General features: G+C 61.8%; 45 protein-coding genes and 1 riboswitch (2 of these 46 cut by a window edge). Of the genes, 22 read left to right on the top strand and 23 right to left on the bottom strand.

Translation table 11 applies throughout. The annotated features are described in order from the left end of the window. Together AB4Z19_RS02450 and garD are read right to left on the bottom strand one after the other, a co-directional pair. A protein-coding gene (locus AB4Z19_RS02450; RefSeq protein WP_442023919.1) for a DUF4861 family protein crosses the window boundary here: on the bottom strand, positions 1-340 show its beginning. Its footprint begins 863 nt before the window's first position; only the first 340 of its 1,203 coding nucleotides appear in the window; it begins with the start codon at positions 338-340; its stop codon lies beyond the left edge, outside the window. 12 nt (positions 341-352) lie between these two features. Continuing rightward, positions 353-1,873, bottom strand: coding sequence for a galactarate dehydratase (gene garD, locus AB4Z19_RS02445; protein ID WP_442034139.1), 1,521 nt, complete (start codon positions 1,871-1,873; stop codon positions 353-355). Positions 1,874-2,029: 156 nt separating this feature from the next. On the opposite strand from garD, the gene AB4Z19_RS02440 reads away from it, so the two are divergent. The 4 genes from AB4Z19_RS02440 to AB4Z19_RS02425 all read left to right on the top strand — a co-directional run bounded on the left by AB4Z19_RS02440 (position 2,030) and on the right by AB4Z19_RS02425 (position 6,808). Then, positions 2,030-2,731, top strand: a complete 702-nt coding sequence (locus AB4Z19_RS02440; RefSeq protein ID WP_442023923.1) for a FadR/GntR family transcriptional regulator — start codon at positions 2,030-2,032, stop codon at positions 2,729-2,731. 105 nt (positions 2,732-2,836) lie between these two features. After that, positions 2,837-3,547, top strand: a complete 711-nt coding sequence (locus AB4Z19_RS02435) for a rhamnogalacturonan acetylesterase (protein WP_442023925.1) — start codon at positions 2,837-2,839, stop codon at positions 3,545-3,547. Between the two features lie 8 nt (positions 3,548-3,555). Further along, positions 3,556-5,394, top strand: coding sequence for a glycoside hydrolase family 28 protein (locus AB4Z19_RS02430; protein WP_442023927.1), 1,839 nt, complete (start codon positions 3,556-3,558; stop codon positions 5,392-5,394). A 10-nt stretch (positions 5,395-5,404) separates the two neighbouring features. Further along, a complete protein-coding gene (locus AB4Z19_RS02425; protein WP_442023929.1) occupies positions 5,405-6,808 on the top strand; it encodes a glycoside hydrolase family 88/105 protein in 1,404 nt (467 codons plus the stop codon). On the opposite strand, the gene pelA is transcribed toward AB4Z19_RS02425, so the two are convergent. The 7 genes from pelA to AB4Z19_RS02390 form a co-directional block, all read right to left on the bottom strand. Beyond that, the gene (gene pelA, locus AB4Z19_RS02420; protein WP_442023931.1) at positions 6,802-8,046 is read right to left on the bottom strand and encodes a pectate lyase; all 1,245 of its coding nucleotides are present in this window, start codon (positions 8,044-8,046) and stop codon (positions 6,802-6,804) included. The two genes, AB4Z19_RS02425 and pelA, sit on opposite strands and share 7 nt — an antisense overlap. Next, the gene (locus AB4Z19_RS02415; protein ID WP_442034137.1) at positions 8,043-9,587 is read right to left on the bottom strand and encodes a DUF5060 domain-containing protein; all 1,545 of its coding nucleotides are present in this window, start codon (positions 9,585-9,587) and stop codon (positions 8,043-8,045) included. The genes pelA and AB4Z19_RS02415 overlap by 4 nt, the downstream gene beginning before the upstream one ends. Further along, positions 9,584-11,341: a glycoside hydrolase family 28 protein gene (locus AB4Z19_RS02410; RefSeq protein WP_442034135.1), complete on the bottom strand. Its 1,758-nt coding sequence runs from the start codon at positions 11,339-11,341 to the stop codon at positions 9,584-9,586. The genes AB4Z19_RS02415 and AB4Z19_RS02410 overlap by 4 nt, the downstream gene beginning before the upstream one ends. After that, on the bottom strand, positions 11,338-15,276 hold the full coding sequence (locus tag AB4Z19_RS02405; RefSeq protein WP_442034134.1) for a pectinesterase family protein: 3,939 nt from the start codon (positions 15,274-15,276) through the stop codon (positions 11,338-11,340). Before AB4Z19_RS02405 ends, AB4Z19_RS02410 begins: the two co-directional genes overlap by 4 nt. After that, complete coding sequence (locus AB4Z19_RS02400; RefSeq protein ID WP_442034132.1) at positions 15,273-16,820, bottom strand: DUF5060 domain-containing protein; 1,548 nt, start codon at positions 16,818-16,820, stop codon at positions 15,273-15,275. Before AB4Z19_RS02400 ends, AB4Z19_RS02405 begins: the two co-directional genes overlap by 4 nt. 8 nt (positions 16,821-16,828) lie before the next feature. After that, positions 16,829-18,946, bottom strand: coding sequence for a hypothetical protein (locus tag AB4Z19_RS02395; RefSeq protein ID WP_442034130.1), 2,118 nt, complete (start codon positions 18,944-18,946; stop codon positions 16,829-16,831). Positions 18,947-19,009: 63 nt separating this feature from the next. Further along, positions 19,010-21,919 (bottom strand): TonB-dependent receptor plug domain-containing protein, encoded by a 2,910-nt coding sequence (locus tag AB4Z19_RS02390; RefSeq protein WP_442034128.1) that lies wholly within the window; start codon positions 21,917-21,919, stop codon positions 19,010-19,012. Positions 21,920-22,223: 304 nt separating this feature from the next. On the opposite strand from AB4Z19_RS02390, the gene AB4Z19_RS02385 reads away from it, so the two are divergent. Further along, entirely contained in the window at positions 22,224-22,715 is a 492-nt protein-coding gene (locus AB4Z19_RS02385) for a GNAT family N-acetyltransferase (RefSeq protein ID WP_442024501.1), read from the top strand. 113 nt (positions 22,716-22,828) lie between these two features. Continuing rightward, the gene (locus tag AB4Z19_RS02380) at positions 22,829-24,340 is read left to right on the top strand and encodes a RimK family protein (protein WP_442024503.1); all 1,512 of its coding nucleotides are present in this window, start codon (positions 22,829-22,831) and stop codon (positions 24,338-24,340) included. Here AB4Z19_RS02380 and AB4Z19_RS02375 read toward each other — a convergent pair. Further along, complete coding sequence (locus AB4Z19_RS02375) at positions 24,307-24,849, bottom strand: GNAT family N-acetyltransferase (protein ID WP_442024505.1); 543 nt, start codon at positions 24,847-24,849, stop codon at positions 24,307-24,309. The genes AB4Z19_RS02380 and AB4Z19_RS02375 overlap by 34 nt on opposite strands. A 107-nt stretch (positions 24,850-24,956) precedes the next feature. On the opposite strand from AB4Z19_RS02375, the gene AB4Z19_RS02370 reads away from it, so the two are divergent. Further along, the gene (locus AB4Z19_RS02370) at positions 24,957-25,589 is read left to right on the top strand and encodes a hypothetical protein (RefSeq protein WP_442024507.1); all 633 of its coding nucleotides are present in this window, start codon (positions 24,957-24,959) and stop codon (positions 25,587-25,589) included. Between the two features lie 4 nt (positions 25,590-25,593). On the opposite strand, the gene AB4Z19_RS02365 is transcribed toward AB4Z19_RS02370, so the two are convergent. Beyond that, on the bottom strand, positions 25,594-25,911 hold the full coding sequence (locus AB4Z19_RS02365; RefSeq protein WP_442034126.1) for a hypothetical protein: 318 nt from the start codon (positions 25,909-25,911) through the stop codon (positions 25,594-25,596). Positions 25,912-25,973: 62 nt separating this feature from the next. Between AB4Z19_RS02365 and AB4Z19_RS02360 the strand changes: the two genes are divergently transcribed. Then, positions 25,974-26,771, top strand: coding sequence for a hypothetical protein (locus AB4Z19_RS02360; protein WP_442024511.1), 798 nt, complete (start codon positions 25,974-25,976; stop codon positions 26,769-26,771). Here the strand turns inward: AB4Z19_RS02360 and AB4Z19_RS02355 are convergent. Together AB4Z19_RS02355 and AB4Z19_RS02350 are read right to left on the bottom strand one after the other, a co-directional pair. Continuing rightward, positions 26,751-29,033 (bottom strand): glycoside hydrolase family 3 N-terminal domain-containing protein, encoded by a 2,283-nt coding sequence (locus AB4Z19_RS02355; protein ID WP_442034124.1) that lies wholly within the window; start codon positions 29,031-29,033, stop codon positions 26,751-26,753. The two genes, AB4Z19_RS02360 and AB4Z19_RS02355, sit on opposite strands and share 21 nt — an antisense overlap. Continuing rightward, positions 29,030-30,859: a glycoside hydrolase family 2 protein gene (locus AB4Z19_RS02350; RefSeq protein ID WP_442034122.1), complete on the bottom strand. Its 1,830-nt coding sequence runs from the start codon at positions 30,857-30,859 to the stop codon at positions 29,030-29,032. The genes AB4Z19_RS02355 and AB4Z19_RS02350 overlap by 4 nt, the downstream gene beginning before the upstream one ends. 144 nt (positions 30,860-31,003) lie before the next feature. Here AB4Z19_RS02350 and AB4Z19_RS02345 point away from each other — a divergent pair, with 144 nt between their 5' ends. The 3 genes from AB4Z19_RS02345 to AB4Z19_RS02335 all read left to right on the top strand — a co-directional run bounded on the left by AB4Z19_RS02345 (position 31,004) and on the right by AB4Z19_RS02335 (position 36,344). After that, a complete protein-coding gene (locus AB4Z19_RS02345) occupies positions 31,004-33,202 on the top strand; it encodes a glycoside hydrolase family 88 protein (protein WP_442034120.1) in 2,199 nt (732 codons plus the stop codon). 83 nt (positions 33,203-33,285) lie between these two features. Then, positions 33,286-35,667, top strand: a complete 2,382-nt coding sequence (locus tag AB4Z19_RS02340) for a TonB-dependent receptor (protein ID WP_442034118.1) — start codon at positions 33,286-33,288, stop codon at positions 35,665-35,667. A gap of 26 nt (positions 35,668-35,693) precedes the next feature. After that, positions 35,694-36,344, top strand: a complete 651-nt coding sequence (locus tag AB4Z19_RS02335) for a CatA-like O-acetyltransferase (RefSeq protein ID WP_442027745.1) — start codon at positions 35,694-35,696, stop codon at positions 36,342-36,344. Here the strand turns inward: AB4Z19_RS02335 and AB4Z19_RS02330 are convergent. Continuing rightward, positions 36,331-37,605 carry an NAD(P)/FAD-dependent oxidoreductase gene (locus AB4Z19_RS02330; protein ID WP_442034116.1) on the bottom strand — a complete coding sequence of 425 codons (1,275 nt, stop codon included), beginning with the start codon at positions 37,603-37,605 and terminating at the stop codon, positions 36,331-36,333. The genes AB4Z19_RS02335 and AB4Z19_RS02330 overlap by 14 nt on opposite strands. Before the next feature lie 23 nt (positions 37,606-37,628). Continuing rightward, entirely contained in the window at positions 37,629-37,961 is a 333-nt protein-coding gene (locus tag AB4Z19_RS02325; RefSeq protein WP_442027742.1) for an HAD hydrolase-like protein, read from the bottom strand. Positions 37,962-38,053: 92 nt separating this feature from the next. Between AB4Z19_RS02325 and AB4Z19_RS02320 the strand changes: the two genes are divergently transcribed. Then, on the top strand, positions 38,054-38,980 hold the full coding sequence (locus tag AB4Z19_RS02320) for a LysR substrate-binding domain-containing protein (protein ID WP_442034114.1): 927 nt from the start codon (positions 38,054-38,056) through the stop codon (positions 38,978-38,980). Positions 38,981-39,070: 90 nt separating this feature from the next. After that, the gene (locus tag AB4Z19_RS02315) at positions 39,071-39,277 is read left to right on the top strand and encodes a hypothetical protein (protein ID WP_442027740.1); all 207 of its coding nucleotides are present in this window, start codon (positions 39,071-39,073) and stop codon (positions 39,275-39,277) included. A 5-nt stretch (positions 39,278-39,282) separates the two neighbouring features. On the opposite strand, the gene AB4Z19_RS02310 is transcribed toward AB4Z19_RS02315, so the two are convergent. Continuing rightward, positions 39,283-40,107, bottom strand: coding sequence for a dienelactone hydrolase family protein (locus tag AB4Z19_RS02310; protein ID WP_442034112.1), 825 nt, complete (start codon positions 40,105-40,107; stop codon positions 39,283-39,285). Positions 40,108-40,197: 90 nt separating this feature from the next. Further along, a riboswitch (SAM-I-IV-variant riboswitch) is annotated at positions 40,198-40,301 on the top strand. A gap of 40 nt (positions 40,302-40,341) precedes the next feature. Between AB4Z19_RS02310 and AB4Z19_RS02305 the strand changes: the two genes are divergently transcribed. Beyond that, on the top strand, positions 40,342-40,668 hold the full coding sequence (locus tag AB4Z19_RS02305; RefSeq protein WP_442034110.1) for a hypothetical protein: 327 nt from the start codon (positions 40,342-40,344) through the stop codon (positions 40,666-40,668). A 2-nt stretch (positions 40,669-40,670) separates the two neighbouring features. Here the strand turns inward: AB4Z19_RS02305 and AB4Z19_RS02300 are convergent, their stop codons facing one another. Continuing rightward, entirely contained in the window at positions 40,671-41,087 is a 417-nt protein-coding gene (locus AB4Z19_RS02300; RefSeq protein WP_442034108.1) for a YybH family protein, read from the bottom strand. A gap of 132 nt (positions 41,088-41,219) precedes the next feature. Between AB4Z19_RS02300 and AB4Z19_RS02295 the strand changes: the two genes are divergently transcribed. Next, positions 41,220-42,122, top strand: coding sequence for an alpha/beta hydrolase family protein (locus AB4Z19_RS02295; RefSeq protein WP_442029273.1), 903 nt, complete (start codon positions 41,220-41,222; stop codon positions 42,120-42,122). On the opposite strand, the gene AB4Z19_RS02290 is transcribed toward AB4Z19_RS02295, so the two are convergent. Both AB4Z19_RS02290 and AB4Z19_RS02285 read right to left on the bottom strand, forming a co-directional pair. Further along, positions 42,119-42,760, bottom strand: a complete 642-nt coding sequence (locus AB4Z19_RS02290) for a GNAT family N-acetyltransferase (protein ID WP_442029272.1) — start codon at positions 42,758-42,760, stop codon at positions 42,119-42,121. The genes AB4Z19_RS02295 and AB4Z19_RS02290 overlap by 4 nt on opposite strands. Positions 42,761-42,816: 56 nt before the next feature. Further along, the gene (locus AB4Z19_RS02285) at positions 42,817-43,359 is read right to left on the bottom strand and encodes a DUF488 domain-containing protein (protein ID WP_442034107.1); all 543 of its coding nucleotides are present in this window, start codon (positions 43,357-43,359) and stop codon (positions 42,817-42,819) included. Positions 43,360-43,525: 166 nt separating this feature from the next. Here AB4Z19_RS02285 and AB4Z19_RS02280 point away from each other — a divergent pair, with 166 nt between their 5' ends. After that, on the top strand, positions 43,526-44,836 hold the full coding sequence (locus AB4Z19_RS02280) for a sugar MFS transporter (RefSeq protein ID WP_442029496.1): 1,311 nt from the start codon (positions 43,526-43,528) through the stop codon (positions 44,834-44,836). Position 44,837: 1 nt separating this feature from the next. On the opposite strand, the gene AB4Z19_RS02275 is transcribed toward AB4Z19_RS02280, so the two are convergent. Beyond that, a complete protein-coding gene (locus AB4Z19_RS02275) occupies positions 44,838-45,728 on the bottom strand; it encodes an alpha/beta hydrolase (RefSeq protein ID WP_442034105.1) in 891 nt (296 codons plus the stop codon). Then, entirely contained in the window at positions 45,721-46,314 is a 594-nt protein-coding gene (locus AB4Z19_RS02270; RefSeq protein ID WP_442026372.1) for a TetR/AcrR family transcriptional regulator, read from the bottom strand. Before AB4Z19_RS02270 ends, AB4Z19_RS02275 begins: the two co-directional genes overlap by 8 nt. Before the next feature lie 104 nt (positions 46,315-46,418). On the opposite strand from AB4Z19_RS02270, the gene AB4Z19_RS02265 reads away from it, so the two are divergent. Then, positions 46,419-47,774: a mannitol dehydrogenase family protein gene (locus AB4Z19_RS02265; RefSeq protein ID WP_442026373.1), complete on the top strand. Its 1,356-nt coding sequence runs from the start codon at positions 46,419-46,421 to the stop codon at positions 47,772-47,774. Here AB4Z19_RS02265 and AB4Z19_RS02260 read toward each other — a convergent pair. Then, the gene (locus tag AB4Z19_RS02260; RefSeq protein WP_442026374.1) at positions 47,737-48,207 is read right to left on the bottom strand and encodes an Lrp/AsnC family transcriptional regulator; all 471 of its coding nucleotides are present in this window, start codon (positions 48,205-48,207) and stop codon (positions 47,737-47,739) included. The genes AB4Z19_RS02265 and AB4Z19_RS02260 overlap by 38 nt on opposite strands. A gap of 130 nt (positions 48,208-48,337) precedes the next feature. On the opposite strand from AB4Z19_RS02260, the gene AB4Z19_RS02255 reads away from it, so the two are divergent. Then, positions 48,338-51,745: an indolepyruvate ferredoxin oxidoreductase family protein gene (locus AB4Z19_RS02255; protein ID WP_442034103.1), complete on the top strand. Its 3,408-nt coding sequence runs from the start codon at positions 48,338-48,340 to the stop codon at positions 51,743-51,745. Here the strand turns inward: AB4Z19_RS02255 and AB4Z19_RS02250 are convergent. Beyond that, entirely contained in the window at positions 51,714-52,451 is a 738-nt protein-coding gene (locus AB4Z19_RS02250; RefSeq protein ID WP_442026376.1) for an alpha/beta fold hydrolase, read from the bottom strand. The two genes, AB4Z19_RS02255 and AB4Z19_RS02250, sit on opposite strands and share 32 nt — an antisense overlap. A 162-nt stretch (positions 52,452-52,613) precedes the next feature. Between AB4Z19_RS02250 and AB4Z19_RS02245 the strand changes: the two genes are divergently transcribed. The 4 genes in view from AB4Z19_RS02245 to AB4Z19_RS02230 are tightly spaced (at most 36 nt apart) and all read left to right on the top strand, a layout consistent with a single transcriptional unit that may run on beyond the window. Further along, entirely contained in the window at positions 52,614-53,990 is a 1,377-nt protein-coding gene (locus AB4Z19_RS02245; protein WP_442034101.1) for an FAD-binding oxidoreductase, read from the top strand. A 36-nt stretch (positions 53,991-54,026) separates the two neighbouring features. Further along, positions 54,027-56,231 (top strand): TonB-dependent receptor, encoded by a 2,205-nt coding sequence (locus AB4Z19_RS02240; RefSeq protein WP_442034099.1) that lies wholly within the window; start codon positions 54,027-54,029, stop codon positions 56,229-56,231. Positions 56,232-56,233: 2 nt separating this feature from the next. Continuing rightward, positions 56,234-57,223, top strand: coding sequence for an alpha/beta fold hydrolase (locus tag AB4Z19_RS02235; protein WP_442028146.1), 990 nt, complete (start codon positions 56,234-56,236; stop codon positions 57,221-57,223). Further along, positions 57,220-57,671, top strand: partial view of an MFS transporter gene (locus AB4Z19_RS02230; RefSeq protein ID WP_442028147.1) — the start only. 853 nt of this gene lie beyond the right edge of the window; 452 of the gene's 1,305 nt are visible here — the first part of the coding sequence; the start codon lies at positions 57,220-57,222; its stop codon lies beyond the right edge, outside the window. Before AB4Z19_RS02235 ends, AB4Z19_RS02230 begins: the two co-directional genes overlap by 4 nt.

Below are 57,671 nucleotides of genomic sequence, written 5' to 3'. Positions count from 1 at the left end.
CGCCGTCGATCTTCTCGACCGTGAAGTGCGCGGTCCTCTCGCCTTTCGCGAAATCGTGCTGGAACAGCAGCTCGCCATACGCCGCGCCGACGTTCTTCGGGTCCTTCAGCTGCGGCGCCACATTGGTCACCTGATAAGGCAGCACATTGCCCTTCTCGTCCTTCACCACGATCTGCTGCAGGCGCGCGCCCGGCAATGCGGTGTTCACGGAAGTCCACGGCACGGCAACCGTCTCGGAAGGACGCGGCGCATCGAGATCATTGATGACAGTGACAGTCATGCGCTCGGCAGCAGTCGCTGCCAGCGGCAAAGCGAGGGACAGGAAGAGCAGTTTGTGCATCGGTGTTTCCCTTTACGTTACGGGCGCCGGATTAAACAGGACCAGCGCGTTGTGAAGACGATGATGCTCCGCCCAGGTTTTCTTCCCGCTGGCGACATCAAGCATCAAATGAAATAACTCCCAGCCTACATCGGCAATCGTGGCGTCGCCGCTGGCGATGCGGCCCGCGTTCACGTCCATCAGGTCGTGCCAGCGGCGCGCCAGATCGTCGCGCGTGGCGACCTTGATCACCGGCACGGGCGCCAGGCCATACGGCGTACCGCGCCCCGTCGTGAATACGTGCAGATTCATGCCTGCCGCCACCTGCAGCGTACCGCAAATGAAATCGGATGCCGGCGTAGCTGCATAGATCAGGCCTTTCTGCTTCAGCTTTTCACCCGGCGGCAGCACGCCCGAAATCGGCGCGGAGCCGGACTTCACGATCGAGCCCATGGCCTTTTCGACGATGTTCGACAGCCCGCCCTTCTTGTTGCCGGGCGTCGTATTCGCACTGCGATCCACGCCGCCGCGCTTCAGATATTCGTCATACCATTTCATCTCGCGAATCATGGCGTGCGCCACTTCGGGCGACACGGCGCGCGCAGTCAGCTGGTCGATGCCGTCGCGGACTTCCGTCACTTCAGAGAACATGACCGAGGCGCCGGCACGCACCAGCAAGTCCGTCGCATAACCCACCGCCGGATTGGCGGTCACGCCGGAGAAAGCATCGCTGCCGCCGCACTGCACGCCTACCACCAGCTCGGATGCGGGCACGGTTTCGCGGCGGCGCTGGTCCAGCACCTTCAGATGTTCTTCTGCCTGCGCCATGATGGAATCGATCATCGACTCGAATCCGACATGTGCAGCATCCTGCAGGCAGACGACCGGCACGTCCGCATCCAGGCTGCCTTTGATCGGAATCACACCCCGCGGCATCAGGCGCTGTGGCTGCAGCTTCTCGCAGCCCAGGCTCACTATCATGGCCTGGCCGCCGAAGTTGGGATTGAGGCTGATATTGCGCAGCGTGCGGATCGGAATCACGCCGTCCGGCGCGTCGATGGCCACGCCGCAGCCGTAGCTGTGCTCCAGCGGCACCACATCTTCCACGTTAGGATATTTCGGCAGCAGCTCGGCACGGATGCGGCGTGCCGCGTGTTCGACCACACCGGCCACGCATTGGACAGTGGTCGTGATGGCCAGCAGATTGCGCGTGCCCACGCTGCCGTCCGGATTGCGGTAACCCTGAAAGGTATAGCCTTCCAGTGGTTCCATGACTGGCGCGGCGTGGCTCGCGATGGGAAGGTTGTCGAGCGCGCGCGCTTCGGGCAGCGTCACCAGCGCTTCACTGATCCAGCTGCCGGCAGGGATGTCGCGTGCGGCAAAGCCGATGGTCACGTTGTAGCGCCGAACCGGGTCGCCTTGTTTCAGGTCGGCCAGCGCCACTTTGTGCCCTTGCGGCACACCATCTTTCAGCACCAATCCGTTTTCCAGTTTTGCGCCACTGGTCAGGCCACCGTCATTTGCAACAATAGCAACATTGTCGTCCTCGTGCATTAGTATGATGCGTGGCGTAGAAGAGGTCATAATGGTGGCTTTGGCCCGTTTTCTTAAATTCAGTATGGCGGAAATAACTCACTTTGGCTAGTCCGCATTGCATATTTGGTCTGACCGCCTTAGAATCATCCCAACAGATACATGAAAAAAACAAACATGAACGCGACACCTAAAAAACTGCCCGAACTCGTCGCACCCGAAACCCGCCTGTACCGCCAGGTGGCGGACAAAATCCAGGCCATGATTGCCGATGAAGGCATCGCGGCCGGTGAGCGCCTGCCCTCCGAACGCGACTTGTCCGCCAAGCTCTCCGTCAGCCGCGCCTCCTTGCGCGAAGCGTTGATTGCGCTGGAACTGTCGGGCGTTGTTGAGGTGCGCGGCGGTTCCGGCGTGTATGTGAGCACGAAGAGCGAGGAAACGAAGTCGCTGTCCGAAGCAGGTCCTGGTCCGTTCGAAGTGCTGTCCGCGCGCCGCCTGATCGAATCCGAAGTGGCCGCCATTGCAGCACGGGTCGCAACCGATGGCGCCATCGACACCATCCTGCGTGCCGTGGAAGAGATGGAGCGCCATCACGACAACTACTCGACCAACGAGCACCTGGACCGCAATTTCCACCTTGCGATTGCCGCCGCAACGGGCAACAGTGCACTGGTTGGCGTGATGAATTATCTGTGGGACCAGCGCGGCCGCCTGTGGCACAAGTTGAAGGAACACTTCCAGACCGAAGAGCTGCGCAAGGAAACGCTGAGCGACCACCGCCAGATCTTCATGGCCATCGCAAACCACGATCCGGCCGGCGCGCGCCAGGCCATGCGCGCCCACCTGGAACGTGTGACGCGCACTTTCTCGCGCGGATAAAGATACTGACCGTGAGACCACGGCCGCCTGCGTGCGGCCCCCGTCAATAACGGCACGGAGTACGCGAGGTGCTCCAACATAAAACCAGATGGAGACACTATTTTTATGACCTCGCGTATTCCGCAATGGGCGGCCGCCCTCTTTGGTCTGGCCCTTTCCGCTTCCGCATGCGCCGCTGATGTGCGCGTAATCCTCGTCGGCGATTCGACCATGGCCACCAAAAGCGGCTATGGCGATGCACTGTGCGCCCGCTTCTCTCCCGCCGTCGAATGCATCAACCTTGCCAAAGGCGGCCGTTCATCCTCGTCCTTCCGCGCTGAAGGCTTGTGGGATAAGGCCATGGACCTGGTGCGCGAGTCCAGAGGCAGGCCAACCTATGTACTGATCCAGTTCGGCCACAATGACCAGCCGGGCAAGCCGGGCCGCTCCACGGATCTAGTGAAAGAATTCCCCGTCAATATGGCGCGCTATGCCCGCGAGGTGCAGGAGCTTGGCGCCACGGCGGTTCTCGTTACGCCACTCACGCGCCGCACCTTCAAAGGCGAGTATGTCGGCAATGACCTCGCGCCATGGGCCGCCGCCACGCGCAATGCCGCGCGGGAGACGCGCGCGCCGCTGCTTGAGCTGAACGCCGACAGCCAGGCCACCGTTCAGAAGCTGGGCCAGGACGAAGCCGACACACTGGCACAAGCGCCGAAACCCGATCCCAAATTCGACCGCACCCATCTCGGTGAAAAAGGCGCGCATCTGTTCTCCGGCATCGTGGCCGGCGAACTGCATCGTGCCGTCCCCGCGCTGAATAAATACTACAACTGAGGAGACGCATGCATTTTTCGAATTTTTCCCGCCGGGAGATGCTGAAGCTGGCGGCCACCGCCGGCGCAGCGATCGCCCTGCCGGCGCGCGCCGGGCTGTCGGGCGATCCGTGGCTGACCGCCGACGCGATCGTCAACCGCCTGAAACGTCCGCTGAATTTCCCCAAGCGCGATTTCCTGATTACTGATTTCGGCGCAGCGCCCTGCGCCACGCGCAAGGTGAAGGCCTGGGCGTCGCACGATGAACAGGAAATGCTGCCGACGCCGGTGGAAGACGCCAAGGACTGCTATGCCGCCATCAAGGCGGCCATCGATGCCTGTGTTGCCGCCGGCGGCGGCCGTGTCGTCATTCCAAAGGGCGACTGGTTCTGCGCCGGCCCCGTGGTGCTGCGCTCGAACGTGCATGTGCATTTGCAGGCTGGCGCACATCTGTTCTTCTCGCAGAAGCCGGAAGACTACGCCAGGTATGGCGATTACGACTGCGGCCCGAACGGCAAGCTGACGCTGTCGCGCTGGCAGAGCAACGACTGCCTGAATTACTCGTCCATGATCTACGCCTTCAACGAGGACAATATCGCCCTCACCGGCGAAGACTGGACTTCCGTGCTGGACGGCCAGGGCGGCGTTCCCTTCAACGCCGACGGCGAATGCTGGTGGACCTGGAAGGGCCGCAACCGCACCATGAACGCCGTGTCGCAGAACACCATTCCCGGACACAAGGCGGGCCAGCTGTCGCAAGTGACGCCGAATCCGCTCAATGCCCCGCTGTCAAAAGTGGCGCCGTGGCTGTCCGAGGCGGATCGCAAGCAGATCGAGGGCGAAGGCAATAAGTGGAGCCACGATGAGCAGTATCTGCCGGCACTGTCCGAAGCGGGCGTGCCTATCGGCCAGCGGGTATTCGGCAAAGGCCATTACCTGCGCGCGCCGATGATCCACCTGATCGGCTGCACCAATGTGCTGCTGGAGGGCTACCACGTCATCCACACGCCATTCTGGCAGCATCATCCCGTCCATTGCCGCAATCTGGTGATCCGCAAGGTACACGCCGAGAGTCTTGGCCCGAACAGCGACGGCTTCGATCCGGAGGCCTGCGACCACGTGCTGGTTGACCAGTGCACCTTCGATACCGGCGATGACTGCATCGCGATCAAGGCAGGCAAGAACCGCGACACGCAATTCGGCCCGTCGCAGAACATCGTTATTCAAGGCTGCACCATGCAAAGCGGCCATGGCGCCGTAACGCTGGGTTCTGAAATGGCAGGCGGCATCGAGAATGTGTTTGCGCGCGATCTGGTGTTCGAGAACAAGAACTGGGCGAGCAATCCGCTTAACACGGCGATCCGCCTGAAGACGAATATGAACCGGGGCGGCTATCTGCGCCACTTCTACGTGAAGAATGTGCGTATCCCAAACGGCGTGCAGATCAGCCCATCGTTCTATGCTTCTCTGCCCGGCTCTCCGATCGCTTCGCGCACCGTGGCCACGGCTGCCGGCGCTGTGGTGACTTTCGACTGCGACTACACCCCGACGGCAGATACGGTGCGGGTACGCCCACCGGAAGTATCGGATGTCCATATCTCGAACGTCACCGTGGGCAATGTCAGCAAGGGCGGCAAGAGCGGCTCCTGCTACCAGGCCGTAGTGATTCTTGGCCCGGTCGCCTCGGACTACAATGGCCCGCAACCCATGCCGAACGTGCTGCCGGTGCGGCGCGTGACCATCAAGGACTGCGACTTCGGCAATCCGGTCAACAAGGAACAACCGCTTTATCTGTACAACGTGCAGGGAATGAAGCTGGAAAACGTAACCATCTCCGGCAAGCGCACTGACGCTAACCTGTCGGCCTGAAAGGAAGCAAGTGAAACGCAATTACAGCCTTATCCTCGCTGGCGCGGTACTCGCCATGTCAGTCAACGCCGCTTACGCCGATGGGCCTTACCGCAATCCGGACAACAAGAGCCTGAAGGACGTTGGCGAGGGCACGTATCCCATTCCCTACAAGATGCCGCAGGTAGCGGAAATAACCGAGTCCCTGAACCGCATTCGCGCTTACATGGACAAGGTCACGCCGACCCGCGTGATCAGCAAAAAGACGGGGCAGCCGATCACCGATTTCAGCACGCCGGTAGCCGATGCGATCATCGAGCCTGCGCAAGGCGACTTCGGCATCATGGTCTACGAAATGGGCGTGGTGCACGCAGGCCTGATCAAGGCGCGCCAGGTGACGGGCGACGAACGCTTTACCGCCATGACGGAACGCCATCTGAACTTCGTCGTCCAGATGTACCCCTACTTCAAAAAGCAGGAAGAGATGTTCAAGCTGGAGCGCAATAACAGCTTTGCGCGCCTGATCGACCCGCGTTCGCTGGACGATGCAGGCTCCTACTGCGCCGCCATGATGCGCGCCCGCGCCAACAGGATCGGCCCGGATTTATCGCCGCAGATTGCCACCTGCACCGACTGGGTCGCCAACAAGCAGGTACGCCTGACGGATGGCACGCTGGCGCGCAACCGTCCGCAAGCCTGGTCGCTGTGGGGCGATGACTTCTACATGGGCGTGCCCGCGCTGGCGGAAGCCGGTCGCATGACGGGCAAGCAGGCTTACTACGACGACGCCGTGAAAAACGTGCTGAATATGTCGAAGTACCTGTTCAATGACCAGCTGGGCATTTACACCCACGGCTGGAATATCAACCATCCCGATGCGCCGCGCTTCTACTGGGCACGCGCCAATGGCTGGGCGGTGCTGGCCATGTCCGATCTGCTGGACGTGCTGCCTAAGAACCATCCCGGCTATCCGAAAGTGCTGGCGCAGTTGCGCAAGACGCTGAAAGGCGTGGCGGAACTGCAGTCGGGCGCGGGCTTGTGGCATCAAATGATCGACCGCAATGACTCTTATCTGGAGACGTCGGCCAGCGCCATGTTCGTGTACGGCATTGCACACGCGGTCAACGAAGGCTGGGTGAGCCCGACCACTTACGGCTCGATCGCGCAGGCCGGATGGCAGGCGCTTTCCGCGCGCATCAATGCGGAAGGCCAGGTGGAAGGCACTTGCGTCGGCACTACGTTCGCGGGCGACCAGACTTACTACTACAACCGTCCAACCAGCGTCCATGCGCTGCACGGCTACGGCCCGACCTTACTTGCCGGCGCCGAGATGATCCGTCTGATCACCAATCCGAAGATCGCGGTGGACTACAAGGTGCGCACTTATCACTACATGGATAAGGGCACCCAGCCCAATTACCGCGAACATCAATGATGCTTGCCTGACCAGGCCGCAAAGGCCTGGAGCGTTTTGGCGGGGCCGTTACCCCACCAGCCGTAGCCATTGCGGCGCTCCAGGCTCAGTTCATTGACGTCGTCGTGGATACTGCGGTCGCGGTCACCGAAAATCGGCTTCATGGTCGAAATATCGTAATAGCGCGACCACAGCGGGCCTGCGCCAGCCTTCACTACCAGCCTGCGGCCGGCATCCGGCGAGGCTGCCGTCCATTCCACATCAGGAACCGCTACGCGTTCCAGCCACGCGGCGCCGGCACGCACGGCTGCCGCAATGTCAGGCGACGGGTCGTTCAATCGCATCAGCACATCCAGCATGCGCGCCGTTTCGAAGCTGCTCAGCGCAACCGGCTCGAAATTGCGTGCGCCTGCGGGGACCAGCGTCAGCTCATCGTGCTGCTGGCACCAGCCTGTGCGCACACCGTTCACCACGATCTGAGACGCCAGGATGACGCGAATCGCCTTGTCCGCCGCGGCGCGCGCTTCGCCTGCCAGTTCAGGCGTGACGAAGGCATCGTCACCTTGCCGCGCAGCTGCATCCAGCAGCACTTGCAGCACATTGGAGAATGCATCGTCGTTGATCGTGATCGCGTCGTGATAACCGCCTTGCAGCGGATAGACTTGCGGGAATCCGCCGTTCGGGTACTGGGAATTGAGCAGGTAGCGCACACTCTTCACAAACGCCGCGCGATACGTCTCGCCTGCGGCGCCGGGCGCCTGCGCCTGCACGCGCGCGAGGAAGCGCAGCTCGGTGCTGGTCGCGTCGTTGTCGATGGTGCCGACGAAGTTCCAGGATTCCTTCGCGCCTTCGAAAGAGATGTAGTGCTGGCCACGTACGCGCACCGGACCGGATCTGTCCACGTTCTTGCCCCAGCCGCCTGCGGGCGTCTGGAAGCTGATGATATTGTCTGCCACGTGGCGCGCTTCCGGCGAGCCATACCAGGCTGCCGGACGATTCAGCGGCATGCCGCCGCCCGCCTTGCCGGACGGCGGCGCGGACGGAACAGGACCCACAATACGTTCGGCCGCCAACGCCGCCTGGTCCACGTCCAGCTGCGCTTGTGACTTCGCCAGGTAAGCGCGCCAGGCACCCTGCTCTGCCGCAGGCAAGCTCGCGATGCGTGCGTCGGTTAGCGGTTCTGCCGGGGTCATGTGGCCCAGCACCGCGGCATGCGCCGCCATCGGCGCGGCCAGGAGAACGAGAGCGGCGCGCTTCATGGCACCCTCACCAGCCGCACCGCCATGTAGGGCCGGCCAGGCAAAGGAATGCTGCGGCCATCCTTGTCGGCGAAGTAGTAATCGTCGTGCTTCCTGATCTCGAACACGCCATCCACCGGGGTGATCGTCATATTCCAGGTGTCGATCACCTCAGCGCGGAACTTCATGCCGTCCTGAAGGCCGGTCTTGAACAGCATCACAGGCCAGCTGGCCGGCTTACCGGTGCCGAAGTAGCCCAGATAGTATTGGGCATGTTTGCCGGCGAAGGGATAGTCCTGCCATTTGTCGATCGGCTCCAGTCCTTCAGCCGGACTCTCGCTCAGAATCTTGCGGAAGAAAGCAATGCGCTGCGGGCTCTGGCCACGCATAATGCCGCCTTTGGCCAGCCACATCATGCCGTTCGGCTCTTGATACGACTCGCTGTGGCCAACGTAAGTGCCGGCAATCGCGCCTTCCCAGAAACGCAGCACCATTTCTTCCGGTGTGAGCTGGCCCCAGCGGCGCGTGAAGTCACCTTCGTATTTCACCTCGTCGTACACAACAGGCTTGTTGTACACGTCCCGGAACAGCACCGCGCGTTCGAAGTCTTCGGCAATCGCGCCGCTTTGCACGCTTACGTGCGTTACCCAGGGTTTGGTGTGGTTGTAGATGACGAAGGCGTTGTGGATCGAGCGTAGGTGCTGGTAAGGGTCATTGGTCTGGACGGTCTGGAAATAGCTGTCCCAGTCCGCCATCGTCTTCTGTTTCAGGAAGTCGAACTCGTTCGCCATCGACCACCACACATTGCGATAGGCCGACAGGCGCGCGACGATGTAGCGCAGGTAGCGCTCATTCACATCGGCTGGCATGCGGTCAAAACCCCAGAAACCCTTATCGTAAGGGTGGAACAGGATCAGGTCCGCTTCAATGCCAATGTCCCGCAACTGGCCCACACGCTGTTCAAGATGGCGAAAGAAGTCGGGGTTAAAGCGCGTGAAATCCCAGCCTTTGGGCGGCTGCCCGGCGAATGGGTAGCGCGGCGGGACGTTCTTGTCGTCGTGGTTCGGAAATACCGCCATGCGGATTTTATTGAATGGCGACGATGCCAGCGTTTGCAGGGTTTGCCGCTCCAGCGCGTCGGTCTGGTGCGCCCAGGCATAGCTGGTCGTGCCGACCTGCCAGAATGGCGTGCCGTCTTCGTAGGCGAAGTGCCAGGTGTTCTTCACATGCACCGGGCCATGGTTGCCCGCAGTCGGCGTGACCGCCGTGATGCTGCCCTTCCTGCCATTCAGCTCGGGACGGTTACTGCGCGTTTCATACGTCCACTCGCCGACGGTATCCGGCATGAAGCGGATCTTGTACTTGCCGTCGCCATCGTAGAAGCCCGGCACCTTCAGCGTGCGCTGGCCCTGGGTGAAAGTTGCGGAGATATCCACGTCCATGAAGGGATTGCCGGCACTCGGACCGGCCAGCTCAATCTCCGCCGTTCCCCAGCGCTCGACAGGCGCCGCTTGCGCAAGCCCGCACAGCGCCACCAGCAGCAACAGAAGTCGCTTCATCATACGTTGTACTCCTTGCCCGCAATACGCACCTTGCTCAATTTGAGTCCCTGCACGTTGTAGGTGAACCACGGCGCTTCGGCATTGCGCGGCGTGCCGAAATCCGAATCGCTCACGCTGATGTTCGACACCGGCAGAATGGGCGTACCGGCGGCACCGTTGAAACTTGCTGCAACAGGACCAAGAATGACCATCGCCTGATAGCAGGAGAAATCCCCTTCAGCCGTCTTGACATTGCTGACGCGGACATTAGAGATGTGCACGTCTGATACCGAGGGTGGCCGTGTGCGCACGCTGTCGTCGTTTGGCGCGTAATCGCAGTCGATGGTGATGACCGCGCCGCCGCTGGTCGATGCTTTGCCCGCCAGCGGAGAACCCGGCAGCGTTTTGTAGAAGCGTCCACGCGTCTGGACGCCGTTGGGCAGCGTTACGTCGCGCACGTAGAAGTGGCGCAGATAACCGCCGCGATTCATATTCGTCTTCATGCGGATAGCGGTGCCCAGCGGATCGCGCTCCCAGAAAGCATTGCGGAATTCGATCTTCTGCGCGTATATATGTTCGATACCGCCTGCCATTTCGCTGCCCAGGGTGACTCCGCCATGGCCGCAGTTCATCACGCTGTTCTGAATCACCATATTGCGCGTCGCGCCGTACTGCGAATCCTTGTTCTTGCCGGACTTGATGGCGATGCAATCGTCGCCGGTATTGAACAGGCAGCCGTCCACCAGGACCGTGTCGCAGGACTCGGGATCGAAGCCGTCCGAGTTCGGCCCCATGCTGTCCATGCGCACTTTGGAGAAATGCACATTGCGCGAATTAACGGGATGATGAATCCAGAACGGCGAATGAATCGCCTGGTAGCCCTGCATCAGGACATCTTCGCAGTCGATGAATTCGATCATGCTGGGGCGCAGATAGTGCCCCAGGCCGAACACTCGGCGCGCAACGGGGAGGCCTGCTTCGGACAGAATCGGCAGGAATGTACCGTCGGCGCGCCAGTTGACGTGCATCTGCGGGGCGTTCGGCACCAGCGACTCGGCGTTGTTCGGGTTGGGCACGTTCTGATTCATTGCCCCCGGCAGCGCGCCAGCCGGATTCATACCCCACCAGCCATTGCCGCTGCCATCTTCAAATGGCACGCCGGCCTGGCCGTCGAGAATACTGGTCCAGTCGTCGCCGGTCAGGGCGATGTTTTTCTGGCCGCGCGCATACACCAGCGGCGAGAAGTTCAGGCAGTCATTGCCCTGCCAGCGCGACAGCACCAGTTTGCCATTGGCGCCGCAGTCGTAGTCGCCGTCACGCGCGAAGTCTTTCGGATTGGCGCTGAAGTAGACGTGCGCGCCGGCGGCCAGATGCACTTTCACGTTCGACAGCAGAACAATGGGGCCTTTGACATACCAGTTCCCGGCAGGGATCAGCACGCGGCCGCCGCCGGCCTTGCTCGCTGCGGCGATGGCGGCACGGATGGCGGGATGACTGTCGGGCGATTGCGGCGCCGGCGTATCCAGCTCGCCTTTGTGGCGGATCTCGACCAGGCCAGCAGACTTCACCAGCGAGCATGATTTGGCGCCGAAGTCGGTGATGAGGAAATCCTTCTTCGGGAAGGCCAGTGGTTTGGCGAAGCGATCGATGATCTGCTGCGCGCGAGCCCAAGGGTCGTTTTGTGCTTTGGCCAGCAATGGCAGGCCAGTTGCAGCCAGCGCGCCGGCAGTTGCGGCGCCTTTCAGCAGTGTGCGGCGTTGGATGGATGTGGTCATGGCGTTACGCGGAAGTAGTCGATGTCGAGGTGGCCGGTGCTGGTGCGGTCGCCGACGCTGAACAGGCCCATTTGCGCGCCAACCCAGCGTCCTTTGCTGGCGGCGAACGGTTGGCTAGCGGGCGTGAAGCTTTGTCCGTCAAGGCTGTAGGAAAACTGGACCTGCGCGCCGGGCCTGATTTGCATGCGCAGATTGAGCGCTGCGGGGGCGTCCTGCAGTACCACGCTGGCTTGTTCGGTGCAGCGCAGTGTGGCGGGCTTGCAGGTGGTGTAGACCAGCTGACGGTGGCCGTCTTGCTGGCGCAGGCCGAGCCAGGCGTAGCTCATGGCGTTCAGGATCAAGCCGGCACGGTCGCCATCCTTTGCGTTCGCCAGTTCGACGTGCGTGTCGACTGTGAATGCTTCAGCCGGCAGCTTTTGCGTGAGGATATTGGACGCGACGCGGACGAAATCATGCGCTGCCGGCGCAGCCAGGACCGGCATTCGCAGCCAGCCAGGACGCGCAGTCAGCGACGCCTGGGCGTCGGCCGGGTTGGCGTTCCACTGCCACTGCAGGCCGAGCTCCCGCGCGGAGAATTCGTCACTCGTCGCCGGCCCCCCCAGCGACAATACTGCCGCGCGCTGCCCGCCCGCAGCTCCGCCCGCCGCGGCCGCACCAAGCGCCGAGGGCTCCGCGCCGACCGACGCGGCCTGCGCGACCGCTGCGCGCCCTACCGCTGGCAGCGCGACCGCTGACTGCCCAAACGCCTGCTGCGCGGCTGCTGGCTGACCGGGGACCGGGTCGCGCCATGTGGCGACGGGGTTGCCGATTCCGGGCTTGGCGCCGGGTGCGCCGATCGCTGGCCAGCCGTCGCGCCATTGCATTGGCTGGAGGTGGACGATGCGGCCGTATGCCTGTTTATCCTGGAAATGCAGGAACCAGTCGCGGCCATCCTGCGCGCGCACCCATGCTCCCTGATGCGGGCCGTTGACCACAGAGCCGCCCTGCTCCATGACGACGCGTTCTTCGTAAGGTCCGCCGATCGCGCGGGAACGGAACACGGCTTGCCAGCCATCTTCCACGCCGCCAGCCGGCGCAAACACGTAATACCAGCCATCGTGCTTATAAAACTTGGGGCCTTCCAAGGTCTTGTAACCCGGCAGACGATTGCCGTCGATGACGACAAGGCCTTTCTCATCAAGCATACGCTGGCCGTCAGGAGACATCTGGCGCAACGTCAGCACATTGTTGAAGCCCGCCCGGCTCTTGGCCCATGCATGCAACAGATAAACCCTGCCATCGTCATCCCACAGCGGCGTCGGATCGATAATGCCCTTGCCCGGCAAGAGCAGATGCGGTGCGCTCCATGGACCTGCAAAGTTGGCGGCCGTGATCACGTAAACGCCGAAATCCGGGTCCGGATAGAAAATCCAGAATTTGCCGTCGTGATAGCGCAGGCATGGCGCCCACACGCCGTCGCCGTAACGCGGCACGGCAAAATGGGCCTCCGGCACCAGGCGCGGCAGCGCGTGACCGGCCAGCGTCCAGTTGACCATGTCCCTGGACGTCAGCAACGGCAGCCCCGGCACGCTGTTGAAGCTGGACGCAGTCATGTAATAGGTATCGCCGACGCGGATCGCATCAGGGTCTGAATAATCCGCATGCAGCACTGGATTCTGGTAATGGTCGAATACACGCAGACGATTGACCAGCTGTGCGGCCTCGCCTGCGCCGAGCACGCGGCCAGCCTTGCGCGACGACAGGTCGAGCGGCTTGCCTTCCAGGTCCATGGAGTTCGATTCGAACCAACCGGTGCCACCGCGCGGTTCTCCGCTCCAGCCGGCAGGCGCGATATGCGTGTCCATGCGGCTATTAATGTAGGTCACCTTGTCCCATGCAGTCGGCACGCCGAAACGGGCGAGGTAGATGGAGCCGGGCAGCGTATCATTGCCCGCCGGACCGGGGCCGTGGGTGAAACGGCTGTTCAGGAAGACAAAGCCGGGATCGTCCGTCCCTACAGTGCGTGCTTGCACGACGTATCCACCGCGTGCGGAGCCGCCGCTGTGGCCAAGCGAACGGATCTCGCACTCCTCGAACAATGCGCCATGGTTGAAGCCCCAGATGAAGTCAATCGTGCCGGCGATCAGGCTTTGGTAGAACCACGAGTAACCCTTTACCTGGATCGTGTCCTGCTCGCTGACAAAATTGGAATGCGTGGCGATGAAACGGCCTTCGCTGGAGAAGTTGACGGCTTCCGCTTGTCCGCCGATGGTCTTGCTGTTCCAGGTCGTGTTGAAGACCGTGAGCGTGTCCAGGGTCAGCATGTCGGCGTCTTCGATCAGGAAGACGGAACGGCCACCGTTGGCGCCAGGAGCCAACTGCGGCTGGCCGACGCCGCTGCCGGCGTTTCGGCCGTCGCTGTTCTCTTCGGCGATGACAACGCCTTCGCGGCTTTCGCCATGCAGAGTGACGTTGTTTTTGCCGCGCAGGTAAAGCAGTTCGTTGTAGCGGCCGTTGGCGATGTTGACGGTCACCGGTTCGTCACGCGGGACGTTGCGCATGACGTGATTTAGCGCGCCTTGCACGGTACGGAAGTCGGCGGCGCCGTCGTCATCGACCGTGATTACGCGGCTCGTCGGCGGCGCCGCGCGGGTGCGGAAGCGCCAGCCTGATGCCTTGCTGATGCCATCGAACGGCTTGTCCGCCAGACGTGCGCCTTTAAACAGGTTGCCGTCAACGGTGACGAAATACTCGGTGTTGTATGCCAGACGATTGTCATGAAGGCGGATTGTGGCCCTGCTGCCGTCCAGCTGGATTGGCTGCCAGCGTACGACGCGCGAATATCCGTCGGCGGTGGCGCCGATGGCGTTCACCTCATGGCCAACGTGAATTTCGTCCGCCAGCGCGTTATCCCTCGCGCGCCACACCCGCACGGTGCCCGCAACGCCAAGAACCGGGGCGGTGTCAAAGCGGAGCTGGAGGGTGCTGTCGACTGGCTGCCCGGTGGCGCCGGCGGCGGGCAAGGTGCGGCCCTGGAGCGCGTAGGTCTGGAGCGATGCCGCGAAGGCAGGCGCCACGCGGGCGCTCAGTGTGACGCCAACGTTGTTGTCGGCTTTACTGGCCAGTGTGATGGCCGCGTTGGCTGCGCGCCTGGGCGTGACCAGAAGCGCGTCGCCTTGCACCGCCACGCTGGCAACGGCAGGGTCGGACGAGCGGGCGGTGAACGGCGCAGTTCCGAGTCCGTCTCGGCTGGATGTGCGGACAATATAGCGCTGCGCGCCCTCGCCTGCCTGCAAGCTCAGTTGCAAGCCACGCTGCGCCAACCCGATACTGACAGGCGCCACACGCATGTCGCCCACACGCAGGTCGTCCACTTCAAAATCGCCGCCGCTGGCCAGCACGCCCACTCGGGTTGGCGGCAGTGAGGGCTCGTCCATGCCGATGGTGCGGAAACCGTTGACGTGCAGGGTGAGCAGATTGCGGTCGCGGTCCAGGCGCATCGTGTAGAAGCTGCCCACCGGATCGGCTTCGCGGCCCACGCGCTTGAGGTAGCGCAGCTTGCCATCTTCCATGCGCACGACGACCAGCGCGACGCGGTCGCTGCCCGGCGTAACGTCCAGGCCGAAGCCAAGCCAATTGCGTTCGTCAGCATACCCGGCGATGATCAGCCCCTGTCCGCCCGCTTGCGCAGGCCGCAGGCGGGCCTCGATGAAGTGGGCGCCCTGGCTGGCAGACTGGGTTTCTTCAGCGGGAATCAGGTGCGCTGCGCCATCTGCACGCGAGAACAGCACGTGATTCGGCGCCTCGGCCTGGGATCGAACGGCGGGAGCGGCGCCGGTCCAAGTGCCACTGCCCTGCTCAAAGTCGCGGCACCAGCCCGCGCCGCCGGGACAAGCCGCCTGCGCGGCAAACGATACGGTAGCCGCAGACGCCGCGGCGATCATTTTCAGGTTCATGGAATGCGGATAATGCGCAGAGCCATATACGGACGGCCCGGCAAAGTGATGCTGCGTTGATTCTTGTCAGCGAAGGTGTAGTCGTCGCGCTTCTTAATCTCGAACACACCGTCCACCGGCGTGATGGTCATATTCCAGGTGTCGATGATCTCGGCACGGAACTTCATGCCATCCTTCAGGCCAGTCTTGAACAGCACGAAAGGCCAGCTTGCCGGGGTCTTCTTGCCGAAGTAGCCAAGGTAATACTGGGCGTGCTTGCCGGCGAAAGGATAATCCTGCCACTTGTCGATCGGCTCCAGGCCTTCCGGCGGACTCTCGCTCAGAATCTTGCGGAAGAAAGCCAGGCGCTGCGGACTCTGGCCGTGCAGCACGCCGCCCTTCGACCACCACGCGATTTCATTGGGGTCCTGATAGGTTTCGCTATGTCCGACGTAGGTGCCTGCGATGGCGCCTTCCCAGAAGCGCAGCACCATTTCCTCCGGCGTGAGCTGGCCCCAGCGCTGCTTGAAGTTGCCTTCGTACTTCACCTCGTCGTACACCACGGGTTTGTTATAAGTGTCGCGCAGCAGCACGGCGCGCTCGAAATCTTCCGCAATCGCACCGCTTTGCACGCTGACGTGCGTCACCCAGGGCTTGGTGTGGTTGTAGAATACAAAGGCGTTGTGGATGGAGCGCAGGTGCTGATAAGGGTCGCTGGCCTGGACGATCTGGAAATAACTATCCCAATCCTCCATGGTCTTGCTCTTGACGAAGTCGAACTCATTGGCCATCGACCACCACACATTGCGGTAGGACGACAGGCGCGCGACGACATAGCGCAGGTAGCGTTCATTCACGTCCCTGGGCATGCTGTCGAAGCCCCAGTGGCCCTTATCATAAGGGTGGAACAGGATGATGTCGGCTTCGATGCCCATATCGCGCAGCTGTCCGACGCGCTGCTCGAAGTGGCGGAAAAAGGCCGGATTGAAGCGGCTGAAATCCCAGGTCGCAGGCGGCTTGCCTTCGAAAGGATAGAAGCGCGGCTCGTTCATATTGTACTCATAGCGCTTCGGAAAAACGGCCATGCGCATCTTGTTGAACGGCGCCGCGGCCAGCGTTTTCAGCGTTTGCTGTTCCAGCTCCTCGGTCTGGTGGGTCCAGACGTAGCTGGTGGTGCCGACCTGCCAGAACGGCGTACCGTCTTCATAGCCGAAGTGCCAGGTGTTCCGCACATGCACCGGGCCGTGATTGCCCGGACCAGCTGGCGTCGCGGTGATGCTGCCCTTCCTGCCATTAAGTTCGGCGCCATTGCTGTGCGTTTCATAGGTCCACTCGCCGACCGCATCCGGCATGAAGCGGATTTTGTACTGGCCCTCTCCATCGTAAAAACCCGGCACTTTCAGCGTGCGCTGGCCCTGCGTGAAGATAGCGTACAAATCGACGTCCATGAAAGGATTGCCGGCGCTGGGCCCTGCCAGCGAAATCTCGGTGCTGCCCCAGCGTTCAACGGTGGCGGCGTGCGCGAGGGAGCACAACATCATCAATAACAAGAAGAGTTTTTTCATTGCGATACTCAAGGCAGGCGCTGGAAGCCTTCGGCGTGCACCACCCAGCGGCCGTTATTCGGGAAGCCTGGCGCAGGACGGTCCGGTGCGCCATCCCAGCCGCCAGCCATCATGGCCACGGCAGCGAGCAAGGCGCCATTGCCCGGCAAGTAGACCGGCAGGCCGGTATTTGGATTGTGACCGGCCTTGGTGTAGCCGTTATTCGGGCCGTCCGTTTTGAGCAGCACGTCGACCGCTTTATCCGGCTCGCCCAGACGGGCGGCAGTCATGGCGATCATAGGATAGTCCCAGCCCCAGATCTTGGTGGCCCAGTCCCATTTCGTCAGCACGGCATCAAGCGTATTGCGCATGATGGCGCGGTCGACACCGTCGCCGGGCAGCTGGCCAAACGCCATCAGGAAGGATGGATGGTCGTGGCGGCTGTCGACATTTTCCCAGGTATCGGGATGCGATTCGAGGGCGACGTATTTGCCATCCTTCTGCGGCAAGGCGGAAAGATGCGTGCGGCGATTTTCCCAGTCCGGATTGCGCGGCATGCCAAGGCGTTCGCGCCAGCGCTGGGCGGTTTCCAGTGCCCAGGCCCAGTAGCTCAATTCGTAAGCCGGATTCTCGCTGCTCGATTGGTCGTAAATCTCCTGCGCGATCCACAGCGGCGGGCCGAGAACGAAGCGCTTGCCTGCCGCATCCCAGTTCAGCATGGATGCCATCGCGTCCGCCGTTTCGAAAACCAGCTCGTTATAGCGCGCCAGGGTTTCGTGTGTTGGATTGGCGCGGTACAGCAACTCGGCCAGATGAATGGCATGCGGCTGATTCCAGACAATGAGAGGATTGCCGCCGGGGCTTTCGCGTCCTTCCGGCCCGGTCATCTTCATCCAGCGTGCGCCCTTCAGGCCACGTTCCGCAGCGACGGCGCGTGCAGCCGGCAAGGTACGCTGGAACCAGCCCAGTGTGCGTGCGGTGTATTCAGGGCGGCCCCAGAGTGCAAAGTGTGCGGTGTGCCACCAGACCATCTCCGTGTGGTGCTTGCCGAACCAGGTGGCGGTGGTCAGGCCGCTTTCCTGTGCGGGGATCGTGTCGCCGAGCTGGATGGCGGTCAGGTATTCAGACAGCACCACGCGGCGTTCCAGTTCCGCTGCGCGCGGATCGGTACTGCCGCTGAAGTCAACGGCCGCGCCGGATTGCCAGAAGGCGCGCCAGTGTTCGGCGCTGCGCGTGAAGACTTGCTCACTTTGCTGGGCAGGTGCGCGGCCGTTCTGTGCGAAGGACACAGTCAGGTCGAGCGTGTCGCCGCCAGCCGAGGGAGAAATTTCAAAGCTGTGGGGACCGGAGCGCTTGATAGCCAACGGCGCGGCGCTGGCCAGGGTCATCGCATAGCGCGCGGCGTCGCGGCGGTGTTCAATTATCAGGAGGCGCGGGCTTTGCTCCAGCACCGTGCTGGTGTGCGTGCCCGACCAGTCCAGCGGCGGATTGTGCTTCACGCGGAAGTCGTAGCCGAAAGGCAGCGCGACGCGCACGGCGATGCGCCCGCTGGCCAGCAGCGGAGACTTGATGCGCAGGGCCAGCGTGTCGCTGCCGGGATCGACGGCGCTGCTGACGCTGACGGGCTGGCCGAGTAGCTGCACGCGGCTATCGAGCTGCCCGCGCCACATGTCGAGCTTTTGGTCGACGGACGTGACATCGGCGGCGGCCAGCGGGCGCGCATCGGCGCCGCCGAGCACAAAGCCGATCTGCGGCAGCGGCTGAACGTGCGGATTCAGACGCAGCCACTGCCCTGCCGGTGAATTCTGATTGGTCGGATAACCAAGCGTGCGTCCGTGCGCCGTGTAATCGCGGTTGGCATCGGAGAGCTTGTAGTGATTGGGATTCGCGTTCTCGTGCCAGGACCAGCGTGCCTGCGTTTCAGTCGGCGTGCCGGTCTTCCAGTACAGGTCCGGCAAGCTTTGCAGGCCGGTGACGTCCGCGGTAAAGGCGAAGCGTCCATTGCCCACGCTAAGCGGCGCCATGGTGTCGATGGAGTTCAAGCTTGGATTATGGCGGGATACGAGAGCTTGGCGGTCTATGCTGGCGGCTTGCGCGCCGGCGACGGCCAGGAACAAGGTGATACAGACGTAGCGATGTAGCGTCATGGATCGAAGGGAGAGAAATAAACTGCGGGCCCGTTCCCAGGCCCGCAGTGTCAGGACAAGTCTTTAGAACTTGTATTCAACGGAGAAGCGATACACGCGGCCCAGCATGTCGGCCATGCTGGTGATGTAGCCACCACTGTAGATGGTGTCTGCAGTCAGCGGCGGCCATTCCTGCGTGATGTTGTTGATACCGAACGAGAGCGTCACATTCTTATTGGCCGCATAGCTCATGTTCATGTTGTACTGGCTGTAGGAATCCACCTTGGTCATGGTGGACCCTGCACGCGGAGTCAGATCCGTGAAGCCGGTATTAAAGCGCTGCGACAGCGTAGCTTTCCAGTCACCATACTTATAGTTCAGCGACAGGGTGTGCTTCCAGCGTGGATTCAGCTGTGGCATGCCGGCCAGGCCGGAGTTCGGACCTGCGCCACCGTAGCGGCCATCGTTGGTGATGATGCCCACGTTCTGCAGCCATTCGCCGCCCTTCTCTGCCTGGAACTCATACTTCTGATACCAGGTGCCGTCCAGCTTCGCATCGAAAGTACCGAAGCTGGTTTTCGGGAAGAGGTAGCTGGCCGAAACGTCCGCACCACGGATGCGGGTCTGGCCGCGGTTCGCCTGGCTGGCCACGATATGGTCGATGGTGCCGTCGGCATTGCGCAGGATGTACTCCGCGTACTTGGCCGGGTTCTGCTGGATCTCGGCGATTGCCAGGGCACCCAGCACGTCGCGGATCTTCAGGCCCCAATAGTCAACGGTGATCGACAGATTCTTCACCGGCTCCAGCGCGAAACCGAAGGAGAAGCCACGCGATTTCTCAGGTTTCAGGAAGGAGTTGTTCGGCGACTTGGTCCAGTAGGTGGTGGTCACGTTGCAGACCTGGTCCGCGGTGTAGCCTGCCACCGGCTTGCCGGTGCCTGCCACAGTCGGCTGCGAGCTTGGGCACAGGACCGGATCGTCCATCACCTGGGTACGCACTTCCGGCGTCGCATTCTGAATGTCCATGATGGACGGCGCACGGAAACCGGTCGACACCGAACCACGCAGCACCAGCTGCTGAACCGGCTGGTAACGCGCAGCCAGCTTCGGATTGACGGTGGTCTGCTTCAGGTCATCGTAATGGTCGGCACGCACTGCGCCGTTCAGCAGGAACTTGTCGGTGATCGGCGCATCCAGCTCGAACATCAGCGAGGAGATCTGGCGCTTCACCTTCTTGCCCACACCCTGCGGCGTTTCGCCCACCAGGTCAGTCTGCACAACGTTGCCGGACTTGTCGATGTTGTAGCTGCCGTCAGCCTTCTTCAGCACGTAATCCAGCGGCGCATCGAAGCTGCGCGCCGAGTCCTCACGCAACTCGCCCGACACTGCCAGCGTCAGGTCACCGCCCGGCAGTTGCCAGATCGGGTGCGTCAGCGTGCCGTCGATGCTCTTGTTGTAGGCCTTGTTCAGGCGGTAGGTATAGTCCTGCGCTTCGATGCTGTTCAGGTAATCCAGGCCGGCCTGGTCCTGCAGTCCGAATGGATTCAGGATGCCTTTGTCGAAGCCCGCTTGGGCGGCGGTGTACAGGATGTAGCCATTGCCGGCGCGGGTGTCGCGCTTGGACTGGCCGTAGTTCAGGCCCACGCGATAATCCCAGCCAAACACTTCGCCTTCGGCGGTCAGCACCACGCGGTCGTTGGTCTGCTCGTCGTTACGATATGCGGGGCCAAGTTCAGCAGGGCCCCACTGGAAGTAGATAGGCCGGTTGTTCATGTTCAGGTTCGACACGGCGCCAGGAGTCTTGGACGAGTCGATGAACATGGTCGGCGTATTGGAGCCGGTATTGCTGCCCACCACCTGCACGGCCGGGGTGATGCCATTGCCCGGATAGTATTTGCTGCTTGGCGACAGCGAGTAAGTGGTGAATGGATTGGTGCTGCCCGGTACTTGCATGCCGCGGAACTTCTGCACGTTGAAGTCGGCGTGCAGCAGATCCAGGTCGATCTTGTGACCGCCCGGCAGATTCAAGCTTGCACGGCCGCTGACGGTGGTGATCTTGCTGCCGTCGGTCACGGCGGTCCAGTACAGCGGATTGCGTGCGCAGCCCGGCGCATAAGTCGGCGTTGCGGCAGTGCTCAGATTACCCAGGGTCGGGTAAGCGTATGGCGATGCGCAACCGCTGGCGAAATACGGGTTGTAGTTCGTATTGGCGGCGCGGGTGAAGCCGAAGTTGGCGATCGGCGAAGCATTGCGCGCGTCCGGCGTGATGCCCAGGCCGAGGGTCTGCAGGATGGCCGGATCATGCTGGTCAGGCCGGTCCGCCTGGAACAAAGCGCCCTTGTATTGATGGTCGACCGCGATGTAGGCGTTCCAGCCGTCTTCGTTCAGCTTACCCCAGCCCATGATGGCGCCGATGCTGGAAGTCTTGCCGCCGCCGCTCATTTCCGGCGTTGCGTATTCAGCCTTGATGGAAGCGCCCGTGTAACCGCGCTTGGTGATGAAGTTCTGCACACCGCCGATGGCGTCCGCACCGTAGATGGATGCAGCACCGCCGCTCAGGGTTTCAACGCGGTCCAGCGCCATGCGCGGAATCACGTTGACGGATACGTACTGGTCCTGCAGCGGCTCGTTCGCCATGCGGCGGCCGTTCAACAGCGTCAGGGTACGCATCGGGCCCAGACCGCGCAGGTTGGTGATTGGTCCGGCCGCGCCGGAATTGGTGCCGAGGGACAGCGATTGCGGCTGCTCCAGCACAAAGTCTTTCAGTTCGGTGTTACCCCGTGCTTCCAGGTCGCTGGACTTGGTGGTCATCAGCGGTGTTGCGCCTTCATCCGCCACGCGGCGGATCAGCGAGCCCGTCACCACCACGGCCTGGACTGGCTCAGCCTGGGTTTGGGTCTGAGCGTGCGCCTGGCCGGCCATTTGCAGGACAGCGGCAGCAACTGCCGATGCCAGCACGGCACTTTGGAGTTCGGGTCGGCGTGCAGAATTCATTACGTCTCCTCCTAATTGGTTCGATGATCTGGTCGATCACTTATTTTTTCTGGTACAACCAAATACTAAACTGGCCAGACCAATTCAACAAGAAGAAAATACAACACATCTGAATAAAGGGGGCTCTCCCATACAAACCGATGCAATGTGGCCGGACCAGATCGGCCCAGTCCGTTGCATTTTTGCCTCATCAGCTGATGCGGAGCGCGTTTAGACCGCGTTTACGCCAGGCCCGGCGCCTTTTACAAATTCTTTACTGGATCGCTGATAGTCTGCTGGTCATGCCAATCCTGCCCATGCAGCCATGATCCAAACCGGCACGCCAGACGATATACCGGCCCTGTTGGCGATCGAAAACGCCAGCTTTGAAGGCGACCGTTTGACGCGCCGCAGTTTCCAGCACCTGCTCAGCCACGGCAACGCCCTCACCCTGATCGAGACGCATGAGGAGCAGCCACGCGGCTACGTCATGCTGCTGTTCCGCGCGTCCAGTTCCATCGCGCGTATTTACTCCATCGCCACCCATCCGGACTGGCTGGGGCGCGGCGTGGCAGCCAACCTGGTGCTGGCCGCGGAGCGCGAAGGGCTTGCACGGGGCAACGCCCTGATGCGGCTAGAGATCCGCAAAGACAATCTGGCCTCGCAGCGCCTGTTCCGGTCGCGCGGCTACCGCATCTTCGACGAGTACCCGGCCTATTACGAGGATGGCGAAGACGCCTATCGGCTGGAAAAGTCCCTCACCCGTCATCTGAGCCCGGAGCGTCCGAACTCCAACTCTGGCGCGAAGCCTTCATGACGGAGAACCACAGCGGCTGCGGCGCGCACGGCCTGGCCCCGCCGGGTCGCGGGGGGCAGGCATCAAAGCAGTAGTAACCATTTATTCACGCACTCGTTCAAGCAACGGAAATCATGTCAAAAGCCCGAAGTAAGCTGCCCCTCATCATCGTTGAAAACCCGAAGGACTGGGAAGGCGAAGGCCGCGCCATCAGCGCAGCCGAATACCTGGACGCCAGCTCGCCTGGCATTCCATCCGACACAACGGTCGTCAACCTGTGCCGGGGCTATAAATATCTCTCCATCGGCTATTACTGCTCGCTGCTGGCGGAAGCGCGCGGCCACCACGTACTGCCTTCGGTCAAAACGATCAACGACCTGTCGCGCAAGGCCATCTACAGTCTCGATACCAGCGAATTGAATGAGGCGCTGAACGCCCTGCTCACCGAGCATGACGAAAGCACCATGCCCACCGAGTTCGCCATGGATATCTTCTTTGGCCAGACCAGCTACAAGCCGTTGGCTCGTCTGGCGCGCCAGATCTTCGAAACCTTTCCCGCTCCGGTCCTGCGCGTGGAATTCGTGTATGACGACGAGTGGCAGATCCAGTCGCTGAAGGCCCAGCACATCGGCTCACTCAACGAACGCCAGGAGGGCCAGCTCGCCGATATCCTGGCGGCCTTCGACGATGGCCTGCTGCCGAACGCCGTAGCGCGCAAGCGTCCGCGCTACCAGATCGCGATGCTGCACAATCCGGACGAAGAGCTCCCACCCAGCAATCCGGAGGCGCTCGAAGCCTTTATCCAGGCGGCCCGCGACCTGGGTATGCAGGTAACGCTGATCGAGAAAAAGGACTATTCGCACGTTGCGGAATACGATGCGCTCTTCATCCGCGAAACGACGGCCATCAACCATCACACCTATCTGTTCGCCAAGAAGGCCGAGAGCGAAGGCCTGGTGGTGGTGGACGATCCCGTGTCCATCCTGCGCTGCACCAACAAGGTCTACCTGGCCGACCTGATGCGCCTGAACGGCATTCCGACACCGCGCACCCGCGTATTGTGCGAGGAAGACATGGACGATGTCAGCGCGCTGGAGGAACAGCTTGGTTACCCGATGGTGATGAAGATTCCGGACGGCGCTTTCTCCCGCGGCGTGATCAAGGTGGCAAACCGTGAAGAGTTTTGCGACAACGCCCTGAAGCTGTTCAAGCAGTCGTCCTTGATCCTGGTGCAGGAATATATGTACACTGAATTCGACTGGCGTATCGGCGTGCTTGACCGGAAGCCGCTCTTCGCCAGCCAGTATTTCATGTCCAAAGGCCACTGGCAGGTCGCCAAGCGCGACGCCAACGGCAATGCGGAATTTGGCCCGGGCTGCGCGGTGCCACTGACGGAAGTTCCGGCGGACCTGCTGGATTATGCCGTGCGTGCCGCCAACCTGATTGGCGATGGCCTGTATGGCGTGGATATGAAGATGACGCCCAATGGTCCGGTCGTCATCGAGGTGAACGACAACCCAAATGTGGACGCCGGCATCGAAGACGGCATCCTGCGCGGAGGCTTATATCGCACGATCATGCAAGTGTTTGCCGATCGGCTCGACCGCCAGTATCAGGACATCCAGTCGCTGCGTAAAAGTGCGTAGGCCGCGATATCGCGCGGTTCTTCGGCGACGATCCAGCGCTCCCGCATCGTCCCCTCGCGGCGGAAGCGCAATTGCTCAAGCAGTTTGATGGAGGCGTGATTGCGCGGCTCGACTTCCGCCTCCACTCTGTTCAGGCCCAGGCCAGTGAAGCCATATCCCAGCATGGCGGCCAGCGCTTCCCTTCCGTAGCCAAAGCCCCAATGCGGGCGGGCCAGGAGATAGCCGAGCGTCGCGCGCCGGCACAGCGGCATTAACTCGTACAGAGCACAGCTTCCTACCAGGCTGCCACTATCGCGGTGTTCGATCGCGAGATGAAGGCTGCGTCCGTCGGCATAGTCCTGGTGCGCTTCAGCTATCGCTGCGCGGGCTTGTGCAGGCATCATCCAGGCCTCGTGGCTCCAGTAGCGCATGACGTCAGGATCGCTGTACAGCGCAAACAGGGCAGGTGCATCGCGTGCATCGAGCGCCCGCAGAATCAGGCGTTCGGTCTCAATTACTGGCGGCTTCATCACGGCAGGATACACCGCAAGCGACAGCTTATGTACCTGCTTATACGCCGCGTTTATGCGGCGCCGCCAAGTTTTTCGATCTTTTTTACGAGGCGGTTGCTAAGCTCATGTCCATGATTATCGCCATCGTCAACCAGCACAACACTCAGGACCGCAACATCGTCGCACGCAACCTGGCCGTGCTACGCGCACGCAGCGGACGCAAAGTCTGCCTGGCCATGCCGGAGCATGCGCGCGACGACAGCGACTGGTGTGCAGACCGAGGCGCCGCCGCCATCCTGCCACGCATCGAAGCACGCCACCTCAATAACCGGACCGCCGGCAGCAGGCTTGCCCAACTGCGTTTGCTATTCAACGATATGCTGATCGATGCCGGCACGCGCGACACCGAGGCAAGCCGCTGTGCGCTCGCAGCCGCGCGACTGGTCCTGATTCCGGTACGTGGCGCCGAGATCGATTTAGCAAGCCAGTACGCGTTGATGACACGCCTTAACGCGGCACGTGCGCTAAACCGGAATCTGCCCGTGATGTTCCTCATGGTCAGCGGCGCCTGCGGCCCGGGCAACCACGAGCGTGAAGCCGTGCTGGCGCACATGTCGCGCGTTGCCGGCGCCACGCTGGCGACTACCGTGTTGCGAGAGCCAGGCGTCCGCGGCTTCGGCGCCGGCCGCTGCGCAAGTGACGGCCTTACGCCATCCGCCGATATGGCAGAACTCTACCGGGACGTGTACGGCCCCTGAACGATCAGAGGAAGGGCCAGCTGAGAATCCCCTTGACGTGCAGGATCGGCCGAATAGTGAAATAAGCGATGACCAGCGCAAACGCAGCCAGCGAGCGTGGGTCGCCCAGGAATGCGAGCCAGACGCCGCCCACCATGACAAAGGCCATCAACAGCACGAGGCACACCTCTATGCTCTGGAAAAAGACGCCCGCCGCCCGCCACACGCGCACAAACTGTTTTCTGAGTTCCTGGTAGTCCATGATAGGAACGGCAACCATGCCGATTTTGAAATTTCGCCCGTAGAAATGAAAAAATCGCCGGACGAGCGGCGATTTAGGCATTATGCTAACACAGCGGCAGAAAGCTCGCAGAGCGTGACGCCATACCAAAGGAGTGTGTGGATATGAGCAAATCCAAATCGCCATCCAGCCCCATCGCGCCTCCGGTTTACCGTCCGCCGCAAGGCAAGTCCGTTACCGCGCCAAAGGCCGTGCAGCTCAAACCAAGCGCTGTGATTCAGCGAATGCAGGCTTTCTGCCGTTGGTGTACGACACCCAACTGCCATAACGGTTCGATCTGCAAAGGATCAGGTCACAATGCGGGCATTTATGCAGGCCGTGTGGACGACCAGAAGCGCCTGGAAAGCGTGTATGGTACCCGCGTCAGTGGCGCTACCCATCAAATGGAACACCCGTATGGCTACAAGGTCCTCGCGGGGCCAATGCATCAGACGGGGGCTCGCGCCGCCACGCCAGCCACGCGGGAGATCGAACAGCAAGCGCCGGCGTATCACGAAGAACTTCGCCAGCATCGCACTCATGAGGGAACCGGCAATAGCGGCAACGCAAGGGAATCCGGCCTGAACGCGGAGCAGTATCGCAACTGGCAGCGTACCGCGCTGGCCGACCAGAATCCGGAACTGGCGATGGCAATTAATCAGATGACGTATGCGCATCAGGCTCTGCCCCACAACCCTGTGGCCCTGGCTCAGGCAAACAACTCGTATGGGGCCATGGTCAACAATATGGGCCCCATTCCTTTTGGCACACCGGGCGGCGTGCAATACCTGCCCGCGCCGACCGACGACCAGAAGTTCGACATGCTGGTATTCCGCTTCCAGGTCACGTTTAAGCGCGACCCGACCGATGAAGAACAACTGGCATTGATCGCCAAATACAACTTACGGGTGTCCTGGCTTTGATGCATCAAGCAGGCGAAGATCCGTCTCAAGGCGGATGTCATCGGACGCGCTCCCTACCATCAGTTTAAATTCGCCCGGCTCCGCGCCCCACTTCAACTGGCTGTTGTAGAAAGAGAGCATGTCGCGGTCGATGATGAACTGCACGCGGCGGTGCTCGCCCGGCTTTAGATGGACCTTCTGGAAGCCTTTCAGCTCCTTCAAAGGACGCACTACCGATGCGACCATGTCGCGCAGGTACAGTTGCACCACTTCGTCGCCTTCGCGCGCTCCGCTGTTGGCAAGGTCGACGGACAGCGTGGCTTTGCCGTCGCCACGCAATTCGCTGTGGTCCAGCCTCAGATCGGAATAGGTGAAGCTGGTGTAGCTCAGGCCACGGCCGAAGGCGTAGCGCGGCGTATTGACTGAATCGATGTAGGCGGACTTGTACACGACATTGTGTTCGTCCGTGACCGGGCGCCCCGTGTTGTACTGCGCATAGGACAAGGGAATCTGGCCTACGCTGCGCGGGAACGTAATCGGCAGCTTGCCCGACGGGTTGTAATCGCCAAACAGCACATTCGCCACGGCGTTGCCGCCCTCAGTACCCGGGAACCAGGCGTAGACGATGGCGTCCGCCTGATCGGCGATGGTATTGAACACCAGCGGACGGCCAGCCAGCATCACGACCACCAGCGGTTTGCCGGTTGCCTTCAGCGCAGCGAACAACTTCTCCTGCTGGCCCGGCAGTGTGATGTCGGTGCGTGACTTGGCTTCACCGCTCATATCCCAGGTTTCGCCAATCGCCAGCACAATCACATCGGATTGCGCGGCGGCCGTAACGGCGGCATTGAGCGCGGACGCGTCCAGCGTCGCGCAGCCGGGCGCGCAGGCCTGGGCGTGCACGACTTCCGTGCCCTTTCCCGCATGGCTACGCAAGCCTTCGAGAAGGCTGGCCACAGGCGCGCGGTCGCCCTGCACTACCCAGCCGCCCTCAAGGTCGCGCTGCGAATCAGCGAGCGGGCCAATGACGGCGATGCGCTTCAGGTCGCGGCTCAGAGGAAGCGGTGTCGCCGCAGCACCCGGCACTCCGTTCTTCAGCAACACCATCGACTTCTGTGCCACGTCCAGCGCGGCGGCACGGTGCGATGCATCGCCCAGCACGGCCTTCTCGCGCGAAGCATCCGAGAACTTGTAGGGATCGTCGAACAAGCCAAGCTCGAACTTCTTATACAGGATACGGCCAACGGCATCATCCACCAGTTTCATCTTCACCTTGCCGGCCTTGACGGCTTGTTCAAGGTGCGCCGAGTAGGCATAGCCTTCCATATCCATATCGCTGCCCGCCGTGATGGCCTTCACCGCCGCGTCGGACAAATCGGCCGCGTACCCATGCGGCACCATTTCGCGTATCGATCCCCAGTCGCTGACGACAAAGCCCTTGAAGCCCCAGCTGCCTTTCAGGATATCGCGCTGCAGGAAAGCGTTGCCGGTGGCCGGCACGCCGTTCAGCGTATTGAAAGAGTTCATGAAGGTCGCAGCGCCCGCGTCCAACGCAGCCTTGAATGGCGGCAGATAGACCTGGAACAGCTGCTGATTGCTCATATCGACTGCGTTGTAGTCGCGGCCTGCGATGGCGGCGCCATAGGCCGCGAAGTGCTTGGCGGTCGCCATCACGGCATCGGTGCCGCCCAGCTTTTCACCCTGGAAGCCCAGCACGCGCGCTTTTGCGATTTGCGAGCCGAGATAAGTATCCTCACCGGCTCCTTCCATCACCCTGCCCCAGCGCGGATCGCGCGACACGTCCACCATCGGTGCGAAGGTCCAATGAATGCCCGACGCAGCAGCTTCCTGCGCCGCGATATGCGCGGACAGACGAATCGCATCCATATCCCACGACGCCGATTCGCCCAGCGGTACGGGGAACACGGTCTGATAACCGTGGATCACGTCGAGGCCGAACAGCAACGGGATCTTCAGCCGGGATTGCAAAGCCAGCGCCTGGATCTCGCGCGTGTCCGCGACGCCCTTCACGTTCAGCATCGAGCCGACACGGCCGGCGCGGATATCCGCCAGCTTGTCCGCATAGTTGCTGCTGGTCGGTCCGGTGAACTGGCGGCCGGAGAGCTGGTGCAACTGGCCAACCTTCTCGGCCAGCGTCATCTGCTTCAGCAAGGCCGCCACCTTGCGCTCGATCTGTGCATCCTGGGCATGCGCCAGGATGGGAGCGGCCAGCAGCAAGCCGGCCGCAGCGCGTGCCAAGGCCGCACGGTGCGATGTCTTCATTTGTATTGTTTCTGTTTTTGATCGTAGTATGCCTTCAGTGTGTAGAAGGCCTGCTTTTTCTTGCCGCTCTGAGTCAGCAAACCCTTGCGGTTCCAGAAGTCCTGGAAGTAAGGATGCGGACGGCGTGGCGAACGGAAGTCCACCAGCACCCACGGCGTCATGCCGCGCAAGCCTGGAATCGCATCCAGCATCTTGAACTGATTGCGATACAACTGGTCCTGATACTCTTCACTCCAGCGCGAATCGGCATCGCCGTGGTAGCCGCCCAATGCGTCCGCGCCAAACTCGGTGATGATGACCGGCTTGTTGGCCGTGATATTGAAGTGGAATTTCAACATATCGCTGTTGTTGGCCCAGTACCAGCCTGCGTATTCGTTGAAGCTGACCAGATCCAGCTTGTCCGCCAGCGGATCTGCCACGGTGATTTCGTCGCCGGTACGATGTACTTCCAGCGCGGCGCCGACCAGGCGCGTGGTGTCCAGCGAACGGACGGTATCGGCCATGCGGCCCATGAAGTTCGTGCGCACCTCGCTGACCGGCGTCTCGTTACCGATGGACCAGATCACCACGCTGGCGCGGTTGCGGTCGCGCACGATCATATCGGTCATCTGCTGCTTCGCATTGTCGAACACTTCCGGCTTCTGCCAGGAGATGGTCCAGTACACCGGCACCTCAGCCCATACCAGCAAGCCCATTTCATCGGCCAGGCGAATCATCTCTTCGCTGTGCGTGTAGTGCGCCAGGCGCACGTAATTGCAGTTCATCTCCTTGGCCCATTGAAGCAGCATGCGCATATCGCCCTCGCCGCGCAAACGGCCCGGAATCAGCGGATTCTCGTCATGCACCGAGACGCCGCGCAGGAAGATCGATTTGCCGTTCAGCAGAATGTCGCGGCCATGCGTGACGATGGTGCGGAAGCCGATGCGGTCATTCACTGTGTCGGTGGCGGAAGACAACGTCACGCCATACAGCTTGGGATCTTCCGGCGACCAGTAGTGCAGCTGTTTGGCTGTCAGCGGAATGCTGATGGCGGCGCGGCCATCAGCACCCGCATGTACGGTCGTTTTGATGCCGGCTTCAGGAATGGTCACCGTCACATCCTGCGCGCGCTGCGGGCCATCGATCTGCACGAAACCTTCGATGCGGCGCATATCGCCTTTCGCCAGCTGGATCTGGTAATCGGCGATGTGCGTCTCCGGCACTTCGGCCAGCAGCACATCGCGCGTAATACCGCCATAGTTCCACCAGTCCGTGCTCACGGTCGGGATATCGTCCTGATGGCGCGTATTGTCGGCCTTGACGATCACTGTGTTCTGACCCGGCTTCAGCTTTCCCGTGACGTCGAACTGGAACGGCGTGAAACCGCCCTTATGGCTACCGATCTTCTTGCCATTCAGGTAGACGTGGGCTTCGTAATTCACTGCGCCAAAGTAGAGGAAGTAACGCTTGCCCTCCTTCGGTGCGGCGTTGAACTGCTGGCGCATCCACACGGTGCCTTCGTAGTTCTCCAGCTTTGCATCCTGCGAATTCCAGTCGCCGGGGATCGCCAGCGTCGGCGAGCCTTCGAAGCTGTACTCCACGATGTCGCCCTTGTCCTTCGGTTTGCGGTCATCGTAAAAACCACCACTGCCGCCTTCCGATTGATCGTAAGGCTGGCGGCGGTAGTTGTAATAACCCGTCTCATACGGGTCCACGATGTAGTTCCAGCGGCCATCCAGCAGCAGGTGCTGGCGGCCATAAATATTGTGCAGCGCCGGCTCGGCGGACACGCTGCCACAGACTAAAACGGTTGCAGCCAACAGCAACTTCAAAGGGGACCAACGCATGTGCACCACCTTTCGATTGGAAAACGTTTAACAGATACTATTGGATTTTTTGCTACAGGTAAAGCTGTACGAGTTGACGTTCGGATAAATTTGGTGCTAACTTAAGTAAAACGTTTAACTTACAAGAAAACTACGGAGACACCCTTGCCCAAGCTATACCCGCGCCCCTTGCTGCTGCGCGCCGCTATTCTCGCGGCACTGTCCGCAACGCCCTTCATTCACACCGCGCATGCCGCAACGAGTATCACGCAGCAGGAGTCCGCGCTCGCACCGAAAGCCGTGCTGTCGGTGATGGAACGCGCCGCCGACTGGCAGCTCGCCAACCCCAGCAAACATCGCCCCGACGACTGGACCCAAGCCGTCGGCTACAACGGCATGATGGCCCTCGCCGGCATCTCCGGCGACCGCAAATACCGCGACGCCATGGTGCAGATGGGCGAGAAGAACGGCTGGAAGCTCGGCTCCAATCACTACCACGCGGACGACCACATCGTCGGCCAGACTTACGCAGAACTCTACCTGCAATTGCGCGAGCCGAAGATGATCGCTCCCATGCGCGCCCACATGGACGACATTCTCGCCAATCGCCGCAGCGGTCCGCTGGACTTCACGGTGAAGGGTAACCAGGAACGCTGGTCGTGGTGCGACGCGCTGTACATGGGGCCTCCGACCTGGCTGCGCCTGTGGGCCGTGACCGGCGACCTGCGCTATCTGGACTTCGCCGTCAGCGAATGGTGGGTGACCTCCGACTACCTGTACGACAAGGACGAACACCTCTACTTCCGCGACAGCACCTACTTCGACAAGCGCGAAGCCAACGGCAAGAAGGTCTACTGGGGCCGTGGCAATGGCTGGGTGATGGGTGGCCTGGTGCGCATGCTGCAGTATCTGCCGGCCAGCCACCCTGCCCGCGCGAGCTTCGAACAGCAATACCGCGACATGGCCGAAAAAATCCTCACACTGCAGCAGGACGACGGCCTGTGGCGCGCCAGCCTGCTCGATCCTTCCAGCTATCCGATGAAGGAATCCAGCGGCTCCGGCCTGTACACCTATGCACTGGCCTGGGGCGTCAACCAGGGCATGCTGGATGCGCAGCGCTTCGGTCCTGCCGTGCGCAAGGCCTGGCAGGCGCTGGTCGCCAACGTCAACGCGGACGGCAAACTGACCCACGTGCAACCGATCGGCGCTGCGCCCAAGACCTTCGACAATGAGCTGACCGAAGTCTATGGCGTCGGCGCCTTCCTGCTGGCCGGCAGCGAAATGTACCGCATGGCCGTGATGGCGCAGGCCAAGCCGCAAGTGGTCACGATCCGCAATCCGTCCGACGTGCTGCGCGGCGATGAACTGGCCGAAGTCGCACTGGGCAGTGCCCCGAAGGCACCGGTAGTGATGGATGCCTCCACTTCCGCCATCCTGACCTCGCAGACGATCGGCAAGCAGCTGCTGTTCAGCGTGAACATCCCCGCCCACGACACGCACCGCTACCTGCTGCTGCCCGCCGACCGTCTGGCAGCTGTGCCGCCGGCGGACGTGAAGACCCACGCGCGCTTCGTGCCTGAACGTCTGGACGATTTCGCCTGGGAGAGCGACCGCATCGCGCACCGCGTCTACGGCCCGGCCATCATCAAAGACCCGAAAGAGCACTTGATCAGCAGCGGCGTGGATGTGTGGGTCAAGCGCGTGCGCTACCCGGTCGTCGACAAGTGGTACCGCACCGGCGACTATCACGCAGACCATGGCGAAGGACTGGACTACTACAAGGTCGGCCCTGCGCGCGGCTGCGGCGGCACCACGATTTACGCCGACGGCAAGCTGCATAACTCGTCCAACTTCGCCGGCTGGAAGGTGCTGGCTGACGGTCCGCTGCGTTCCGTATTCGAGCTGCGTTTCGCCAATTGGGACGCTGGCCAGGGCCGTCAGGTGTCGGAAGTGAAGCGTTTCTCCATCGACGCCGGTTCCAATATGACCCGCGTCGAAAGCAAGTACACCAGCACCAGCAAGGCTCCATTGACGGTCGGTGTCGGCATCGTCAAGCGTGATGGCGACGGCCAGTACGCCAGCGATGCGGCCGCAGGATGGAGCAGCTATTGGGAGCCAGCAGAGGGCAACCAGGGCAGCACTGCCTGCGCCGTGATCGTGCCGGGCGGCGCCAAAGGATTTGCCGAAGCCGAAGGCCAGCAGCTCACCCTGGCCGACGCGCAGCCGGGCAAGCCTTTCGTCTACTACCTGGGCGCCGGCTGGAGCAAGAGCGGCGACTTCGCGGATGCCGCGGCATGGCAGTCCTATGTGCGCAACTTCGCCCAGCGCCTTCAGGCGCCGCTGGCCACCAGCATCGGCAAATAGAAAAACAGGGCCTGCGCCATACCGCAGGCCTTTTTTAGACCGGGAATTGGAAACGTTCCCAATAATTATACGGAGACTTAAAAATGCATCCACACCCCACCCTGCGCCCCATACCGGCAGCGCTTGCACTCGCGCTTCTCGCACTGTCGTCAGCATCGCACGCGGACGACACGAAGCTTGAAACCGTGGTCGTTACCGCCAACAAGCGCGCCCAGAATCTGCAGGACGTACCGGCATCGATCACGGTGCTGAATGACGCCACGCTTCAGCGCAATAACGTGCGCGACCTGGAAGACGTGCCGAATCTCTCCCCTGCGCTGACGCTGTCCTACGGCACGCAGCCGGGCAACTTCAGCATCAATATGCGCGGCATCGGCACCTTCTCGCTGGGTATCGGCGTCGAAGCGGACGTATCGGTGATTGTGGACGATGTCCCGCTGGGCATGCAGGCCAACGCCTTCCGCGACCTGGCCGACGTCTACCGCATCGAAGTGCTGAAAGGCCCGCAAAGCACGCTGTATGGCAAGAGCTCGATTGCCGGCGCGCTGAACATCACTACCAAGCCAATCGGCGGTCCGGTGAAGACCACGGCTTACGCCTATCATTCGAACGATGACGAATGGCGTGCAGGCGCCAGCATTTCGGGCGCCGTGTCCGACACGCTGCGCGCGCGCCTCGCTGTCAGCAAGACCGATTTCAAAGGCACGCTGAACGACCTGACTACCGGCGGCAAACTCAATGGCAGCAAGGGCGACAACGTCAGCGCCAAGATCGAATGGCATCCGATCGACGAGTTCACCGCGACCTTTATGCCGCACTACAACCGCACCGAAAAGTTCTGCTGCTCGAATGCGTTCAGCTCCATGTCGCCGGGCGGCATTTACCGCAATGCGCCGCAGCTGCCGGTGTCGCTGGTCCTGGCCGGCATCAATATCGGCCCGGACAACCGCTCCGTGCGCAACGACTATCCTACCGGCGGCAAGTTCCACGACATCGGCGCAGGCCTGAAACTGGACTGGACCTTTGGCGACGGCAGCCCGCTGGCAGGCCACACGCTGAGCTCCATCTCGTCCTTCGACAAGTATCACATGGACGACTACCAGGACAACGACAATACCGACGTCGACATCCTGCCTTTCCTGCTGCTGCCGAACGGCCAGCCGACCGGCATGCACGGTGGCCTGTATCAGTATGGCTTCTTCAACGTGCGCTCGACCACGCAGGAATTCCGTCTGACCTCTCCGGACAAGGGCGCGATCCGCTACGTGGCGGGCCTGTGGTATGGCCGTAACGCCCTGACCCGCGAGCTGACCAAAGTGCCGCTGATTCAGGCTTACGGTACGTCCTACGGTGCGGATGCCTACAACATCAACAAAGCGGTCTTCGGCCAGGGCAGCTGGGACTTCCTGCCCAATACCAGCCTGACGCTCGGCGCGCGCTACAACCTGGAAGACACGGGCTACAACTTCCGCCGCTACACCGTGCCACCGCAAGCCTTTGCGCTGACCGAGTTCTACACCAAGAACGACAGCAACAACAGCCGCACCGGCAAGATCGGCCTGGAGCACCGCTTCAATCCGGACACCATGGTTTATGCGATGGCGTCCACCGGCCACAAAGGCGTGGCCTACGACCTGACCAGCGGCTTCACCGCCGCCACCGCCGCCCTGCCCGCCGTGCCGCCGGAGTCGGCCCGCAGCTACGAGCTTGGCCTGAAACAGAGCCTGCTGAACAACCGCCTGATGTATTCCCTGGCCCTGTTCCGCACCAACTTCAAGCACTTCCAGCAATCGTCCAGCTTCTTCGACAAGGACGGCACCTTCCGCACTGGCCTGAACAGCATCGGCGGCCTGCGCACGCAAGGTGTGGAACTGGAAGGCAGCTACCGCGTCAACCGCGACCTGCAGTTGAACGGCAGCTTCGCTTACACCGAAGCGACCATCCGCTCGTTTGAAAACGGCCCTTGCTACAACGTGCTGAATGCCGCAGGTACGGGCGCTACGCCAGGCCCGGGCTGCGCGCCGAATCCGAAGTTCAACAACACCAATGTGCAAAACCTGGCCGGCAAAACGCTGCCGAACGCGCCGAAAGTACGCGTGAACCTCGGCGGCCAGTACGACATTCCGTTGCCAAACCAGAGCTTCGGCGGCTTCGTGGCCTTCAACACCCGCTTCCAGAGCCGCACCCAGTTCTCCCTGAGCCAGGACCCGATGACCGAACAAGGCGCCTACAGCATCACCAACCTGAGCTTCGGCGTGAAGGACGTGCGTGACCGCTACAAAGTCACCCTGTTCGCCAACAATCTGTTCGACAAGCGCTACGCCGCAGGCCTGAACAGCACCATCGCCAGCAGCAACTGGAGCAGCCGCGCACCAAATCCACCGGTAGTCGTCAACACCACCGAATGGATGCCCCCACGCGACTTCCACCGCTACTTCGGCCTGCGCGTAGAGGGTACGTTCTAAAGGCAGCGTTGTGCGACAATCGCGGCATGGAGAAATTTGAACTACGCCGCGATCGTTTCGCTTTGTTTGACGGGATGGATAGTCCCGCGCTGAATCTGACCTTCACGCTGGACTTGCCGGACTTCCGGCCCTGGTGCAAAGCCCAGGGCCTTCCTCCCTTCCATGTGATGCTGTGCGCCGTGCTGCGTTCGATCCTGAAGATCGAGAACTTCCAGTACCGGATACACGATGGTGAAGTGATCCGCATCGACAAGCTCACGCCTTCGTTCACCGCAAAAAACCAGCACAACGACCTGAATTTCGCCATGTTCGAATGGTCGGATGATTTGCGCGAGTTTGTGGCGCGCAGCCAGGCGGCCGGCGCGGAAGCGTCTACGATGGCGGGGCTGAATCAGAAGTACCGCGCCATGTCGCCGCGCGAGGCGAAGGAACAGGTATTCGTGACCTGCGTTCCCTGGCTGGACTTCACGTCGATCCAGCACCCGACTGCGGCCCTGAAGTCACCGGATATCCCATCGCTGGCATGGGGCAAGTTCAGGGACACGCCGGGCAACCGCGTACACCTGCCCTTCTCCGTGCAGGTGCATCACGGCTTCGCGGACGGCTACCACATCCACTTGCTGGCGCAGCAGATCGCCGCCGAGCTGACGGCGATCATGCAGGCTACTGCCACTTGATCGGTGTGGCTGTTTTCGACAGCATCCAGCGCGCCAGCATCTGGCCCAGCGTGCGCCAGGTGCCGACGTTGGACATCACGTAACGCTGATACGACCACACGTAGATCATTTGCGCGATGGCGCCGCTGACGCGCACGTGCCGGCTGCCAATCGCGCGCAGCAGAATGCCGACGGTACCGAACGGGCCAAGCGACACCAGCGCGCCATAGTCGCGGTAACGGAAAGCCGGCAGGCGTTCGCGGTCCAGGCGCAGCAGGTGGTCCGCGAGGAAGATCGCCTGCTGCCGCGCGGCCTGCGCGCTGGGCGGCACCATCACATTGGTGCGCGTGTTGACGATCGACGCGCAATCCCCCATCGCAAACACATGCGGATCATCGCGCGTGGCGAGGCATTCGCCGACCACGATCTGCTGGTTGCGGTTCACGGCCAGACCAAGCTGCGTGGCCAGACCCGAGCCTTTCACGCCCGCGGCCCATACGGTGATCGCCGAGGGGAAGCTTTGCCCGTCGGTCGTCAGCACGGCGTTGTCGGTCACTTCAGCCACTGCCGTTTCGGTGCAGATTTCGATGCCGATGGCCGCCAGACGTTTTGCCGCGGCAGCTGACACCGAACGGTCCAGTCCCGGCAGCACGCGATCCGAGCGTTCCACGATTCGAATGCGCACGTCACGGGCGAAGTCCCGCTTGCTGACGCGGTAGCGCACCAGCGTATCGACGGTGTGGCGCAAGTCGGCCGCCAGTTCAACGCCGGTCGCGCCCGCGCCGACGATCACAATGTCCAGGCTCTGGCCCGTCATGCCTGCGGCGAGGCAGCGGTCCAGGAAGCGCTGGCGGAAGGCTTCCGCCTGTTCGACCGTATCCAGCGACAGGCAATGATCTTCCGCGCCGGGCACGCCAAAGAAGTTGGTCACGGCGCCGAAGGAAAGCACCAGGCGGTCGTATTCAATCACGATCTCCGGCGAGGACGCATGCGGCAAATGGCGGCGTACCGTCAGCGAACGCTCGTGGCGATTCACATTCACCACATCGCCGCACACGAATTCGAACCCGTTGTCGATCGCCTGGCGGGCGTAGTCGATGTGGTGGGTGGCCGGGTCAATCGTTCCCGCTGCGACCGAGTGCAGCAGGGGTTTCCAGAAATGGGTGGGGGCACGATCTACAAGAACGATGCGGCGTTTGCCGCGCTTACCGAGGCTGCGACCCAGACGGGTTGCGAGTTCGAGTCCTGCGACTCCACCACCGACGATAACGATTGATTTCATGCTTTCCTCCCTTCTTGATGAATTCAGCTTGTACAGATATTGAGCCGCGCGCTATAGGCAGCGTTCACTGCGCGCGGCGAATCGGCGACGACAAGAGCGTCTTCGGGGGCGACTTCAAGCAGGCGCAGAACCACCTGATAAGGCGATTCGTGACCGCTGTCGGTGAAGTCGGCGCCAGCCAGCACCACGGAGAAAACGTGATGGGCCGTATCACCGAACATCGACTGCAAACGCTTCTCCGCCAGGTCGTGGGGAAGCTCGGTGATCAAGGCGCAGTGCGAGCCGTCGCTCTGCACCTTGCGCAGCATGGAGGGGTTGAGGGTTGCCAGATCGAAGATTACCGCTTGCGTTGCCATTTTGACTCCTTTCGCAGATAACGATTTGACTATAGTGGAGCCTCACATAAAATAAAAATAAAATATCTTCGTAAATCCATTAGGGATCGCTTATGTATCCAACCAGTTTCAAGCAGCTCCAGGCGCTGGCCCAGGTGGCCCGCCACGAGAGCGTTTCGCGCGCCGCCGAGGCCCTGCACGTCACGCAGCCAGCCATTTCTTTGCACCTGCGATTGCTGGAGGAATCGGCCGGCATGCCGCTCACGCGCAAGCACGGACGCAATATCCAGCTCACCGCAGCGGGCGAGCTGCTGGCCGGTTATGCAGAACGTTTGCTGACACTGTGGGAAGAAGCCGGCGATGAAATCGCAGCACTGAAAGGCGTCACCAGCGGTACTTTGCGCATCGGCGCCGTGATGACGGCGGAGCACTTGCTGCCGCCGATGCTGGTGCGCTTCACGACCGGCCGTCCGCATGTGCGCATCAAGCTGCAGGTGGGCTCGCGTCCCGAAGTGATCGGCATGTTGAGCCGTAATGAAATCGACCTAGCGATCATGGGCACGCCGCCGCGCGAGTTTCCCACGCATGCGGCGCGTTTCGCCCGTCACCCCATGGCTTTCTTTGTCGCGCCCAATCACAGCCTGCTGAATGGACCGCCCGTGACGCTGGCCGAATTGGCGCGGCACAATCTGCTGGTGCGCGAGCGCGGCTCAGGCACGCGTACGGCGATTGAGCGGCTGTACGGCACGGCGAATTTGCCGCTGTCGATTGGCTCTGAACTGTCCAGCAATGAAGCGATCAAGCAGATGACGGCAGCGGGCCTCGGTGTTGCGTTTCTGTCGCTGCACGCCTGCACGCTAGAATTGAAAAGCGGCCTGCTGACGCCCCTGCCGATGGAAGGCATGCCCTTCGAAGGCGACTGGCACGTGATCCATAAAACCGACCGCCCGATGCCGACTGTGGCCGCGTCGTTCCAGGACTTCATCGTGCAGCACGGTCAGGAAGTGATCAGCGATGAGCTGGAACGGATCGGCAAGTAAAGTTTGACTAGTAATAGCTCAGTTGGTGTGCAAAAATCCATTAGCACCTAGCCATTTAGAAGCTGGGGCATGATCGATGGAGGCCCACCCGTGTCATCCACACCTATCCCGCCCGACCTGAAACGCGTGGCGATCGAATTCAATCGCGGCTTTGGCTCGGTCGTCGCATGGCAGTTCCTCGCCAAACACGGCGTGGCGCCGGAGCAGATCTTTGCCCTGCTGCGCGACGCTGAAGGGCCGGAACGCGCCATTCCCCTGATGCAGTCACGCCGGCGCCTGTTCCTGGTAAAGCCTTGACCGCCTTACTTCCGCTGTTGACGGAATAACCAATCGCGCCACCAGAATCCCGGGTAGATGTCGGCCGGTGGCTGGTGATCCAGGCCTTGGTACTCCCGCAGTGATACTTGCCGTGCACCCTGGTTTGCAATGGTTTGAACGAATCGCCTGTCCGCAGTGATGGGATTCTCCTCATCCGCGTTGCCATGGATCGCCAATACGGGGAGATGAATGAAAGTGCCTGCCTGGGAGTCTGGCGGCGCCACGCCCGAAATGGGAACGATACCGGCGAACACACGGGGGCCCATCGTTGGCAGCAACCACGCTGCTGAGCCGCCCATGGAGAATCCGGTAGCGTAGAGTCGTGACTTGTCCACGGGATTAACCGCCGCAAATTGAGCGACCAGTTCCAATGCATCCTGAAGCGCCGCCGACGCTACGGCATGCTGGTCCGGCGCTGCGGGGCCATAGTTCGCGCTGCGGATCGGAAATTGCGGGATCAGGACAAACGCTTGATAGCGATCGCGCACCTCGGGCATTGTCCAGCTCTTGGCGAGCCGTTCCAGCTGGCTTAGATTATCCGTGCCAATGCCTCCCGAACCGTGCAACTGAACCACCAGCGGATACGATTGTCCCTGGCTCAGCCTCGATGGGCGAAGCAAGCGATATGGCAATTGTGTCCCACGCGATGAGGTAAAGCTGGCGCTCTCGAATTGATCTGAGGAAACAGCTTTGAAAACATCCCGCCCCAGGGGCGCCGGATTGTCCACCAGGACGTGCCGCCCTGGCGCTATGGCACAGCTTGTCAGCGCTGCGCAAAGGAGAAAAGCGGAAGCGATTGTTTTTTTCATTTAGTCCGTTCGGCGAACACTTGCCCATTTCATCAATTTCCGATATATTGAAAAAAAGTTCGGCATAGCGGATTTATTCGTTATCAAACTATTTTGCATCAAGAGTCGGTTTTCCGACGCCAACCTGCCTCTCCCGGGCAAGGTGGATGCCATTGCGGCGATGCGGCCTATTAACGGCAACGAAGCGGGTGCGACATGGTTGCTCCGAATCGAGCCAAGATTTCTGGAGAAACCATGACAACTCAGACTTCCTTCACTCCCTCCCAAGACGTCAGCGCCTGGCGCAGCGACTTCCGTTTGACCCACACCTTTCAGGTCGTATCACATACCAGCGAGCCTAACGCCGGCCAGCTGGAATCGACGCTGAAAAACTTCAAAGCGCAAATCGAGAAATGGGTCATCTTGCGTCGTGGCGGCTGGCACGAGCATAGCATTACCGTCGAGGGCATCAGTGACGATTCGGCGCGCGAATTGCGCAAGGAACTCGCCAGCCTGAATGGCGAGATCAAGGTGCACGTCGAACATATGCTTCACTTTGAGAGCGAAGCCGTTCACGCCTGAGATCAAGTATCGGGGCTGGGCGACAGCTTGTCGGCGTGGCGATGGATCAGCTTCCACTCGCCGTCCTCGCGGCGGAAAATTTCCGTGACGCGGAGATTCATCTCGGTCTTTTCCGATTTGCCTTTCATCGCCACGTTGGAGCGCTGGATGCCGACCCAGTAAGCCAGAACACCGTCACTCGCCTTGTGCATGATGTCGAAGGCGTTTTCGCTGCCTTCGGCGAATGCATGCGAGCCCTGTTCGTTCGCCTTGTTGACTTCTTCAGCGCCTTGAACGCAGTCGCCCTTGGGTCCGAAGATTGTCGCAGGCGAAGTCGGCGTCGAGATTTCCTGCAGTGGGCGGTAGTCGCCATTGACGAATGCCGTTGATGCTTCTTCCCGCCGCTGCAGAAAATGCGGGAAGTCGAGAGATGTGCTCATGATGCCCTCCGCGTCGCTATCCGGCAGTGATGTTAGCGGAATGCGTCTGGCAAACGGCGCGCAGTTGCCCGATCTTGCTTTCTAATTTCTGAAATGCCAGAATCGCTTGCACACCTATCTGCGGGGATCTCCATGAAGCCATTGCAGCGCCTCATCTTTCTGTCCACCTTGATGCTGACCGCTTACAGCGTGCACGCTGTGACGCTGCCGCCGGCCGTCATTGCTGATCCGGTTCGCGATCAAAAAAATCCGCCGGCAAACAAGCAGCTGCTGATTCCTAGTGCAGGCGTGGGCATGAATGCCTTGATGATGAAGGCGTCAGGGGCCGGTCCGAAACCGACACTGGTGCTGCTGCATGGCCTGCCCGGGAATGAACAGAATCTGGATCTGGCGCAGGCAATACGCCGCGCCGGATGGAATGTGCTGACCATGCACTATCGCGGCAGCTGGGGATCGCCCGGCAACTTCAGCATCGAAGGCGCGATTGAGGATGCAGCGGCGGCCATGAGCTTCCTGCAGCAAGCGGAGAGCGCAGCCAAATACAACGTCGATCCACACCGTTTGTATATCGGTGGCCACAGCATGGGCGGCCTGGCCGCAGCGCTTTACGTCGCCAAACACCCCGACGCGGCAGGACTGGTGCTGCTCGATGCGTGGAACGCTGGCCTCGATGGCAAAGAGCTGGCCGAGCATCCCGACATGATGAAAGAGTTTGTCGCGGCTTTCGATGATCTGGGCAACAGCCTGGCAGGCACCGATGCTGAACATCTTGGCGACGAAATTAAACGGCACTCGGACGAGTGGAATTTGATCAATTACGCACCGGCACTGGCTGCCAAACCGGCACTGGTGATCGGCGCAGCCAAAGGAGGCGGCGAGCCGAACAAAAAGCTGGCTGACGCCATTCGCGCTCAGCACAAAGGCAAAATCACCAGCCTCACCATGGACACCGATCATCCATTCACCGACCACCGCATCGCCTTGTCAGCCGCAGTGGTAAGCTGGCTACAGCATCAGCCAGCGGCGAAGCCCTAGCACTGCGCTGGCAGCACGGCTGTAGACCACGGCGCAAGCAGCTGCCAGCCCAGGCTCAGATACAGGCCACGCCCCTCTTTCGTGGCCACCAGCAGGCGCTCGGTCGCCCCGGCATGTTTGGCCAGCTCGTCCAGTCTCTGCATGACGAGCGTGCCCAAGCCCCGGCGGCGGTGCGATTCCGCAGTGACGATCTGATCGAACACGGCGCATCCCTCATGCGTTGCAGTGCGGCCTGAGGCAGCCTGCTCTCCAGCTGCATGCAGCACGCGTACAAGCGTTGTGGCGCCGTCCTCCACGACGTCGATGCGATACCCAGACGGCAGTTCTGTTTGCCTGGATAGCGATTCAGGCCCGCGCATCAGATAGCCCGGGGCCTCCACCGTCCATCGCGCTGGCAGCGCAGTGCGTAGCACCTCAGGCTCAACCGCCGCCTTCAGATAGATGTGCGGTGCCTGTATGCGGTCGGCACAAGCCTGCAGCGCTGGCCCGGCATCCGGAAACACATAGCGGCGCAGCTGCAGCGGCATGCCCACTTCAACGCGCAATCCACCTTCTTCCCTGACAGGCAGTGGCACGCCGCGCGACAAACTCCAACCCGTCAGCCAGCGTTCCAGCAAGGGCAAATCGATCCCGGTCATACCCGCTTCTCTCTCGCTCAAATCTACCAGCTCGCAAGCCTAGCAGTTTTTGCAAGCTATTGCTGGGAACCCTCTTGCTCCGGCGGATAGGTAATTTGAAGGCCGTCGACCTGCGCGAATGGCGTGAGCTTGTGGGGGCGGCGCTGGCGCGCATCGATGATGTCGTCCACACGCACGCCGCGGACCAGTAAGGCGTCCGCCACCAGCGAACGGTGGCAGCGCCACGGCACCGCCTCCGCGCACATCAGCACGCAGCACTTTTCGCGGCCCAGCTCCTTGACCGTCTCGACGTTGGCCGCAAATTCTTCCGTCTGCATGTAGTCGGCATAGCCGCGGAACGATTCGTTGCGCCAACCTGCATTGGGAGAATCCTTGCGCGGACGACGCAGGCCGCCAAGGCCGCGCAGGTAACGGTACTCGATGCCCGCTTCGGCCAGCGAAACGGACAGCTGGTCCTGGCCGAACTGCGGATTATGGCGCGACTTTGGCACCGTACGGATGTCGAGCAGACAGGCGATGCCGTTCTGCCGCAGCAGTCCGATGAACTCCTCGATCGTACGGTTCGAATGGCCGATGGTACAGACAAGTTCCTGTGTCATTCGTCCATTCTGGCATGAACGCTCCGCGCGCAGCGCACCGCCCATGAACTTGCTGTGGCTTGATGAGAGCCATATCAAAAATGATATAGCTCGCGAGCATTTAGTTATTGGAGATACATACCCGAAGGGGATAACATGATCCGCACCATCGCTTTGGAGTCCCGTAATGCCAGGTCCTGTTTCTGCTGCATCCTCCGTCGTTGAACCGCAATCCCAGTCCAGCGCCAGCTACGGCGCGGTGATGTCGCTGCTGGCGAGCCTGTTCTTCACCTGGGGCTTCATCACAGTCATTAATAACACCCTGCTGCCGCACTTGCGCAGTGTGTTCGAACTGAATTACACGCAGACCACGCTGATCGAATCGGTATGGTTCATCGCCTACTTCGTGGCATCGATTCCTTCAGCAAAGCTGATCGAGCGCGTCGGCTACAAGAAATCGCTGGTGATCGGACTGACGATCATGGCGGCCGGTGCGCTACTGATGATCCCCGCGGCCCGTCTGCCTTCCTATGCGGTAACGCTGTGCGCGCTGTTCATTGTCGCTTGCGGCATCACGCTACTGCAGGTGTCGGCCAATCCTTATGTGACCGTCGTCGGCTCGCCGCAGACCGCGTCTTCGCGGCTGAATCTGGTGCAAGCCTTTAACTCGCTGGGCACCACGCTGGCGCCGCTGTTCGGTGCTTACCTGATCCTGGGACGTTCCACTTCCGGCACCGCCGGCGCAGGCCAGGTGCTGACGCAGGCCGAGCGGCTGGCCGACGCGCAAGCGGTACAGCTGCCTTATCTGATCGTGGCGGCCGTGCTGGTGGTGCTGGCACTGGTCATCGCGCGCTTCCCGCTGCCTGCGCTGCATCACTCGTCCACGGCACGCGCCAGCAAGGACCAGCGTGCATCGATGTCGCTGTGGCGTCACCGCAATCTGGTGTTCGGCGTGCCGGCCATCTTCATTTATCTGATCGCGGAAATCGGCGTCGCCAACCTGTTCATCAATTTCGTTGGCCAGCCAAACATCGGCAACGTGAATCACGAACAAGGCGCGCATTACCTCTTCCTGCTATGGGGCGGCATGATGGTTGGCCGCTTCGTCGGCAGCTTCCTGATGCGTCTGACCACTGCGGAACGCGTGCTGGCAGGCTGCAGCATCGGTGCCTTTATCGTCATGATGATCGCGGCACTGGGTTCAGGACACGTCGCAATGTGGGCGCTGATCTCGGTGGGCCTGTTCCACTCCGTGATGTTCCCGACCATCTTCACGCTCGGCATCAAGGGCCTTGGCCCGCTGACCGAAGAAGGCGCCGGTCTGCTGATCATGGCGATTGCAGGCGGCGCGCTGGTCGTGGTGCAGGGCTGGCTGGCCGACACCTTCGGCCTGCAGCTGTCTTTCCTGCTGACCGCCGCATGCGAGCTGTATGTGCTGTTCTACGCCGTGTGGGGCGCGCGTCCGACCAACGCGTTCCCCGACGAGCACGCGGAATAAGCTAAGACCATAGCCAGCGCAAAGCGTCCGCCAGGATGGCGCCGCCGTGGCGCAGAGAGTGGCCACCCTCGCCTATCACCAGCTGGTATGCGTAGCCGCGATAAGCCAGCGCTTCCGCCAGCTGGCGATTGGCCAGTTGCCAGTGCCCGAACGTGATGTTCAAATCATGCTCGCCCGTTTGCAGGAATACCCGCAGCGGGCGTTGTTCTTCGCGCCGCACCCGCTTCGCACATTGATCACCGCCGCGGATGTCCACAAAGCTGCCGCAATGGCTTAGCACCTTGCCGAATGCGTCCGGACGTTCCCATGCGGCGTTGAAAGCACAAACGCCACCGGAGCTGATGCCGGCCAGGCCACGCTGCGCAGGGTCCGAGGAGATGCGGTAGCCTTCCGTCGCTTCCGGCAGCAACTCTTCCAGCAGGAAACGCACATAGGTATCGCCTTGTGCATCGTATTCGATGCTGCGATTGTCGGAGCCGCCGTAGACCGGCAAGCCCGGTCCCCTCTCGCCAGGATCGACAAATACGGCGATGGTTGGCGGCAGTTCACCGCTCGCGATCAGGCTATCCAGCACACGCGCTGCATTCGCTTCCGGCCCCAGATAGCGGGAGCCATCCTGGAATACCAGCAGACTGGCGTCCGCGCTACCGTCGTACTGCACGGGCACATACACCGAATAGTTGCGTTCGACGCCGGGATAGATCTTTGCGCCGCGATGGCGCCGGCGCAGGACCGGGCCGGCGGGCACAGAATCCGGCACCTGGATGGCCTGATAGGGCTCAGGACGTGACAGTGCGCGCGCAAACGGCTCCAGATCCCGCGCCGGAATCGCCGGCAAAGCGTCGGACAGCGCCTTCATCACTCCCTGCAGTGCGGCATCGATGTCATACATGGCCACGCTCCACTAATCGTTCAAAGCCCGCACGCGCGTGTGCCAGACCATCTTCACGCTCAAGCAGGCGGGTATCGTGCTGCGCCGCCAGCAGCAAGGCATAGATCTCAAAGACCAGCTGTTCCGGATCGGTGCCAGCTGCGAGCTGCCGCTCTGCGACAGCCAGCCGTGCGTTGCTGATGAAGGCCTCGCGCCACGCCCGCACACTGCTCGCGAGTTCGTGCCGCACGGTGCCCGGCCGGTCGTCATATTCATACGCGCAGCTGATGTAGAAGCAACCGGCGGTCGAGCCGGACGCCACTTGTTGCAAGCTGGTGTCGAACAGGCGCCGCAGCCGCGCCAGGCCCGGATTCACGCGGCGCGCCGGCGACATCACCTCCGATTCGAAGCGGCGCCGATAGTTTTCCAGCACCGCCAGTTGCAGCGTCTCGCGGGTACCCACGCGCGCCACCACGCCGCTCTTACTCATCTTCATGGAATCGGCCAGCGATCCCAGGGTTAGTGCCTCCAGCCCGCCATGGCTTGCGACCGATAAAGCGTGGTCCAGGATGGCGGCGCGGGTTGTCTCCGATTTGCGAGGGATCATCCAAATCTCCCATTTTTTCAGTTAACCTGTCATACATGTTACTGTAATATCTCCGAACAAATCCACAATTTTGCAAATTTTCCGTCAAACATATACGACAGGTTATGAATACGATCTTGCATCTGGGCCTTGGGGCTTTTCACCGCGCGCACCAGGCAGCCTATCTACAGGCCTTGCACGACAGCGGCGATACCAGCTGGCGAATGGTCAGCGCAAATATACGCCCCGATGCGCAGGACCCCGCGCCCGGATTGCGCGCGCAAGCTTGCCGCTACACGCTGGAGACGGTCAGTCCGAACGGCGGCCGGCGATACGCCACGATCAGCGCACTGTCCGATGCGATTCCTTATGCGCCGGGGCTGCGCGAAGTCGTCGCACTCGGCGCTGACAGCAACACGCGCATCATTTCCTTCACCGTCACGGAAGCAGCTTATTTCCTCGACGACGACGGCCGGCTGGATCTGTCGGCTGGCGAGCTGCAGCAAGCCCTGGCCGACGCGCAAGCCGGATTCCCCGGCACGAATATCTACAGCGTGCTCACCGCCATCCTGCGCGAGCGCACGGCGCCGGTCACCCTGCTCTGCTGCGACAATCTGCGCCACAACGGGCGCCGTGTGCAGCGCGGGCTCCAGCATTTCCTCGCCCTGCTCGGCGACAGTCATTTGACCAGGTGGGTCGCCCAGAACACACGCGTGCCGAACACCATGGTGGACCGCATCACGCCGCGCGCCACACCGGAAGTCTGCACGCGTGTGCGCGCCGCGACCGGGCGCGAAGACCCGATGGCGGTCAGCTGCGAAGAGTATCTGCAATGGGTGATCGAGGATGACTTCTGCAATGGCCGTCCGGCATGGGAGCATGTGGGCGCGGAACTGGTCGCTGCGGTCGAGCCTTACGAGGAAGCGAAGATCCGCATCCTGAACGCCGCCCACAGCGCCATCGCCTGGGCCGGCGCGCTAGCGGGATACCAGTACATCCACGAAGCGCTGCGCGATCCCCGCATTCACGCCATCGCGCAACATTACATTACCGGCGCGGTATTCGACTGCCTGCGTCCAAGCCCCATCGATCTTGCCCGTTATCGCGACCTGGTGCTGGTGCGCTTCAGCAGCGACGCCATGAGCGACACGGTGGAGCGCGTGCTGGCGGACAGCTTCGCCAAGCTGCCTGGTTTCATTGTGCCGACGATTCGGGAGCGCATCGTACGCGGCCTGCCGCTCGATGCGGTGGCGCTGCTGCCGGCCCTGTTCCTGCAAGTGCTGCTGCGCTGGCATCGCGGCGAGCTGCAAACGCCCTACCACGATCAGGCGCGCGACCAGCAGGTCGCCAACGCGATCTGTATGGCGCGAGATCCGGTTGAATCCTTCTGCGCGCAACGCTCGATCTGGGCCGAGCTGGCGGACCACGCTACGCTGCGCAGCGCTATAGCAAAGGCGATGGCCGCATCAGTACCTGCTTGAGCGCGATGCTCGATTTGATATGCGCCACGCCGGGGATGCGCGTAAGCGTGCGGGTGAGGAAGCGCTGGTACCCATCCAGATCCGGCACCACCACGCGCAAGGTGTAGTCCGCGTCGCCCGTCATCAGAAAGCAGCTCATCACTTCCGGCGCGAGCGCAATCTGTTCCTCAAAGCGCGCGATGACTTCTTCCGATTGCGTGACCAGCGTGACCGCCACAAACACGCTGACCTTGCCCGCCAGCCGTCCTTCATCCAGCTGCGCAACGTAGCCGCGGATATAACCATTCTCCTCCAGCTGGCGCACGCGCCGCAGCGTGGGCGTCAGTGACAGCCCAACCTTCTCCGCCAACTCGCTCCAGGCCACGCGGCCATCACGCGCCAGCACTTTCAGGATTTTGCGGTCGGTTTTATCGAGCTCTGGCCCGTTAGTCATATTTACCTCAATTGTAGATATTATTAGTCAGATTCAACTAATGATCTCATGAATTACTAGTCATTTCAGTGAAATTCACTCTGGACCTTGCCGTACCATTTTCGGTATTCGATAACTACAGAGACACATCATGAGCAATACCATGTTCCTCAGCGGGATTCAGGCGCTGGTCCAGCTGCCGATGATCCAACGCCGCCGCGACCGCGCGGCCGGACTGAATACCGCGGGCCTGATTTCCGGCTATCGCGGTTCGCCGCTCGGCGCCTACGATCAGCAATTGTGGAAGGCATCGAAAGACCTGGCCGCGCACGACATCGTGTTCCAGCCCGGCCTGAACGAAGACCTGGCCGCAACGGCCCTGTGGGGCGCGCAGATGCATAAGGCGTACGGCCAAACCAAGGTCGATGGCGTGTTCGGTATCTGGTATGGCAAGGGGCCAGGTGTGGACCGCACCGGCGATGTGTTCCGCACTGCGAACATGCTCGGTACTTCGGCGCTGGGCGGCGTACTGGCCGTGTCGGGCGATGACCACGCCGCGCAGTCGTCGATGTATCCGCACCAGACCGACGGTATCTTCCATGCTGCGTCCATGCCGGTGCTGCAGCCGGCGAACGTGCGCGAGGTGATTGAACTGGGCCTTGCGGGCATTGCCCTCTCCCGCTATTGCGGCTTATGGGTCGGGCTGAAAACCATTGCGGAAGTGATTGAAACAGCGGCCACCGTGTCGCTCGACGGCATGCCCGCTTACCGCCTGCCCGATGCGCCGCTGCCGCGGCATGGTCTGAACTGGGACCCGAAACTGGCTTGGCCCGCACAACGCGCCGAGCTGGAACGGCGCCTGATCGAAGAGCGTCTGCCCGCCGCGCGTGCGTGGGCGCGTGCGAACGGTATCGATCGCAGCATCATTGCCGCGCCACATAAGCGTTTCGGCATCATCACCGTCGGCAAGGCGCATCAGGATTTGATTCAGGCGCTGGAAGATCTTCAACTGGATCACGCTCAGCTGCGCCAGATGGGCATCTCGGTCTACAAGGTCGCCATGAGCTGGCCGCTGGAAACCGAAGGCGCCAGCGCTTTCGCCAGCGGCCACGAGGAAGTGCTGGTCATCGAAGAAAAGCGCGCCAACGTGGAGGCGCAGCTGAAGGACGCGCTGTACGGCATGGCCGTTCGTCCGCGCATCACTGGCAAGAGCGATGGCGAGGGCGGCACGGTACTGCCCGAGATTTCCGAATTCAGCCCGATCATTGTGGCACGGGCGCTGGCACGCCGCTTTGGCGACGCGCTGCCGCTGCTGCGCCAACGTCTCGCGGCATTGGAAGGTTCTGCTACGCCGCTCGCTGCCGCCGTGATCCCGGTGCGCGCGCCCTACTTCTGCTCCGGCTGCCCGCACAACAGCTCCACTCGTACGCCGGAAGGCTCGATGGCGGGCGGCGGCATCGGTTGCCATGTGATGGCGTTGTCGCAGCCGGAGCTGAAGACGCCGACCTTTTCGCAAATGGGCGGCGAAGGCGCGCAGTGGATGGGCGCCGCGCCGTTCTCCGCGACCGGGCATATCTTCCAGAACCTCGGCGACGGCACCTATCAGCATTCCGGCTTGCTGGCGGTCCGCGCTGCGGTGGCGGCCAACACCAATATCACCTACAAGATTCTGTACAACGACGCCGTGGCCATGACGGGCGGCCAGGCCGCGGAAGGCGTGATCGATCCGGCGCGCATCACGCGCCAGCTGCATGCGGAAGGCGTGCAGCGTATTGCGCTGGTGTCCGACAATCCCGAACGCTGGCAAAGCGACGCGGCCCTTGCACCACGTACGACCGTCCACGACCGCAGCGAGCTGGATGAGGTACAGCGCACGCTGCGCGAAGTGCGCGGCGTGACTGCCATCATCTACGAACAGACCTGCGCCGCCGAGAAGCGCCGCCGCCGCAAGCGCAAGGCCATGCCCGATCCGGAACGCCGCCTGTTCATCAATGAGCGCGTGTGCGAAGGCTGCGGCGATTGCTCCGTGCAGTCGAACTGCATCTCGGTTGAGCCCCTGGAAACTGCCTACGGCCGCAAGCGAAAAATCAATCAGAACGCCTGCAATAAGGACTTCTCCTGTGTGAACGGCTTCTGTCCCAGCTTTGTGGACGTTGAAGGTCCGCAGCTGCGCAAACCCGACACCACGCGTCTGAAAGCGCTGGAAGCCGAGCTGTCCGCCAGTCTGGCCATGCCGCACATTCCGGCGCTGGATGGCCCGTTCAACGTACTGGTTGCAGGCATCGGTGGCAGCGGCGTGCTGACGCTGGGCGCCTTGCTGGGCGGGGCCGCACATCTGGAAGGCAAAGCATCCACGGTGCTGGATTTTACGGGCTTGGCGCAGAAGAACGGCGCGGTCGTGAGCCAGGTGCGCCTGGCGCCAAGTGCGGAGCAAATTGGCGCTGTCCGCATCGGCAATGGGGCGCTGGATCTGATGCTGGCGGCGGACATGGTAGTTGCCGCCTCCGCCGACAATGCCGCGCGCCTGTCGTCGCAGCGTTCCGGCGCAGTGCTTAATCTGGATGAAACGCCGACCTCCGAAATCGTCCGCAATCGCGACGCCACACAGCCATCGGCCCTGCTGCGCGCCCGCATCCGTCAGCGCTGCCAGGCGGAGCGCTTCCATACACTGCAAGCAAATGCGCTGGCGCAGGCACTGTTCGGCGACACCGTCGTCGTGCACACGCTGATGCTGGGCTATGCATGGCAACGCGGACTGCTGCCCTTGTCGCTGGAGTCCCTGCGCCGCACCATCGAACTGAATGGCGCCGCCGTTGCGCTGAATCTGAGCGCCTTCCAATGGGGCCGTATCGCCGCCGAGTACCCGGACGTGCTGGAACGCGTGCGCCCGGCACCTGCTGTCGTCACGCCGGCCACGCAAAGCCTGGACGAGCTGATGGCAGCACGCGTCAGCGATCTGACGGCCTACCAGGACACCAGCTACGCGCAGCGCTTTGGCGCGCTGGTCACACTGGCGCGCGAAACCGAAGCGCGCGTGGCACCGGGCAAGGATGACTTCAGCCGCCAGGTTGCCATCAGCGCCTATCGCCTGATGGCCTATAAAGACGAATACGAAGTTGCGCGCCTGTACAGCAGCGAAGAATTCCGCGCCAGCCTGGCGGCGCAATTCTCCGATCATCGCAAGCTGTCGCTGTGGCTTGCGCCACCGCTGCTGTCGCGCCGCAAGCGCAAGTTCGGTCCCTGGATCTTCAGCGCGATGCGGGCTCTCGCTAGCCTGAAGGGCCTGCGCGGCACAGCGTTCGACATCTTCGGCTACACGGAGGAACGCCGCAGCGAGCGTGCCATGGCGGAGGAATTCATGCACCTCATCGAGCAGGAATGCGGCCGCATGGACAGCTCCCGCTATGAATCGGCGCTTGAACTGGCGCGCCTGCCGCAGGAGGTTCGTGGCTTTGGCCACGTGAAGCAGCAGGCGATGGAAGAATACCGGCGCAAGCTGCAGCAATGGCAGCACACGCCGCGCGCGGTCACTTCAGAACGCGCAACGCGAACTGCCTGATCAACTCCGCAAACTCGGCACTGCGGCGCAGGCTTACGCCATGGTCGCAGTCCGGGAAGCGGTAGGTCGTGGCGTGCTGCGCCGATCCCGCGTAGCTCGCCTCACCGCTCACGTGGAAGGTATCCGTTTCACCGTTCACAAACAGGATCGGCTGCGGAATCGCGGACACCATTCTGCGGAAGTCGATCTTGTGCAGCGCCCCCATCGCCTGCGGAAATACCGCGAGACTCATCCCCGAATTCATCGTGGCCTGTACATCCGCCGGGGCCAGACCGAATTCGTTCGCCAGCAGACCCGGCATTTTCTCGGCCACCAGTTTGCGTTCATCCTTCACCGCAAACATCAGGCGGAACAACCACGCCTTCAGCAAATGGGGCCACAGCCTCGGTCCGGAAAAATCGCGGCTGCTGCCGCCTAACACAAGCCCCTTCAATTGCTCACGCGGCAGATGGCTGGCCGCGGCCTGGGAGGTATAGCCACCCAGCGAATCGCCAGCCAGGATGACCGGCGCCGGCGCCACCGACTTCGCCGCCGCTACCACCGTATCGATGGCTGCCTGCAGCGTGAACCTTTCGTTGAGCCGCGCACCGTGGCCAGGCAAATCAGGCGTCAGCACATTGAAATCAGGTTCGAGCGCACGGCGCACAGGCGCCCATGAGGCGCCGTTCAATGTTGCCCCGTGAACAAGAATGATGGTCGGTTTCAAGAAAGTCTCCTCTTATGATTGTCTACTTGTTGGACAGGTTACCGCAATTCCGCGTAAATAAGATGCGTTTGTGCCATCCCGCCAACAAAACTTATACAACATGTTTGACATGTTTTGAAAAACACTTGTATTCTGGCTCAAAACAAAGCAAACGAGGAGACCATGAAGCCAGCCGTAGAAGAAGTCATCCGGACACTGCAGGACCGCTATGCGGACCGCGTCAGTGTTTCGAACGCCGTGCGCGAGCAGCATGCGCGCGGTGAAGGTCTCGCCACCAGCCTGCCGCCGGACGCCGTAGTCTGGCCGCTGGACAAACACGAGGTCTGCGCCATCCTCGCCCTGTGCAATGCGCATCGCGTACCGGTGATTGCTTTCGGCGCGGGCAGCTCGCTCGAAGGCCATGTCAGCGCGCCTTTCGGCGGCATCTGCATCGACATGTCGCGCATGAACGCCGTGGTGCAGGTCAATGCGGAAGACAGCGACTGCGTGGTCCAGCCGGGCATTACGCGCGAAGACCTGAATGCCTACCTGAAGGGTACGGGCCTGTTCTTTCCGGTCGATCCCGGCGCCAACGCCACCATTGGCGGCATGGTGTCCACCCGCGCCTCCGGCACCACCACGATCCGCTACGGTTCAATGGCGCACAACGTACAATGCCTGGAAGTGGCGATGGCGGACGGCAGTCTGCTGCGTGTAGGTTCGCGTGCCCGCAAGTCGTCCGCAGGCTATGACCTGGTACATCTACTGACAGGTTCCGAAGGCACGCTCGGCGTCATCACCGAGATCACCTTGCGCCTGCATCCTCTGCCGCCGGAGGTCGCCGCTGCCAGCTGCGCCTTCCCGACGCTGGACGCAGCGGTGCAGGCGGTGACGGATATGAGCATGTCCGGTCTGCCTTTCGCCCGCATTGAATTCCTCGACGAGCACACCGTTCGCGCCGTCAACCAGCATTCCAGTCTTGGTCTCACCGAACTGCCCACGCTCTTCCTCGAATTCCACGGCACCGAAGGCGGCGTGAAAGAACAGGCGGAACTGGCGCAGGAAGTCGCAGCCATGCACGGCGGCGTTGGGTTCGAGTGGGCGACGCGTCCGGAAGACCGTTCGCGCCTGTGGCATGCCCGCCACCTGGCTTACTTTGCAGCCCTGGCTCTGCGGCCGGGCTGCCAGTCGGTGGTGGCGGACATCTGCGTGCCGATGTCCGCCCTCGCCGGCAGCGTGGCCGAAGCGCGCTCGCTGATCGACAGTGAAGGCCTGGTCGCACCGATCCTCGGCCACGTTGGCGACGGCAACTTCCACGTGCTGTTCATGCCAATGCCAGACAAGCCTGAAGAACACGCGGCCGTTGATCGCGTGTACAGCGCCATGATCAATCACGCCCTCGCGGCCGGGGGCACCTGCACCGGCGAGCATGGCATCGGCATGGGCAAGAAGAACAAGCTGCTGATGGAGTACGGCGAAGGCGTCATCGGCTTGATGCGCTCGATAAAGCAAGCCTGGGACCCGAACGGAATTCTCAACCCGGGAAAAATATTCAGCTGAAAAAGTAGTCCCATAAAAAATAAGTAGGAGACAATCATGCAGCAAAATAAGCACTATCCCCGTACCGCCATCGCGGCAGCCGCCGCCCTGTTCTGCGCACTGCCTGCCTATGCGCAGCAACAACCGGCCGATGACGAAACCGTCGACAAGGTGATCGTCACGGCGCAAAAGCGCGAACAGGCGGCGATCGACGTTCCCGCATCCGTAACCGCCGTGCGCACCGAACAGCTGGCGCGCGAAGGCAAGACGCGCCTGGAAGACTATGCGGCGCAGATCCCCGGACTGTCGCTATCGTCCTTCCGTCCCGGCTTTACGCAGGTGACCCTGCGCGGCATAACCACCGGCGTCACGCAATCCGCCTCCTCCACTGCTTTCTATATCGACGAGATGCCGATCGGCTCCGTGAACGCCTACGCGGCCGGCAGCTCGGTGACCCCGGACCTCGACCCGGCGGAATTGCAGCGAGTGGAGGTGCTGAAAGGCCCGCAGGGCACGCTGTATGGCGCAGGCGCCATGGGCGGCCTGGTACGCTACGTCACTGCACCACCGGATTACCGTCAACTGCACGCCAGCGTTGCCGTCGGCGGCAACAAGGTCAAAGACGGCGGCGACGGCTGGACCGGGCGCTTCTCCCTCAACGTGCCAATCAACGACACCATGGCGCTGCGCGTATCCGGCTTCGAACGCCAGGATGGCGGTTTTATCGATCGCACCAACGGCGCCGAGGACGTGAACAGCTCGCGCGCCAAAGGCGGCCGCATCGCATTCAACTGGAACATCACGCCGGACTGGAAGCTGGCCCTGTCCGCTTTGAGCAACAAAGTCAACACGCGTGGCAATACCATTATCGACGTCGATCCGGCCACCTTGAAGCCTTTGTTCGGCGATATGAAGCAGAAGCGCTTTACCGATGAACTGTCCTCCGTCGACCTGAAGGTCTACAACCTCACGCTGAATGGGGAACTGGGCCCGTTCAGCATCGTGTCTTCGACCACCGTGCAGGATATGGATGCCGACCAGGGCTCGGACAGCACCTTCGGCTACGGCGCGGGCCTCGGGCCGCTGCTCAAGATCCCGGATCTCGGCATCGGCTACACCCAGAGCACCACGACTCACCGCGTATCGCAGGAACTGCGCGCCCGCTCCACGGCCTTGAACGACCGGCTGGAATACGAGGCGGGCCTGTACTACACCAGCGAAGACGACACCAACCGCATCCCGGACTTCAAGCCTTTCTCCACCACCACCGGCGCAGCCTATCCACTGCCGCGCATCGCCAAGGCCTCCATCGACACGACCTACCGCGAATACTCGGTGTTCGCCAACGCGACGTATGCGATCACGCCCGAATTCGACCTGCTGGGCGGCATCCGCCACGGCAAGGACGACCAGCACTACACTCAGGACTACAGTGGCTTGCTGATTGGCCCGGTGCCGGTCTTCATCAATTCCGGTTCGTCCAATAACAAGACCACCTACCTCGGCACCTTGCGCTACAAGCCCAACGCCACGACCGCCTTCTACGGCCGTGTGGCGACCGGCTATCGCCCGGGGGGCCCTAACGCCGTGCCGCCGACCGGCATCGGCAATGCGCCGCAAACCTTCCAGCCGGACACGCTGACCAGCTATGAACTGGGCTACAAGTCGGTGCTGGATGGCGGAAAGGTATCCATCGAAGCGGCCCTGTTCAGCACCAAGTGGAAGGACATCCAGATTCAGACCAGCGCCGCCGGTTTCAATTTCTACGTCAATGGCGGCGCTGCGCGCAGCCGCGGCGCGGAAGCCTCGATCATGTGGTATCCGGTTTCCGGCCTGTCGCTGCGCGGTTCGATGGGCTACACACTGGCCGAGCTGACCGAAGACGCGCCCGCAGCAGGCGGCGTCGATGGCGATCGCCTGCCTTTCGTGCCCAAGCTGAGCGGATCGGTTGGCGCCAACTATCGCTGGCACCTGTCCGGCAACTGGAGCGCCAACGCGGGCGGCACCGTCAACTACACCGGCAAGCGTGTCTCCGATTTCAGCAGGCACGCATCGGTGGACGTGGGTTCTTACACCACGCTCAATCTGAACGCTGGCATCGAAAACAACAACTGGCGCTTCTCGCTATACGCCAAGAACCTGAACGACAGCCACGGCATCACCTTCGTGAAGACCGAGTCCCTGAAGGCCGATGGCAGCCCGTTCGGCGAAGGCATTATCGCGCCGCGCACCATCGGCATCGAAGCCGGCTACCGATTCTGATCATGAACCAGTACACGATGCAAGACTTCACACTGTCCAGCGGCGTGGTGCTGCCGCGCATGGCAGTGGCTTACCGCCAGCTAGGCGAGATCAATGCGGCACGGGACAATGTGGTGCTGGTCCTGCATGGCTACACCACCGGTCCTTCCATGCTCGATCCCGGCGCCAATGTGGCGGAAGGATCGTGGAGTGATCTGGTCGGGCCGGGCAAGCCGATCGACACCAACCGCTACTGCGTGATCTGCCCGAATATGCTGGGCTCCTGCTACGGCTCGACCGGTCCTGACTTCATGCCGGACTTCCCGCCGATCACGGTGCAGGACATCGTCAATGCGCAGAAAGCCCTGCTGGATGCGCTGGGCGTGCGCAAGCTGGCAGCAGTGACCGGCCCCTCCTTCGGCGCTTATCAGTCCTTCCAATGGGCGGCCAGTTATCCGGACATAGTGGGCCGCGTCATCGCCGCCGTCGGCGCGCCCTGGCATCCCGCGCCGCCAACGGCTGCGGGCATTCTGAAATCGCTGCAATCCGATCCGGGTTGGGAACCCTGGTGCCGCGGCGACCGCAGCGCCATGCTGCCCTATCTGACTGCACAGCGCGTGAAGACGCTCACCCTGTACGGGGTCGATGCCGAATTGGCGCCGCGCATTCCCGATGCCAGCGAACGCGCAGCGGAAGTGGAGCGTCTGGCGCGTGAATGGGCAGAAGCCTTCGATCCCATGTCGCTGTTCGTATTGATGCAGGCGGCGGAAACGTTCGACGTGCGGCCGCAGCTGGCCGCAATGCAGATGCCGGTGATGTTCGTCTTATCGCGCACCGATCCCGTGTTCTCGCCAGCCCTGGGGAAAACGGTCATGCAAATGCCCGGCACCGAAAACTGGACCTATGTGGAACTCGACAGCGACAAAGGCCATTTCGCTTCCGGCGCGGACGCCGCGCTGTGGGCTGACGATCTGCGGTGCTTCATGCCGCAACAAATGGGAGAAGCCGCATGAAATCAGCACTCGACCGGTTGCCGCCGGACGTCCAGGCACCAGCCCCCGCAATGAAAAGCTTCAGCCCCGCCTATCGTGCTTATGTCCTGACAGCGCTGGCCGTGGTGGGCTTCATGTGTTCCGTCGACAAGGTCGTGATCTCCATGTTCATGGAACCGATCAAACGGGAGTTCCTGCTCAGCGACACGCAACTGGGCCTGCTCAACGGCCTCGCCTTCTCGCTGCTGGGCGGCCTGATCTCGATCCCGCTGGCGCGCATGGCCGACAGGGGCAGCCGGAAATGGATCATCTTCCTCAGCTTCGCCGCCTGGACGCTGATGACCGGCGCATCCGGCATGGCCAGCAGCTTCATGTTCCTGCTGGCGGCGCGCATTGGCGTCGGCGTCGGTGAAGCGGGCTGCGTGCCGGCCAGCCACTCGATGCTGGGCGATTACTATCCGCGCGAGCT

This window comes from Pseudoduganella sp. RAF19 (assembly GCF_052114165.1).
Taxonomy (GTDB): Bacteria; Pseudomonadota; Gammaproteobacteria; order Burkholderiales; family Burkholderiaceae_D; genus Rugamonas.
This window is presented reverse-complemented; position numbering and strand designations above follow the sequence as displayed.

Coding starts and splice junctions, on each gene's coding strand:
- AB4Z19_RS02350 (WP_442034122.1), bottom strand. CDS start 30,859: ATGCGTTGGTCCCCTTTGAAGTTGCTGTTGGCTGCAACCGTTTTAGTC.
- AB4Z19_RS02285 (WP_442034107.1), bottom strand. CDS start 43,359: ATGACACAGGAACTTGTCTGTACCATCGGCCATTCGAACCGTACGATC.
- AB4Z19_RS02435 (WP_442023925.1), top strand. CDS start 2,837: ATGACCTCGCGTATTCCGCAATGGGCGGCCGCCCTCTTTGGTCTGGCC.
- AB4Z19_RS02270 (WP_442026372.1), bottom strand. CDS start 46,314: ATGATCCCTCGCAAATCGGAGACAACCCGCGCCGCCATCCTGGACCAC.
- AB4Z19_RS02320 (WP_442034114.1), top strand. CDS start 38,054: ATGTATCCAACCAGTTTCAAGCAGCTCCAGGCGCTGGCCCAGGTGGCC.
- AB4Z19_RS02330 (WP_442034116.1), bottom strand. CDS start 37,605: ATGAAATCAATCGTTATCGTCGGTGGTGGAGTCGCAGGACTCGAACTC.
- AB4Z19_RS02400 (WP_442034132.1), bottom strand. CDS start 16,820: ATGAAAAAACTCTTCTTGTTATTGATGATGTTGTGCTCCCTCGCGCAC.
- AB4Z19_RS02255 (WP_442034103.1), top strand. CDS start 48,338: ATGAGCAATACCATGTTCCTCAGCGGGATTCAGGCGCTGGTCCAGCTG.
- AB4Z19_RS02355 (WP_442034124.1), bottom strand. CDS start 29,033: ATGAAGACATCGCACCGTGCGGCCTTGGCACGCGCTGCGGCCGGCTTG.
- garD (WP_442034139.1), bottom strand. CDS start 1,873: ATGCACGAGGACGACAATGTTGCTATTGTTGCAAATGACGGTGGCCTG.
- AB4Z19_RS02430 (WP_442023927.1), top strand. CDS start 3,556: ATGCATTTTTCGAATTTTTCCCGCCGGGAGATGCTGAAGCTGGCGGCC.
- AB4Z19_RS02325 (WP_442027742.1), bottom strand. CDS start 37,961: ATGGCAACGCAAGCGGTAATCTTCGATCTGGCAACCCTCAACCCCTCC.
- AB4Z19_RS02390 (WP_442034128.1), bottom strand. CDS start 21,919: ATGAATTCTGCACGCCGACCCGAACTCCAAAGTGCCGTGCTGGCATCG.
- AB4Z19_RS02380 (WP_442024503.1), top strand. CDS start 22,829: ATGTCAAAAGCCCGAAGTAAGCTGCCCCTCATCATCGTTGAAAACCCG.
- AB4Z19_RS02385 (WP_442024501.1), top strand. CDS start 22,224: ATGATCCAAACCGGCACGCCAGACGATATACCGGCCCTGTTGGCGATC.
- AB4Z19_RS02405 (WP_442034134.1), bottom strand. CDS start 15,276: ATGAACCTGAAAATGATCGCCGCGGCGTCTGCGGCTACCGTATCGTTT.
- AB4Z19_RS02310 (WP_442034112.1), bottom strand. CDS start 40,107: ATGAAAAAAACAATCGCTTCCGCTTTTCTCCTTTGCGCAGCGCTGACA.
- AB4Z19_RS02280 (WP_442029496.1), top strand. CDS start 43,526: ATGCCAGGTCCTGTTTCTGCTGCATCCTCCGTCGTTGAACCGCAATCC.
- AB4Z19_RS02365 (WP_442034126.1), bottom strand. CDS start 25,911: ATGCCTAAATCGCCGCTCGTCCGGCGATTTTTTCATTTCTACGGGCGA.
- AB4Z19_RS02370 (WP_442024507.1), top strand. CDS start 24,957: ATGTCCATGATTATCGCCATCGTCAACCAGCACAACACTCAGGACCGC.
- AB4Z19_RS02335 (WP_442027745.1), top strand. CDS start 35,694: ATGGAGAAATTTGAACTACGCCGCGATCGTTTCGCTTTGTTTGACGGG.
- AB4Z19_RS02295 (WP_442029273.1), top strand. CDS start 41,220: ATGAAGCCATTGCAGCGCCTCATCTTTCTGTCCACCTTGATGCTGACC.
- AB4Z19_RS02275 (WP_442034105.1), bottom strand. CDS start 45,728: ATGTATGACATCGATGCCGCACTGCAGGGAGTGATGAAGGCGCTGTCC.
- AB4Z19_RS02415 (WP_442034137.1), bottom strand. CDS start 9,587: ATGATGAAGCGACTTCTGTTGCTGCTGGTGGCGCTGTGCGGGCTTGCG.
- AB4Z19_RS02260 (WP_442026374.1), bottom strand. CDS start 48,207: ATGACTAACGGGCCAGAGCTCGATAAAACCGACCGCAAAATCCTGAAA.
- AB4Z19_RS02360 (WP_442024511.1), top strand. CDS start 25,974: ATGAGCAAATCCAAATCGCCATCCAGCCCCATCGCGCCTCCGGTTTAC.
- AB4Z19_RS02240 (WP_442034099.1), top strand. CDS start 54,027: ATGCAGCAAAATAAGCACTATCCCCGTACCGCCATCGCGGCAGCCGCC.
- AB4Z19_RS02290 (WP_442029272.1), bottom strand. CDS start 42,760: ATGACCGGGATCGATTTGCCCTTGCTGGAACGCTGGCTGACGGGTTGG.
- AB4Z19_RS02410 (WP_442034135.1), bottom strand. CDS start 11,341: ATGACCACATCCATCCAACGCCGCACACTGCTGAAAGGCGCCGCAACT.
- AB4Z19_RS02440 (WP_442023923.1), top strand. CDS start 2,030: ATGAACGCGACACCTAAAAAACTGCCCGAACTCGTCGCACCCGAAACC.
- AB4Z19_RS02375 (WP_442024505.1), bottom strand. CDS start 24,849: ATGAAGCCGCCAGTAATTGAGACCGAACGCCTGATTCTGCGGGCGCTC.
- AB4Z19_RS02395 (WP_442034130.1), bottom strand. CDS start 18,946: ATGACGCTACATCGCTACGTCTGTATCACCTTGTTCCTGGCCGTCGCC.
- AB4Z19_RS02265 (WP_442026373.1), top strand. CDS start 46,419: ATGAATACGATCTTGCATCTGGGCCTTGGGGCTTTTCACCGCGCGCAC.
- pelA (WP_442023931.1), bottom strand. CDS start 8,046: ATGAAGCGCGCCGCTCTCGTTCTCCTGGCCGCGCCGATGGCGGCGCAT.
- AB4Z19_RS02305 (WP_442034110.1), top strand. CDS start 40,342: ATGACAACTCAGACTTCCTTCACTCCCTCCCAAGACGTCAGCGCCTGG.
- AB4Z19_RS02300 (WP_442034108.1), bottom strand. CDS start 41,087: ATGAGCACATCTCTCGACTTCCCGCATTTTCTGCAGCGGCGGGAAGAA.
- AB4Z19_RS02340 (WP_442034118.1), top strand. CDS start 33,286: ATGCATCCACACCCCACCCTGCGCCCCATACCGGCAGCGCTTGCACTC.
- AB4Z19_RS02235 (WP_442028146.1), top strand. CDS start 56,234: ATGAACCAGTACACGATGCAAGACTTCACACTGTCCAGCGGCGTGGTG.
- AB4Z19_RS02245 (WP_442034101.1), top strand. CDS start 52,614: ATGAAGCCAGCCGTAGAAGAAGTCATCCGGACACTGCAGGACCGCTAT.